Origin of the sequence: Oceanobacillus polygoni (genome assembly GCF_008304605.1) — a bacterium.
GTDB classification, from domain to species: Bacteria; Bacillota; Bacilli; order Bacillales; family Amphibacillaceae; genus Oceanobacillus; species Oceanobacillus polygoni.
This window is the reverse complement of record NZ_PIJY01000033.1, coordinates 107049-164719: the sequence shown is the minus strand read 5'-3', so window position 1 is coordinate 164719 and position 57671 is coordinate 107049. Positions and strand designations below refer to the sequence as shown.

General features: G+C 39.1%; 50 protein-coding genes and 1 pseudogene (1 of these 51 only partly in view). 12 read left to right on the top strand and 39 right to left on the bottom strand.

The window, feature by feature from the left end:
* Positions 1 to 319: the 3' portion of a YybH family protein gene (locus F1560_RS17395; protein ID WP_149475913.1), read on the top strand. Its footprint begins 47 nt before the window's first position; 319 of the gene's 366 nt are visible here — the last part of the coding sequence; its start codon lies off the left edge, out of view; it ends in the stop codon at positions 317 to 319.
* Between the two features lie 145 nt (positions 320 to 464).
* Here the strand turns inward: F1560_RS17395 and F1560_RS22780 are convergent, their stop codons facing one another.
* The 16 genes and pseudogenes from F1560_RS22780 to F1560_RS17320 all read right to left on the bottom strand — a co-directional run bounded on the left by F1560_RS22780 (position 465) and on the right by F1560_RS17320 (position 19975).
* Positions 465 to 572 carry a TasA family protein gene (locus tag F1560_RS22780; RefSeq protein ID WP_149475912.1) on the bottom strand — a complete coding sequence of 36 codons (108 nt, stop codon included), beginning with the start codon at positions 570 to 572 and terminating at the stop codon, positions 465 to 467.
* 153 nt (positions 573 to 725) lie between these two features.
* Positions 726 to 2165 (bottom strand): FIMAH domain-containing protein, encoded by a 1440-nt coding sequence (locus F1560_RS17385; RefSeq protein WP_245347777.1) that lies wholly within the window; start codon positions 2163 to 2165, stop codon positions 726 to 728.
* Positions 2166 to 2263: 98 nt separating this feature from the next.
* Positions 2264 to 2509 carry an FIMAH domain-containing protein gene (locus F1560_RS22775; protein ID WP_420874450.1) on the bottom strand — a complete coding sequence of 82 codons (246 nt, stop codon included), beginning with the start codon at positions 2507 to 2509 and terminating at the stop codon, positions 2264 to 2266.
* Positions 2510 to 2527: 18 nt separating this feature from the next.
* Positions 2528 to 3787 (bottom strand): annotated as a pseudogene (locus F1560_RS17380) (exo-beta-N-acetylmuramidase NamZ family protein); the annotation flags it as partial.
* Positions 3788 to 4005: 218 nt separating this feature from the next.
* On the bottom strand, positions 4006 to 6684 hold the full coding sequence (ggt, locus tag F1560_RS17375; RefSeq protein ID WP_149475909.1) for a gamma-glutamyltransferase: 2679 nt from the start codon (positions 6682 to 6684) through the stop codon (positions 4006 to 4008).
* Between the two features lie 232 nt (positions 6685 to 6916).
* Positions 6917 to 8398 (bottom strand): serine hydrolase domain-containing protein, encoded by a 1482-nt coding sequence (locus F1560_RS17370; protein WP_149475908.1) that lies wholly within the window; start codon positions 8396 to 8398, stop codon positions 6917 to 6919.
* Between the two features lie 30 nt (positions 8399 to 8428).
* Positions 8429 to 9016 (bottom strand): CalY family protein, encoded by a 588-nt coding sequence (locus F1560_RS17365; RefSeq protein ID WP_149475907.1) that lies wholly within the window; start codon positions 9014 to 9016, stop codon positions 8429 to 8431.
* Between the two features lie 30 nt (positions 9017 to 9046).
* Entirely contained in the window at positions 9047 to 9610 is a 564-nt protein-coding gene (gene sipW, locus F1560_RS17360; protein ID WP_149475906.1) for a signal peptidase I SipW, read from the bottom strand.
* Positions 9611 to 9631: 21 nt separating this feature from the next.
* Positions 9632 to 10063: a hypothetical protein gene (locus tag F1560_RS17355; RefSeq protein WP_149475905.1), complete on the bottom strand. Its 432-nt coding sequence runs from the start codon at positions 10061 to 10063 to the stop codon at positions 9632 to 9634.
* Positions 10064 to 10100: 37 nt separating this feature from the next.
* On the bottom strand, positions 10101 to 12134 hold the full coding sequence (locus F1560_RS17350) for a glycoside hydrolase family 3 protein (protein WP_246811949.1): 2034 nt from the start codon (positions 12132 to 12134) through the stop codon (positions 10101 to 10103).
* 481 nt (positions 12135 to 12615) lie between these two features.
* On the bottom strand, positions 12616 to 13458 hold the full coding sequence (locus F1560_RS17345) for a carbohydrate ABC transporter permease (RefSeq protein ID WP_149475904.1): 843 nt from the start codon (positions 13456 to 13458) through the stop codon (positions 12616 to 12618).
* A 53-nt stretch (positions 13459 to 13511) separates the two neighbouring features.
* Positions 13512 to 14405 carry a carbohydrate ABC transporter permease gene (locus F1560_RS17340; RefSeq protein ID WP_149475903.1) on the bottom strand — a complete coding sequence of 298 codons (894 nt, stop codon included), beginning with the start codon at positions 14403 to 14405 and terminating at the stop codon, positions 13512 to 13514.
* 81 nt (positions 14406 to 14486) lie between these two features.
* Positions 14487 to 15863: an ABC transporter substrate-binding protein gene (locus tag F1560_RS17335; RefSeq protein WP_246811948.1), complete on the bottom strand. Its 1377-nt coding sequence runs from the start codon at positions 15861 to 15863 to the stop codon at positions 14487 to 14489.
* A gap of 727 nt (positions 15864 to 16590) precedes the next feature.
* A complete protein-coding gene (locus tag F1560_RS17330) occupies positions 16591 to 17094 on the bottom strand; it encodes a DUF2798 domain-containing protein (RefSeq protein WP_149475902.1) in 504 nt (167 codons plus the stop codon).
* A 338-nt stretch (positions 17095 to 17432) separates the two neighbouring features.
* Positions 17433 to 17999 carry a dihydrofolate reductase family protein gene (locus tag F1560_RS17325; protein ID WP_149475901.1) on the bottom strand — a complete coding sequence of 189 codons (567 nt, stop codon included), beginning with the start codon at positions 17997 to 17999 and terminating at the stop codon, positions 17433 to 17435.
* Between the two features lie 260 nt (positions 18000 to 18259).
* A complete protein-coding gene (locus F1560_RS17320; protein ID WP_149475900.1) occupies positions 18260 to 19975 on the bottom strand; it encodes an ABC transporter ATP-binding protein in 1716 nt (571 codons plus the stop codon).
* A gap of 444 nt (positions 19976 to 20419) precedes the next feature.
* On the opposite strand from F1560_RS17320, the gene F1560_RS17315 reads away from it, so the two are divergent.
* On the top strand, positions 20420 to 20788 hold the full coding sequence (locus tag F1560_RS17315) for a DoxX family protein (RefSeq protein ID WP_149475930.1): 369 nt from the start codon (positions 20420 to 20422) through the stop codon (positions 20786 to 20788).
* Between the two features lie 412 nt (positions 20789 to 21200).
* On the opposite strand, the gene F1560_RS17310 is transcribed toward F1560_RS17315, so the two are convergent.
* The 7 genes from F1560_RS17310 to F1560_RS17280 form a co-directional block, all read right to left on the bottom strand.
* Complete coding sequence (locus F1560_RS17310; protein ID WP_149475899.1) at positions 21201 to 22403, bottom strand: S1C family serine protease; 1203 nt, start codon at positions 22401 to 22403, stop codon at positions 21201 to 21203.
* Between the two features lie 226 nt (positions 22404 to 22629).
* A complete protein-coding gene (locus F1560_RS17305; protein ID WP_149475898.1) occupies positions 22630 to 23415 on the bottom strand; it encodes an MBL fold metallo-hydrolase in 786 nt (261 codons plus the stop codon).
* Positions 23412 to 24344, bottom strand: a complete 933-nt coding sequence (locus tag F1560_RS17300) for a two-component system regulatory protein YycI (protein ID WP_149475897.1) — start codon at positions 24342 to 24344, stop codon at positions 23412 to 23414. The genes F1560_RS17305 and F1560_RS17300 overlap by 4 nt, the downstream gene beginning before the upstream one ends.
* Positions 24345 to 24346: 2 nt before the next feature.
* Entirely contained in the window at positions 24347 to 25672 is a 1326-nt protein-coding gene (locus F1560_RS17295; RefSeq protein WP_149475896.1) for a YycH family regulatory protein, read from the bottom strand.
* Positions 25669 to 27504 (bottom strand): cell wall metabolism sensor histidine kinase WalK, encoded by a 1836-nt coding sequence (walK, locus tag F1560_RS17290; RefSeq protein WP_149475895.1) that lies wholly within the window; start codon positions 27502 to 27504, stop codon positions 25669 to 25671. Before walK ends, F1560_RS17295 begins: the two co-directional genes overlap by 4 nt.
* 5 nt (positions 27505 to 27509) lie before the next feature.
* Positions 27510 to 28211, bottom strand: a complete 702-nt coding sequence (yycF, locus tag F1560_RS17285; protein WP_149475894.1) for a response regulator YycF — start codon at positions 28209 to 28211, stop codon at positions 27510 to 27512.
* A gap of 274 nt (positions 28212 to 28485) precedes the next feature.
* Positions 28486 to 29982, bottom strand: a complete 1497-nt coding sequence (locus F1560_RS17280; protein ID WP_245347776.1) for a M23 family metallopeptidase — start codon at positions 29980 to 29982, stop codon at positions 28486 to 28488.
* Between the two features lie 707 nt (positions 29983 to 30689).
* Between F1560_RS17280 and isdC the strand changes: the two genes are divergently transcribed.
* The 6 genes from isdC (at position 30690) to srtB (ending at position 38284) form a co-directional block, all read left to right on the top strand.
* The gene (gene isdC / locus F1560_RS17275) at positions 30690 to 31403 is read left to right on the top strand and encodes a heme uptake protein IsdC (protein ID WP_149475893.1); all 714 of its coding nucleotides are present in this window, start codon (positions 30690 to 30692) and stop codon (positions 31401 to 31403) included.
* A 22-nt stretch (positions 31404 to 31425) separates the two neighbouring features.
* On the top strand, positions 31426 to 34656 hold the full coding sequence (locus F1560_RS17270) for an NEAT domain-containing protein (protein WP_187773761.1): 3231 nt from the start codon (positions 31426 to 31428) through the stop codon (positions 34654 to 34656).
* 118 nt (positions 34657 to 34774) lie between these two features.
* The gene (isdE, locus tag F1560_RS17265; RefSeq protein WP_149475891.1) at positions 34775 to 35692 is read left to right on the top strand and encodes a heme ABC transporter substrate-binding protein IsdE; all 918 of its coding nucleotides are present in this window, start codon (positions 34775 to 34777) and stop codon (positions 35690 to 35692) included.
* Between the two features lie 22 nt (positions 35693 to 35714).
* Positions 35715 to 36704, top strand: coding sequence for a FecCD family ABC transporter permease (locus F1560_RS17260; RefSeq protein ID WP_149475890.1), 990 nt, complete (start codon positions 35715 to 35717; stop codon positions 36702 to 36704).
* Positions 36691 to 37461, top strand: coding sequence for an ABC transporter ATP-binding protein (locus tag F1560_RS17255; protein ID WP_149475889.1), 771 nt, complete (start codon positions 36691 to 36693; stop codon positions 37459 to 37461). Before F1560_RS17260 ends, F1560_RS17255 begins: the two co-directional genes overlap by 14 nt.
* Before the next feature lie 37 nt (positions 37462 to 37498).
* Positions 37499 to 38284: a class B sortase gene (gene srtB / locus F1560_RS17250; RefSeq protein WP_420874449.1), complete on the top strand. Its 786-nt coding sequence runs from the start codon at positions 37499 to 37501 to the stop codon at positions 38282 to 38284.
* A 38-nt stretch (positions 38285 to 38322) separates the two neighbouring features.
* Here the strand turns inward: srtB and isdG are convergent, their stop codons facing one another.
* The 4 genes from isdG to F1560_RS17230 are packed head-to-tail and all read right to left on the bottom strand — an operon-like array spanning position 38323 to position 41467.
* On the bottom strand, positions 38323 to 38673 hold the full coding sequence (gene isdG / locus F1560_RS17245; RefSeq protein WP_149475888.1) for a heme oxygenase: 351 nt from the start codon (positions 38671 to 38673) through the stop codon (positions 38323 to 38325).
* 42 nt (positions 38674 to 38715) lie between these two features.
* Positions 38716 to 39528 carry an ABC transporter ATP-binding protein gene (locus F1560_RS17240; RefSeq protein ID WP_149475887.1) on the bottom strand — a complete coding sequence of 271 codons (813 nt, stop codon included), beginning with the start codon at positions 39526 to 39528 and terminating at the stop codon, positions 38716 to 38718.
* On the bottom strand, positions 39525 to 40523 hold the full coding sequence (locus F1560_RS17235; protein WP_149475886.1) for a FecCD family ABC transporter permease: 999 nt from the start codon (positions 40521 to 40523) through the stop codon (positions 39525 to 39527). The genes F1560_RS17240 and F1560_RS17235 overlap by 4 nt, the downstream gene beginning before the upstream one ends.
* Entirely contained in the window at positions 40520 to 41467 is a 948-nt protein-coding gene (locus tag F1560_RS17230) for an ABC transporter substrate-binding protein (protein ID WP_149475885.1), read from the bottom strand. Before F1560_RS17230 ends, F1560_RS17235 begins: the two co-directional genes overlap by 4 nt.
* 390 nt (positions 41468 to 41857) lie before the next feature.
* On the opposite strand from F1560_RS17230, the gene cdaS reads away from it, so the two are divergent.
* Positions 41858 to 42481 carry a sporulation-specific diadenylate cyclase CdaS gene (cdaS, locus tag F1560_RS17225; RefSeq protein WP_149475884.1) on the top strand — a complete coding sequence of 208 codons (624 nt, stop codon included), beginning with the start codon at positions 41858 to 41860 and terminating at the stop codon, positions 42479 to 42481.
* 176 nt (positions 42482 to 42657) lie between these two features.
* Here the strand turns inward: cdaS and dnaB are convergent, their stop codons facing one another.
* From dnaB to F1560_RS17205, 4 genes are all read right to left on the bottom strand, one after another.
* The gene (dnaB, locus tag F1560_RS17220; protein ID WP_149475883.1) at positions 42658 to 44031 is read right to left on the bottom strand and encodes a replicative DNA helicase; all 1374 of its coding nucleotides are present in this window, start codon (positions 44029 to 44031) and stop codon (positions 42658 to 42660) included.
* Between the two features lie 179 nt (positions 44032 to 44210).
* On the bottom strand, positions 44211 to 44657 hold the full coding sequence (gene rplI, locus F1560_RS17215) for a 50S ribosomal protein L9 (RefSeq protein WP_149475882.1): 447 nt from the start codon (positions 44655 to 44657) through the stop codon (positions 44211 to 44213).
* Positions 44654 to 46633, bottom strand: coding sequence for a DHH family phosphoesterase (locus F1560_RS17210; protein ID WP_149475881.1), 1980 nt, complete (start codon positions 46631 to 46633; stop codon positions 44654 to 44656). The genes rplI and F1560_RS17210 overlap by 4 nt, the downstream gene beginning before the upstream one ends.
* Before the next feature lie 31 nt (positions 46634 to 46664).
* The gene (locus tag F1560_RS17205; RefSeq protein ID WP_149475880.1) at positions 46665 to 47609 is read right to left on the bottom strand and encodes a YybS family protein; all 945 of its coding nucleotides are present in this window, start codon (positions 47607 to 47609) and stop codon (positions 46665 to 46667) included.
* 302 nt (positions 47610 to 47911) lie between these two features.
* Here F1560_RS17205 and F1560_RS17200 point away from each other — a divergent pair, with 302 nt between their 5' ends.
* Positions 47912 to 48394 (top strand): DUF1189 family protein, encoded by a 483-nt coding sequence (locus tag F1560_RS17200; RefSeq protein WP_149475879.1) that lies wholly within the window; start codon positions 47912 to 47914, stop codon positions 48392 to 48394.
* A 51-nt stretch (positions 48395 to 48445) separates the two neighbouring features.
* Here F1560_RS17200 and rpsR read toward each other — a convergent pair whose 3' ends face one another.
* The 4 genes from rpsR to ychF form a co-directional block, all read right to left on the bottom strand.
* Complete coding sequence (rpsR, locus tag F1560_RS17195; protein ID WP_106898422.1) at positions 48446 to 48676, bottom strand: 30S ribosomal protein S18; 231 nt, start codon at positions 48674 to 48676, stop codon at positions 48446 to 48448.
* A gap of 105 nt (positions 48677 to 48781) precedes the next feature.
* On the bottom strand, positions 48782 to 49297 hold the full coding sequence (gene ssb, locus F1560_RS17190) for a single-stranded DNA-binding protein (RefSeq protein WP_149475878.1): 516 nt from the start codon (positions 49295 to 49297) through the stop codon (positions 48782 to 48784).
* 15 nt (positions 49298 to 49312) lie between these two features.
* Positions 49313 to 49600, bottom strand: a complete 288-nt coding sequence (gene rpsF / locus F1560_RS17185; RefSeq protein WP_149475877.1) for a 30S ribosomal protein S6 — start codon at positions 49598 to 49600, stop codon at positions 49313 to 49315.
* Between the two features lie 216 nt (positions 49601 to 49816).
* A complete protein-coding gene (ychF, locus tag F1560_RS17180; protein WP_149475876.1) occupies positions 49817 to 50917 on the bottom strand; it encodes a redox-regulated ATPase YchF in 1101 nt (366 codons plus the stop codon).
* A gap of 330 nt (positions 50918 to 51247) precedes the next feature.
* On the opposite strand from ychF, the gene F1560_RS17175 reads away from it, so the two are divergent.
* Positions 51248 to 52990, top strand: coding sequence for a DUF2339 domain-containing protein (locus F1560_RS17175; protein ID WP_149475875.1), 1743 nt, complete (start codon positions 51248 to 51250; stop codon positions 52988 to 52990).
* Between the two features lie 114 nt (positions 52991 to 53104).
* Here F1560_RS17175 and F1560_RS17170 read toward each other — a convergent pair whose 3' ends face one another.
* The gene (locus F1560_RS17170) at positions 53105 to 53884 is read right to left on the bottom strand and encodes a divergent polysaccharide deacetylase family protein (RefSeq protein ID WP_149475874.1); all 780 of its coding nucleotides are present in this window, start codon (positions 53882 to 53884) and stop codon (positions 53105 to 53107) included.
* Between the two features lie 298 nt (positions 53885 to 54182).
* On the opposite strand from F1560_RS17170, the gene F1560_RS17165 reads away from it, so the two are divergent.
* Positions 54183 to 54782, top strand: a complete 600-nt coding sequence (locus F1560_RS17165; protein ID WP_149475873.1) for a nitroreductase family protein — start codon at positions 54183 to 54185, stop codon at positions 54780 to 54782.
* Positions 54783 to 54896: 114 nt separating this feature from the next.
* Here the strand turns inward: F1560_RS17165 and F1560_RS17160 are convergent, their stop codons facing one another.
* From F1560_RS17160 to F1560_RS17150, 3 genes are all read right to left on the bottom strand, one after another.
* Entirely contained in the window at positions 54897 to 56111 is a 1215-nt protein-coding gene (locus F1560_RS17160) for a NupC/NupG family nucleoside CNT transporter (protein WP_149475872.1), read from the bottom strand.
* Positions 56112 to 56229: 118 nt separating this feature from the next.
* Entirely contained in the window at positions 56230 to 57186 is a 957-nt protein-coding gene (locus tag F1560_RS17155; RefSeq protein ID WP_149475871.1) for a nucleoside hydrolase, read from the bottom strand.
* Between the two features lie 16 nt (positions 57187 to 57202).
* A partial coding sequence (locus tag F1560_RS17150) for a nucleoside hydrolase (protein WP_187773760.1) occupies positions 57203 to 57671 on the bottom strand: 469 nt, incomplete at its 5' end.

The following is a 57671-nucleotide window of genomic DNA, read 5'->3' as shown; positions in this document are numbered from 1 at the left end:
ACATGATTTTTCAAATGTGAAGGATGTACTGCATGAAGAAGTCGTGTATTGGTTTTCAGACAAAACTTGTACATCTGTTGCGGATATCCAAGCATACTTTGAGCATGCTTGGGATACAATTAAAGAAGAACTGTATGCTGCTACAAATGTTCAATGGATAAGCGTTGATCAGCAGTCAGCAACTTGTATTTATATATATACGTACGAGGGTTATCATCACGGTAAATTTGTTTCTGGCAGCGGCAGAGCAACCAATGTGTTTAAGGTTGATGAAGATGGGCAATGGAAGCTTGTACATGAGCATTTAAGTAGTCTTTAAGCCCTAGGGAATTCGGGAAGCGTTGTAACGCCGTACAACGCTTCAATTGTGCTATTTCTTTTCCCATTTACTTATCAGATAGTCGGCATCTTTTTGCAATTCATAATATGCTGCTTCTGAAATTATCTCCATTTCTCTTTGTTATTTAAATTATCCAAGTTAACGATTTCTGTAGGTTCGACAGTAGATCAATGGTTCGAGCTGCAAATGTATTACTCGTTGTTTCCCCATCACTGAAATAAGCAAAGGTCACCCAATTAACATGGGGAAATGCCTATTGTTGCTGACATTATACCAAGACCTAACTTACTTTTAATATTCATTATTAAGTTACCCTTTATATTATCAGCATTATTTAAGATTGCTCATTTGTTGCAATAATAACTTAGTACGAATGAGTAATCAATTAATCTATTAATTGATTTTCACCTATCAAGTATATGTCCCTTGAGTCTCCTGTAAGCTCCCTTTCCCATCTATCAAGTAAAAGGTCGGCATCTCCGTAGAGTCTTCTGTAAGCTTCACTTTCGATTAATCCTTTTTCTTGCTGATGATCAAGTAATGATTTTAAACCATTTAAATGTTTGACCATCTTTTCTTCATTTTCTTGTTTTTCATAGTTTTCTAGAGCAGCTAAGTGGTTATCTAATAAACGAGCATCACTAGCATTCTCAAATTGCCCCTCTTCCGTAAAGCGCCCCATAACATCTCTCATGTCAGTTATGTTGTCTGTCCAATACCTAGGTATTTCTGTAACGAAATCATCGCCGTTTAAATCATCAATAGAACCATCAGCCATGCGAGAAATCATCCCCCATAACCCGTTTTCCACACGGTCTACTAGGTCTTGATCATAGCCGAATTGAGGTTGTTGACCAGGCATTTCGAACAGGACAGTTGCCGTTCCATTAAGAGCAAATGCAGTTCTAGCTTGTCCAGGAAAATCACGTTCTTGAAAAGCGATATACTGAGCTACTCCAGTCTCCTCTTTATCTGATAATTCCTTTACTCCCCGAGCAGCAGCTAGCGCATAACGTTTTGATTTATCTCGATCCAATGGATAATTATCATATTTTGTGCTATCGTCTGGTCCTAATGGTGGAGGGTCTATTGCAATTGTAACTTCTTCACCTGTTTTATTAAGTTTTGGTGTTCCCATGTGATGAAGATCCACAAAGGCCTCCACTACTCCGAACTCATTTTGCAAATCCACGTAAAGATCTCTAAGAATTTGAGATTCTTTCGTTATGAAGAAACCAAAATCCAAAGTGTTTCCAGGTAAATCTTCCGCTACTACTTCATAGTCTAAGTCAGCATGAAAATCACGATTGATATCAAAGCCCGCATTCCCTTGGTTATAGTACCAGGCAGGTTCAGCCCCTTCTAGATGTGGGTAATCAGAAACTACCTCATCCCATGGAAATATATTCTGTCTTTGGGGTATCTCGAGACCATCCACGTTTAAACGTGGAATGGTAACTATAGTAACCTCGTCACGAACAGATTGAGCGAATGAGCTATCACTAGTTCCAAGATAATCTAATATCTCTACAATTGCCTCAGCGCCACTTTTTTCATTACCATGGATGCTACCGTTGATTAGTATAACTTGGTCACCTGTACCCACACGGGCAGACATTATTGCATTTCCAAGTCTTGAGTGACCAACAACATCAACCTGAACTTTTCCGGAGCTATTCGCTTCAATTTCGTCTAGCTTTTGGAGAAATTCATCGTTAGTCATCCAATCTCGTTCAGTTTGAGCAGATATATCACTTACTGGGATCAACATTACGAGTAAAATTGCAGCAAGATACACAAACTTCTTCCAAATGTTCTTATTCATAATAACCTCCATAATATCCTCCTTAAAATCTAGTTTACATTTTTTTAAAACTTACCATTTTTCCGGTAAGCGATTACATATAAAAGTGACAATCTTTTTTAATCCCACTGCGCAATCATATCCGTCGTATCACTGCTCAACGCTTGATAAGCTTTATCGGATAGACCCGCCGCATCTTTATACTGGTCTAACAGCAGCTGGAAACCTTGCATATGTTTTGCAACCTTATCAGCAACTTTTTTCCCTTCAAATTGCTCGACTGCGGTAAGATGCAAGAGTAATTTACGTTCTGCATCCTTCTCGATATCACCGGATTGTTGAAAAGCTCCGATATTTTGCTTCAATTGCTCCGTGTTTATCGTGTAAAGGAGATATTCTCTACGAACCTCTTTAAATGCTTGAAGATCCTCGTGCCAGGCAGATGCCATTTCCTCTACGGACTCCCCATTTTCAATCGCATCGCGAATCCATCGATTTCCAATTAGATTATCAAAGAAAGAAATGCCTGCACTGTTCTCTGCTCGGAATTCAAAGTCTTCCGGGTACATATCATGCAAGGTTTTTACAATATGCAATCCGGTAATTACAGGCTCATATGCCCGTTTATCTGTCACGTGAATCTGGATGCCATGGCTTAATTCGCCACTATGTTTGGAAAAGGTTGGTGTGAATGATGCTGCTCGAAATGTGATACCAGGTAAATTCAATTCATTCAATGCCGCTGCGTATTCGGTACTATTTACAAACGGAGCTCCAATAAACTCGAATGGCTTTGTCGTTCCCCTACCTTCCGAAATATTGGTCCCCTCAATCAGCGCTGCGCCAGGATAGACAAGCGCCGTATCTAACGTCGGCATATTCGGAGATGGCAGCACAAACTCTAAATCGGTATCGTCATAATACATTCCGCGCTTCCAGCCATCCATTTCGACAACGTTTAAATCTGCTCCAATCTCGAACTCCTCATTAAACAAATGTGCCAGCTCACCAACTGTCATGCCATGTTTGAGCGGGATTGGGTAATTGCCGACAAAAGAAGCGTATTCCGGATCGAGCACTGGTCCTTCTACATGATTACCACCTAACGGATTCGGGCGATCTAATACGACAAATTCAATCTCATTTTCAGCTGCCGCCTCCATCGCATAGGCCATTGTATAAATATACGTGTAGAATCTTGCACCTACATCCTGAATATCGAATAGTAAAATATCGATATCCTCGAGCATTTCTGGCGTCGGTTTTCTTGTTTCCCCATATAAGCTATAAACCGGTAAGCCTGTCTGTTCGTCGATATAGTATTCGACATATTCACCAGCTTGTGCATCCCCACGTACGCCATGCTCTGGACCATACAAAGCAGTCAACTCGACATCCGGATCATGGAATAACCGATCAACAATGCTATTTAGTTCTTGATCGACACCTGTTGGGTTCGTGATTAATCCGACACGCTTTCCTTCAATAAGATCCTTTTGTTGCTCAAGCAAAACCTCTACTCCAAGCTTGAGTGGCTTTTCACTGTCATCTCCCACATCAGCTTTGAGTCGATTGGTTGCAACTGCGGTTAACGATCCTAGCACAACGAACAGCGCAATTGTTATTAAGAACAGCCTTTTCATCAGCTTTTCCTCCCTTTGTTTCTCCCGTCTTTAATATCGTTGCATGCCGAGAATGAGCGCAGACTTACACGTCACTTGCAAACTTTGAACTTCAGCAATTTTTTTGTGAACTTCAGTAATTTACTGCAGAACTTCAGCATTTATCCTGTAATCTTCAGTAATTCCCCTAGAGATTTCAGCATTTGCCCACTCTGCTAAAGCACAAAGAATAGAGCTAGCTACTGCCACATATCAAGCAACTCCTCCGCACCGCTCACTAGTGTCTCATGAGCATGCTCCGAAATTGAATCTGCAGCTTTTAGCTGATCTAACAACTGCTTAAACCCTTCTAAATGCTTGATTGCTTTATCCATTTTTTCATTTTCCTCATAATGACCTACTGTTGTTAAATGTGTAAGAAGTAATCGCACAACATGTTCTTCGTAGATCTCATCGTCTGCATGTAATTGCTCAACGCGGGATTTTAGGCCATCAATGCTTAGAAAATCCGCTGCGGATAAACCAATTGCGGTACCTTCTCTCGTTGAGTCTGCCGCCCCAATGAATATCCCTTCATCTAAAACAATGCTATTCACATTTCCGATCTCTGTTGGACTTGCTTCCCAAGCGTGTCCCATCTCTTCAAGCAATTGCCGGACAGCATCTGAAATGCCATACTCCCAGCGTATTGTTGGGTAACTATTGCTGTATATACGCGGCTCCTCGATTGCATCCTTTATGGACATGCCATAGCCAATAACATTGGCAATTGTTTGCGTCACAGACGTTATAATCGTTGCTCCTCCTGGAGAACCAACGGTCATAAATGGCTCGCCATCCTTTAATACAATCGTTGGTGTCATGCTGCTTAGTGGGCGTTTATTTGGCTGCACCTCATTTGCGCCACCTGGGACAGCGTCAAAATCGGTCAATTCATTATTCAGTACAATTCCATATTCCGGCACCATAATGCCTGACCCAAAGAGCTGTTCAATTGTCGTCGTATTAGAGACTAAATTTCCCCATTGATCTGCTACCGTATAATGGGTTGTTTGTCCTTCTTGTTTATCATCGACCTGCTGGGCAATGGTTGGAGCACTTCCTTCCTGATACTCCCATGGATCTCCTGGCTGTACATTGTCATTCGCACGATCAGGCGAGATGGTTTCAACCCGCTCTGCTATATAATCCTGGTGAAGCAGTCCATCTCTTGGCACTTCAACATACTCTGGATCACCCATATATGCGCCTCGATCGGCATAAGCAAGATGCATCGCTTCGGCCATGAAATGATATTTTTCCGACGACTTGACATCATGATCAGTTAGATCCAGCTGCTCAAACATTTTCAGCAGCTGCAGCATCGTTAATCCACCTGAGCTTGGTGGTGGCATGGATGCAATGTCATAGTCCAGATAGTCTCCCCAAACTGCTTCATCCTCGGTCACATCGTAATCCCCTAAATCTTCCATTACCATACTTCCATCAAATTCTTGAACAGCTTCCGCTAATGCTTCACCAATTTCCCCATTGTAAAATACATCTATCCCTTGATCGCGTATCAGCTTAAATGTTTTCGCTAAATCTTCTTGTACTAAGATCTCTCCTTCTTCTAATGGTTCACCCTCTGGAAGAAACACATCCTTTGCTGCCGTACGCTCTAATTTACTTTGATTATTTGCAATAGCATTTGCTAAAACCCAATTAACTTCAACCCCTTGCTCAGCCATGTCGATTGAAGGCTGAATCAATTCACCAAGCTCCATCGTTCCCCATTTATCTAAAGCTTCTTCCAACCCTTTTAATGTGCCTGGAACTCCAACAGAGGTACCACTTTGTACCCTTTCTGAAAATGGAATTACCGAACCAGCAAAGGTTTCGATATTCCAATCCTCTGGCTCTTCGGCTCCATCCTCCCATAAGCGCACCTTTAATTCATCGCCCTCAACACGAAAGCGTAGCGATTGCCAATCAGTTGTTCCATCATACGAAAATGTAGCAAGTGTTGAGGTCGTGGAATCCTTTGATTGAATAAGACTTATTTGATTTGTCTTCGTATTAATCTCGACGCCATAGCCATTTTTGACAAACGTTGTTCCGGTAGAACGATATTCGTCAGATCTCAGCCACAAACGCAAACGTCGGTCATCACCGGGATCATCAGTCCGGTAACGAATGAAAAGCTCGCTATCCTCAACCTCATCCATCACGGCTGTTGTTTGACCGTAAGAAGATGAATTACTGCCAGTTGGAGGCCCAAAGTTAATTAAACCACCATCTTCATCGAGCTGAAATGTTGTTCCACGTTCAAATATGGAAAACTTACTGGGATCCCATGGCTCCCCAGCTTCACTAGCAAAACCATAGTCAAAAACTGTCGCTTCCTCACCCGATGCTTCAAGATCGGTAACATTCACTTCACCAATATGAAATTGCTTATCCTCTCCATCTGGATTCATATCAATTGCACCTAGATGAAATTTGCCTGGATCTGTTACAACATTTTCTTGATCTAAAAACATATCTGGAGTGGCCCCTTGAGGAGCCCGCTCTCTGCTATTAATTATCGATACATCCTCAGATTGAGCATCATAATACATGAAAAAACCGCCACCACCAATACCAGACATCATTGGTTCTGCAACATTTAATGCAAACTGAATGGCTACTGCAGCATCCACTGCATTGCCACCCCGCCTCAGAACATCTGCCCCAACCTCTGAAGCTAGAGGGTGCGCAGTAACTACCATTCCTTTGTCACCCTCATCGGTTTGTTCATCTAAAATACCGGGATTTTCTGGTTCATATCCTGTATTATCATCCGGATCAACTGCATCAGCTAAAGAAACAGGAATACTTGCACTGAAAAAAAGTAATAAGACCGTGAAAATAGATAAGATTTTTTGCTTACCGTTCATTTTATTCCTCCTTTTATAACCAAACACCCCATTGCACGCACTGCTAATTGTGAACATCAGCCTTTCTCTCTTGAATATCAGCCAATTTCCTATAAATATCAGTCTTTCTCTTGCAAACATCAGCTTTTCCACTTAGTTTCACGTACAACAGGCATTAGCTCAAACCGATCAAGCGCTGAACCAGAAAAAATGTGTGCAGCAAGAAAGCTGCTCCCTCGCTGCACCATAAAAATTACTGCCATTTACCTAGCAAATAATCTGCTGTTCGTTGTAAATCATCGTTTATTGCATCATCAATTCGTTCATGTATCAAGAGGTAGTCAACCAACTGCTGAAATCCTCCCAAATGCTTTACGACCTTTGCTTGATCTCCTTTATTTTCAAACTGTTCAATCGCTGTTAAATGCAGCTGAAGAGCGTGGGCATCAGAAGCTAGCTCAAATGCACCCCTTGCATCAAGTCGCTCCACCATCATTTGCATCCCAGCTGCATTCCATGCATGAATGGAGTCTGCCGTCTTTTCTGCTGCTTTTTTGCGTATCGCATTCGTTGATACCGTATCACGCGTTGGATGGACCCGATTCGTTAGCAGGATTGTAACCGATTCTTTATTCGGACTAACAACAATCGACGTTCCGGTATAACCGGTATGTCCCATCGTATTAAATTCTGCTAGATCATCCATATACCATTCTTGATTGAGCTCCCAGCCAAGTCCTTGATCCTGACCTGGAAATGCCTCGTTCCAATTCGTATTCATCAGCTCGAACGCTTCCTCTGAAAGAATTTGAGTCCCTTCATAGTTCCCTTGATTCAGCATCATCTCGGCAAAGATAGCTAAATCTGGCGCACTACTGAATACCCCAGCATGTCCAGCTACCCCATCAAGCGCCCATGCTTTTTCATCATGTACACTTCCCCAAACAATTTCGCGATTCGTCCAAGGCTGAAATTCCGTAGCCGCAATACGGTGCTGTAAATCGGCTGACGGATCGTACATCGTATCCGTCATGTTTAAGGGCTCTGTAATAAACTCCCGTACGAACTCATCCTGTCGCTTTCCACTAACTCGTTCGATTAATACACCTAGCGTAATATAGTCGACATCGCTATAGACATAAGCTGTACCTGGCGGATTTTGTAAAGGCTCGTTTAATACAAAATCTAATAGCTCTTCACGTGTCCCTTCCATTTCATGAATCGGTTCTGTCGTGCTCGGTCTAAACCCAGACGTATGTGTCAGGAGATGGCGGATCGTTACCTCCTCTTTGTCTTGTGCGGCAAATTCAGGAATATACCAATAAACTGGATCATCCAATTCGAATTCACCTTGATCCCATAATTTCATAATTGCTGTTGCTGTAAATAATTTCGATATAGAGGCCACATCAAAGATGGTGTCTTCCTGCATCGGAACAGGCTCGTCCACCTCCGTAAATTGGTCGTCCGCATAAAGTAACGCATAACCGTATGCCTGATGCTTGACGATCTCTCCGTCTCTAGCAATTAGCACAACCGCACCAGGCATTACTTTTTCCGCTAAAGCTTCTTCTATTTCATCGTCCAAATCATCCAAGGGCTGCTGGAGCATTCGAACATTTTCTGCTTCAACTACTATTGATTCTGCTATAGATGCATTGCTTATTTCCGCATGAGGAAATAATAAGACAATCGCCATCGTGATGATGATTACAGATAAAAACTGCTTTTTCATATCATCTCTTCTCCCTTATTAGAGATCTCACTACTTATCTTCACCAGCTGTTTGCGTGGCGGTAAATGTCCATTCTAAATTTAATGAATCCCCTTGAAATTGATTTTGGTCTTCTCCATTATCAATAAAGTTAAATTTAACGACTAAGTCATCAATGGAATCAACCTCCAGACCTTTTTCACCAAACAGCGGATAGAAGACATTCTCATTTACCGCTTCTGGTGTTAGCTCTTTTAGCTCTGCAAGTGTCGTTTCATAGATAACCTCATCCAATTTGTCTGCATTATAAAGAAATTCTACTTGGATATGCTCACCAAAATCCTCTGTATTATCGCCATTTGCATCGGTCACCGTATAGTCTGTATCTAACAGCACCTTATCGATATCCAACGTTCCATTGTTTTGTAGTTCAAAGTCGCGAATCATGGAATCTCCTGGTTTGATATTATCTACCTCAATAATTTGTGTCGGATTCACCGCTAAATCTAATGTCCCCGCTGCAAATGTGTTGTTCGTTGTTTCCGTATCACTAAAATAAGCAAATGTTCCTCCACCAACGAGCGTTAAACCAAGCACTGCTGAAATAATACCTGTCCCTAATTTCTTTTTAATATTCATCTCGAATTCCTCCTCTAATTTTTGTTCTGATTATGCTCGTATTTCTTTTTCATTCATGAGCTGTTTCACTTCTTTTAACGTACTTCTTATCGTTATCAAGGAATAACCAATCAGTAGTATGCCTGGAAAAATGAACAGCAATGCTGCCCCTTCACGTGAGCTGGTGAAATTCATGACATAGCCCGCATATGGAATCGTAAGCCCGGTATATTGTCCGACAATGTTTTCTGCTAGCACGGGATTGCGGTCTATTCCGTTATTCGCATCACCCTGCGTTACATATTGCTGACCTCCATGCTTTACTTCCACAATTCGGTGCGTTACCAATACACCCTCTTCTGAATGAAATGTAATCACATCGTTTTCCTGAAATCGCTCCCCATCTCCTCCCGTTTCAATCGCGATAAGCGATCCTGTTTGAATATCAGGCTCCATGGAACCCGATAGGACAGACTTTACTTGATACCCAAACAGACTCACCTCATTCCCTGCTGCTTTAGAAGCAAGAGAGAGAAAAAGGACAGATAATAAGGCGATAAATAAAATAGTTGATAGAAAGCTAGTACATTTTTTTAATACACTTTTTATACGCATTTGTTCTATTCACTCCCTTGCTCAGGTGGGCTCACTAGTTTCTCCCATTTCCTCTTCATTCACATCTTCCTGTTCGGTTTCTTCTTCATCTTCTTCAGATCTTTCATCTATTTCCTCTTCGTTCGTTTCTTTCGCTTCCTCTGTTTCTGTTGATTCAGCCGCTCCGGTTGATGCCCCCTCATTTCCCCCATGCTCGTTCTCCGTATCAGCTTTTTCTTCTTCTAAATCACCAGCTTCTACTGTCTCTTCCTCGTCTGCTTCAGGTTCCTCCTCTTCCATTTCTTCATTCGTTTCTATCTCTTCCACTTGATAGCTGCCAGCCGTTATATTTCCAACAACTATTGTGGTATCGGTAAACAAAGCCGTTGTCGGGGAATGCACCAGGTATATGATGATAAAAATTAAATAGAGCAGTGCAGATAGCCGCACTCCGATTCGTAAAAAATATCTCAAGCTGCATCCCTCCTCGGCTCGTTCCTTCGATTACTGTTTAATTTTCTAACCAATGCTCAATTAATCGCAGTCCTTCTGTATCTAAATAACTATGGGCTTTCTTTGAAATTGCCTCATTATCCTGTTGCTGATCGAGTAGTTTTCGAAAGCCTTCCAAATGTTTAATCACTTTATCAGGCAGCCTTCGCTCCTCATATTGCGCTACTGCAGTTAAATGGAGATTCAGTGCACGACTTGCTTCTTGGTTCGATATTTCTCCAGCTTCATCCAATTGATCGACAAGCTGCTTCATTCCTGCAGCACCACGTGGAATATCAACATAGTCCAGACCTTCTCCTATTTCATAGTGCTCCGGGATCGTGACAGGTAATTTCCCAAACGGGTTAAGCTCACCTGCCAACACACCGGCAACCGCCTCTATGGATACATCTAAATAGCTGTAGCTCGCCACATAAGCCTCCACATCCGGAAAGGCCATCACATCATATGGATTCCGATGGGCCGAGACAATAATTGGCTTATCAGTAGCTTGTAATGCTTCAACCAATGCTTGCTGCTGACTATTTGTGTTTGCTGTGTAGGTCGTGATAATCACTTTATCCACTGCCTCAGCAAGCTCTACAGCTTGATCAATTTGCTCTGCTGTCGGACTTGCAGCCGTTGCAAAGCTATCTCCGCTTATGCCTTTTTCATCCAATAAATCAGCTATTAGGCCAGGCTTGGCAGCCGATGGACCAGTTACGAGCACGGTTTCTGCGTCGGATACAGGCAGAACATCCTGCTCATTTTTAACAAGCGTGATGCTTTTTTCAGCGATTTCCTTTGCCGCTTGCAAATGTGCTTCTGTCCCGATATTCTCTACTTTCGCTGGATCTGCATATGGGTCTTCAAACAAGCCTTTTTCTGCTTTTGCCAGTAGAATCCGGTAAACCGATTCATTTAAGCGATCCTCCGTAATTTCACCAGACTGTACAGCTTCAAGCATGCTCGTATAAGATTCTTCCACATTCGCTGGATTTAATAGAATATCTGCTCCTGCTTTGAATGCCTCCACTGGTACCTCTTCCGGTGGCAAAACATCGGCACCAGACATATCAAGGCTATCGGTAATAATTAAACCATCAAATCCCATTTCTTCACGCAATAGATCAGTAAGGATTGGTTGAGATAATGTAGCTGGGAGACCAGAGTCATCCAATGCGGGAACAACAATATGTCCCGTCATAATGGCATCTACACCTGCATCGATTGCATCCTTAAAAGGCTTCAAATCGACTTCATGCAGCGTTTCCAAATCATGATCGATAATCGGTAATCCATAATGCGAATCAACGTCCGTATCTCCATGTCCCGGGAAATGCTTTGCCGTCGCAATCACATTTTCTTCCTGTAGTGCTTCGATTTGCGCAACTCCAAGGCTTGATACACGATCAGGATCCTCACCAAAAGAGCGAACACCAATTACCGGATTTTCTGGGTTCAAATTGACATCCACTGTTGGAGCAAAGTTCATATTAACGCCCAATGCGTCCAGCTCTTTTCCAAGAATACTTCCGGTTTGTGCTGCGTAATTATCCAGTCTTGCAGCACCAAGTGCCATATTCCCTGGAAAAACAGTAGCAGGACTTGTTGCTCGCTGGACAATCCCACCTTCTTGGTCCGTTGAAATAAACAGCGGAATCTCCTGATCTTGTTCTAACGCAATATCCTGTAATCCATTTGATAACGCATTAACTTGCTCCACATCAAGTGGTGTTCCGATATTGTCGGTCCAGTTAAAATAAATCACACCACCAATATGATAGTTTTCAATGACCTCTTGAAAGTCTTTTCCACCGCGATTATTCCCAAGATTAATCAACTCGTAAGCTGGATCTGTCGGCGTTTTACCGTATACATGTACAATAAAAAGCTGGCCAACTTTCTCTTCTAACGTCATATCCTCCATGATTGCTCGAATCCTTGCGTCATGGTTTCCTGCTTCACCTGTCTGATTTGCCAAGCTAGAAAGTGGAATGCTGACGACAAGTAGTGTCAGTGACAAAATGGTTAACACGTATTTTAACTTCACAGATACTCCTCCTTTGCTCCGTCTAGTCCAGCGCTAGTCGTGTGCATGCACTTTTGCTCTTGCCAACTCTTTTAAAAAATGAACAATGATAGCTTGTCCTTCTTATATAACCTGCCACTCCTCCCATGATTAATTCAGTGGTGTCAAAAACGTGCAGTAATTTAGATTAACTAGACAATAGCAAACCCCATTTAAAAATGTTGTTTTATTATGTAAAAAATGAATTATTTGATAAAAATGAATATTTATCCCTAGAATAGCAATAGTAAACCCCTCATAGCATAGGACATTAGTTGGTTAAAGAAGGGGGAAATAAGCCTTAAAACAATTAAAAATAAGCCCGTATTCACACACTTTCAGCATAATGACGTTTATTAGAAATATTAGTATGACCAATAAGGAAGCTGTTTTTCTACACAAAAAAACAACAACCCGTATTGGATTGTCGTATCCTGTATATTTTTCGTTATAGGTTGCACTGTTATCCTTTAATCGCACCTTCCGTTAAACCTTTCGCAATTCGCCTTTGGAAAATGGCATAAAGGACAATAACTGGAATAATTGCAATCACAAGACTCGCAAACAATGTGCCCCATGCATTTGTATATTGCGCTTCACTACTAATAAAATCAATGGCTAATGCGAGCGTATAATTACTACTTGTATTTAAAAAGATTAATGCCATAAAATATTCATTCCAAAATTGGATTGCGTTCATAATCGTAACCGTAATAATTCCTGACATGCTTAATGGTGTAATGATTTTCCATAAAACCATATAAGGTGACATTCCGTCCATCGCAGCGGATTCTTCCAATGATTTTGGAATCGTACTAATAAAGCTCGTTAACACAAAAATAGTAAATGGAAGCTGACTTACCGCATAGACGATTGCTAATCCATAAATATTATCCAATAGATTAAGCCTTGCCAAGAGAAAGAATAATGGAATCCAGCCTAGCACCATCGGAATCATCATTGCTGAAATATATAATAGAAACAACGCCTTGCTTCCGCGAAATTGAATCCGCTCAATTGCATAGGCGGTTGGGATTGCGAGTACTAACGTAAGAACCGTTCCAATAACCGTAACAATTAAGCTATTAAACACACTTGTATCAATATTATAGTTTGTCCACGCTGTAACAAAATTATCGAGACTGAATGACTCCGGAAAGCCCCATGGATTCCGGTAGATTTCAGCATTTGATTTAAACGAACCAAGAAACATCCAGAAAATCGGATACAATACAGCAATTGTCCAGAGAATTAACGGGATGCGAATCCCTGCTCTCCCTAGAATTTGTCCGACACTCCGCTTCACAAGCTACTCCTCCTTTCTACTCTAAAGTCCGGGTTACCTCGCTTATGGAAACGTTAATATTCAACTTTATCGCGGCGCATAAAGAACTGAAGAATAAGTACCGTTAACAAGGACAGAATCAAAATCATAACGCCAATCGTTGCCCCGTAACCAAAATTATATTGAACAAATGCTTGCTGATAGAGATATGACCCCATCACGTGTGTTGCATTATTTGGCCCACCGCCAGTCATTACCTGGACAATAATAAACGAGCCATTTAACGTTGTAATGACGATATAAAGAATTGAAATCTTAATCTGTGGCCAGATCAATGGTAGCGTGACCTTCCAAAATTGCTGCCACTCACTTGCCCCATCAATTTCTGCTGCCTCATAGTAGCTTTTGGATATATTGGAAATTCCGCCAATAAGCATGAGCATAAATAATCCAATTCCTGCCCAAATGGAAGGGAGAACAAGACTTGGTAATGCCCATGTTTCATCACCGAGCCATGGCTTTGCCAAACTTTCCAAGCCGATAAATTCCAGGCCGGAATTTATCAATCCAAGACTTGGGTTATAAATAAATGTCCATAAGATTCCAATAACGACAACGGACATAATATTAGGGAAAAAGAATACAATCCGATAGAAAGGAGCTTCCTTAATTTTTAACTGAGTTAAAGCAACTGCAAAAAACAGTGCTAATATCATAATCCCAATCACCTTCGTTACGACTAAAAAATAATCATGCATAATCGTATTTGGGATGATTGCATCTTTCACTAATTTTATGTAGTTGGCAAACCCAATAAATTCCTTGTTTTGCGAAGATCCCGACCAATCAAAGAAGGAATAATACAACCCGCTAAACAATGGATATAATGTAAAAACAGCAAATAATAGAAAGGTCGGAATTAAACAAAAGGCCAGGAACAAATACTTTTGTTTTTTAGACTGTACCACCTGATCCACCTCCTGCCTTTTTTATAGAATCCAATTAAATCTATCAGCAGGAGATCGGGACTCCTGCTGATAGCTAGCTATTTAATTACTGCCACGATATTCAGCTGCAGCCTTTTCTGCCTCTTGAACAAAATCCTCTGCGGTCATGTTTCCAAGCATGAGCGACATGAGAGCATTTCCAACAGGAACCTCCAAATCAGCGCTCATTGGATGTGGCTTATTATAAATCGTCACTTGGTCTGGATCGTTAATCATGGCATTTGCTTCTGTTAAATAAGCAGAAACATTTTCGTTTTGCGTTAAGTCCACTTCCGTAATATTCATCATCGCACCCGTATGCTCGGAGAAAGACATCGCATAATCACGTGTAAATGCAAATTCAACAAAAGCTTTTGCTGCTTCCGGATTCTCCGCCTCTTCAGAAATTGCTAATGGACGCAAGTCTGGTACAATCGCATAGCTCTCATCCTCAGCCTGCATTGGGGAAGGAATAAAGCCAAAATCAAAACCATCTGGGATATCATTTGCCATTTCATTTGGCAGCCAGAATCCTACTGGAATAAAGGCATTTTGATGTAACAAGAAATTCATTTGTGACTGGGTATGGTTTAACGCACCAAGTCCGGAATCAAACATTCCTTCCTCCTGCATTCTTTCCACACGCTTCATGACTTCTAAAACAGGTTCACTTGTCCACGCACCTTCTGCACCAGTTATTAAATCAGCCAGCAATTCCTCTCCACCTGCTGCACCAAATGCCGGATAAAGCGCACCACGCAGGAAGTAATACGGATGCTGACCACTCGTTACATATGGGTCAATTCCTTCCGCTGCTTGGATCTCTGCCATAGAGCTCATTAAACTTTCAAAATCTGTTGGCACCTCATATCCCTTTTCTTCAAACAATGCTCTGTCATACCATGTACCCCATGTATCAAATACTAACGGCAACGAGTATATTTCACCGTCAAATGTGCCTGGCTCAACAATGAAACTATCTATTAACTTGTCGCCACCCTCTAGCTCAATACCTTGTACCCATTCAGTTAAATTCATCAACTGACCATCTTCTACCATTTGTGTTTCACTGGATCCCGCACCATCAATGTATACGACATCTGGTGGATCATTGGATACCCAACGGCTCCGCATTTCCTCATTAATATTTGGACCAGCATGCTCAATTATATTGACCTCTGGATACGCTTCCTTAAAATCTGCAATAACTTCTTTCCACCAAGCATCACCATAACCACCAACAAAATACTGGATTTCTAAATCCCCAGAAATCGAACCATCTGCATTGTCATCAGAAGAATTATCCGACTCTGTCTGCTCTCCTGGATCTTCATTCGTGTCATCTTGATCATCATCATTCGATGAACAAGCAGCGATAAAGACAACCATCAGCATCACGACAAATAACATCATCATTCTGCCATTTAATAATTTCTCCACTTCATTTTCCCCCTCTTGTATCTTTAAAATAAACAAAGCACCGAAACAGCTATCTATTTGCTATCTTTTTCTCATAAAAGAAAGACCTCCTTTCCATCATTCATTCTTACTATGAAAAAAAGAGTGCTAGCCATAATGAAAGCTGTTTGCTATTAAGTGATGGATGCATCTTGTCCGATAGTGCAGAGGAACTACATCACCTTTTAAATTATATTGACCATATTTTTAATTATGCTTGGATTTTTTTCGTTTGCTCACAAGGGGATGAATATGAGTCTTAATGGAAGTCTGTTTATCATTTCCTAAATTATTTCCCGGGGAATATCGACAAATTTTGATAATGTGCGGTTCTCTTATCCATGTTTTTTTAGAAGTTATATTCTTACTATTAGGGGCGGGATAATATTTCCCGTTAAAGCGTGATACATGACATAAGGGAATTATGAATTGTTGATTTTTAGTAAATTTTCTAACATATTAACAGGTTATCCAGAGTTTGTGGATAACTGCATTTAGGGGGGATAAATCTCCCCTTGTTATGTCTACTATTCGATTTTCATCAATAGCTTCGATTCTATCGTCATAGTGAGTTGGTCGTGGTTCGCGCTTGTAAGCTGAGACAAATAATAAAGAACCCATTTTGAAAAAAACTGATCAAAATGGGTTCTTTACTTTTTAATTGGTATTATATGTTCTTGTGGTAAACACAAATATATCAGCTGCGTATTTACGCACTTAATCTTTCTGCTTTACGTGCCTGACTTTCATGTAATTTTTTCATTGCAAATCTTGCTATCGGCTGTGCAATCAAAACTTCAACCCAAAATGCGATGAAAAAGTTACGTGGCCAGTTATAAAAGAAAGTTTGAATCGGTTCCAAACTAATTTCTCTCATACCAATCCAAGATCCGATAATTGTAAGTAAAATGGATAGAATGGTTACGCTAAATAATATTGTGAACAATACTCTTGCATTAAAACCATCCTTAGGTTCAATAAACTTTTGTACAAGTTTATTAACAATTGGATTTGCAACAAGTGTTACCAATAAAATGACGCAAATCCATATAAAAGGAATTACTTGTAGGGTTTCAACATACACCTCTTTACTGAATCCAAATTCAAATCCCATAATAAGCGGTGCGATAATATTGACTGAAAGTATTGATATAATCGCTAAAAATAATGCAAATTCTTTTCCGTTTTGCGGTAATCTTGTTTCTCCGTGCATATTGATCATCTCCATTGAAAATATTTCAGATGGCAGACGTATCCTGAGACATATATTTTTGGTCCATAAAAAAGACCAATATCTCTACACACTGATTTAATAATTATAGCACTTTTTTGGAATAAATGCCCTGTCTTAAAAACTCACAATAATCATTACTTAAAATGACTTTTTTATTTGGTTCTAAATCCAGGTTACAAAATACACAATTTTCCACTTCGAATCTCCCTCATCCTAATTACTTTATAATCATCTTAGCTCTGATTTCATAAACTTCTTTCGTTAAAAAAGACCGCCGTATTGGCAATCTTCTTATTGTGTTAAGACGCAAGTTGTAATTACATCTCATCATTATGATAAATCAGTTGAACAACTCCAGAAGAGTACGTTCTTGAATTAACTAATCTGAGATTAAAGCTCTTCTTTATATCAACAAACAAAGGTTTACCTTCTCCCAAAACAATAGGATGAACAGATAATCTAAATTCATCAACAAGACCCAGATTTACAAAAGTTGTAATAAGATTTGCTCCACCATAGAGCCAGATGTCTTTACCAGGCTTACTTTTTAATTTATTTACTTCTTCCAAAATATTTTCATTTATGTAAACTGCTGTTGTCTCAGGCCCTTTTTGTGTCCTCGAAAACACGTACTTTTCTTTACTATGAATTAACTCCCACATTTCTTCTTCCATACCAGAATTCTTTTCTGGAGTATACTCTCCCCATAAATCATAACTTTTTCTTCCATACAAAATTGTATCGATTTGATTTAGGAAATTATGGAATCCCATCTCTGAATCCATGATACACCAATCAACTTCTCCATTTTTCCCTTCCACAAAACCATCCAACGTAACTGCCAAATCCAAAATCACGCTTCTTTGCCTTTTCTTATGAGACATCATTCTTCATTCCTTCACTTGTTATTATCCTTATTTTACAGATTGCTTCTTCTAATAAGCTGTTATTTAATATGCACTAGAGTATATTGCTTCTTCACAAGCTTCCATATATTGTTTTCTATAAATTCAGTCTACACTAAACTACTTATTTATTAAACTCCTTTGAAGGACTTCCCTAATACCCGTTTTCCAAATAAAAATGCAGAGTGATTGTGGTCACTCTGCAATGTTTTCTTCTATTGCCTGTATCAAAAAACCATCTAGTTCATCTGCACATTATGCAACTGTGCAAATAAGCCACCTTGTTTCAACAGCTCTTCATGACTTCCCTCTTCTTCAATTCCTTTTTTCGTTACAACCATAATGCGATCTGCATTTTTGATGGTTGCGAGTCTGTGCGCAATCACAAGGGTTGTCCTGTTTTTCGCAAGGTCATTCAAGGCTCTCTGGATGATCATTTCAGTTTCTGTATCTAGTGCCGATGTCGCTTCATCGAGAATTAAGATTGGTGGGTTTTTTAAGAACATCCGTGCAATCGCAATTCGCTGCTTCTGTCCGCCGGATAGCTTCAAGCCACGCTCGCCGACTTGGGTTTCATAACCGTCTGGCAATTCCTTAATGAATTCCTCCATGTGAGCATTTCTTGCTGCAGTCTCAATTTCTTCGTCGGTTGCATCGAGCTTCCCATAGGCGATGTTTTCCCGTAGCGTCCCCGTAAAGAGGAATACATCCTGTTGCACAACGCCGATTTGCTGACGAAGCGATTCCTTTGTCATATCACGAATATCCATTCCATCAATCATTATACTCCCAGCATTTACATCATAAAAGCGCGGGATAAGGGATGATATCGTCGTTTTACCGGCTCCTGATGGTCCAACAAATGCTATCGTCTCACCAGCTCGAATGTTAAAGCTCATATCGTTTAAGACAGGGCCATGAGCTTCTTCATAGCTAAACGAAACATCTTTAAATGCAATATCTCCCTTTAGCTGCTGAACGTGTACAGCATTTGGACGATCCTGAACATCTGGTTCAACATCTAACATTTGTGCGAAGCGTTTGAATCCAGCCATTCCTTTTGGATACAACTCTAACAACGCACTGATTTTTTGAATTGGACTAAATAATACGTTCATCATTAATACAAAGAATACTAGCTCTCCGGCACTTAGTTGTCCATTAAACGTCATCCATGCGCCGACAACTAAGACGAGCAATGTAATTAAACGCATCATCATGTAAATGTTCGAATGCACGAATCCCATTACTTTATAAGCTGCGATTTTTGCCTTTAAAAAGCTATTATTATTTACTGCAAAACGCTTGATTTCATGTTTTTCATTTGTAAAAGCTTGAACCACACGAACTCCAGATACGGCATCCTCAACTTGTGCATTGACACCTGCAATGTCCTCATACATCTTCTTCCATGCTCTACTCATGCGAATGTTACTGAACGAAATAAGAAACACAAGGATTGGAACAGCAATCAAAATGATCAATGATAACTGCACATTGGTTGAGAACATAATGATAAAAGCACCAATAAAGGTCATAATTGCGATGAAAAAGTCCTCTGGTCCATGGTGTGCAAGCTCTCCAATATCAAATAAATCATTGGAGATTCTACTCATAATATGTCCTGTTTTTGTGTTATCAAAAAACTTGAATGATTGCTTCTGTACATGATGAAACAGGTCACGCCTCATATCTGTCTCGATATATATCCCGAGCTTATGACCTAAATAGGTCACGATATATTGCAGATAAGTACTTAATAAATATACGAATAATAAGAGTACACTTACCGTGATAATTAGATTCCAGTCATTGCCTGGAAGTAATGTATCAATAAACCATTGTACCGCCACCGGAAACGCAAGCTCGAGAATGGCAACGATAACTGCTGATGTAAAGTCAACAATAAATAACCGCTTATGCGGCTTGTAATACGAGAAAAATCGACGGATCATTCACTGCACTTCCTTTTTTTAATCTATCCTTGATTATAATGAGAATCATTCGCAATTGCAATTCGCAGGATTGGTTAGGGATAGCCCGGCCCAGAAATATGGCACTACATCTTTGAGATAAAGCAACACTCGCAGAATTATAGCACCATACTCATGAGATACAGCACTACTCGCAGAATTATAGCACCATTACCTTGAGATAAAGCACTACTTGCAAAATTATAGCACCATTACCTTGAGATAAAGCACTACTCGCAGAATTATAGCACCATTACCTTGAGATAAAGCACCACTCGCAGAATTATAACACCATTACCTCGAGATACAGCACTACCCCACGAAGATCCTGCCATGGTTTTTAACTGTTGTGGGAAAGATTGTCCATCCTACTGCATAGGTATGTAGCAATAGATACTTTTTTTGGGAGATGATTAATTGAAAGGGATGCATGTAACAAAATGGATTTGTTATGCGACAGGTTATGTATTTATTATTTCTGGCATGATGAAGTTAATCAATCCTGATTTTAGAGAGATTTTTGCGGGAATTGGATTGCCTTTTCCAGAGGTGATATTATTGCTTGTTGCTCTTGTCGAGTTGGGATGTGGGATGTTAATCGCTGGTAGGATGTATATGTATGTTGCCGTAGCTCCTCTTTTATTCATTATGCTTGGAGCACTTTATTTCACAAAGGTTCCCTTAATCGGGACAACTGGATTTCTTAACTTTGCCTTTCAAGCAAGATTAGATATCGTTTTGGTTATCATGCTACTACTTATTTGGCAGTATGCTCGCGGATTAAAAGCTACCTGACTATATCCAAGCAATCAACAAATCGAGAGTCCTCTCTGTGGATAACTCGTGTATAACAGCAATTCTCTCTGCATAACTTTAAGTTATCAACAGGTTTATGCACATATGCACAAATGTTCGTAGATATTTTGATACAATATTGATTTTTTACACCATATATTGATTTATTGATTTTAATTATCCACCGTTTGTGCATAACTTTCGTTTTTTGTGGATTATTTCTTCAAAAAATATAGATTATACACATTTTGAATAACTAAAGCAATAACGCTCAATGAACAGTGTACAGTGGTAAATGGAGCTTTCCTCATTTATAAACATGCCCCTATGAGTTATCCACAACCTGTGATTTCCCACTTTTAACAAGCAAAGCTATCTTCTACTACTTCTTAGAAGATAGCTTTCATTTCTTTTATTGGCTTCCAAGCTCTATACTCGTTTCGATTCGTTCACCATTTCGGTAGTACGTCATTTGAATTGTATCGCCAATTTCCTTTTCTTGATACAAAACCTTACGCAAATCAATCATATTCATAATCGGATTCCCGTCTAGCTCTGTGATCACATCCAAACGTTCTAGTCCTGCTTGATCCGCTGGTGACAATGGTTCTACATTCCAGACGTACACGCCACCATCCACTGCAGAAGGCAGGTTTAATGTGTCTCTCCACTCCGTTTGTGGTACTTCATCAAGCGAATAAATTTCAACACCTAGATAAGGTCGTGTCACTTCGCCTGTATTTTCCAGTTCTTCGATGATTGGTAAGGCATAGTCAATTGGAATCGCAAATCCAATTCCTTCTACCGCAGCCTGGTTAATCTTCATGGAGTTAATTCCAATAAGCTGACCATAAATATTAATCAGTGCACCACCACTATTCCCAGGGTTAATCGCTGCGTCTGTCTGAATAACCTCTGCTTGCCAATCCGCACGTCCATCTTGGTTAAAATCCTGTGGAATTGTCCGCTCCGTTCCACTAATTACTCCTTGCGTAACCGTGCTCGAAAGATATAGTCCCAATGGGTTACCAATTGCAATTGCTGGCTCTCCAACTTTGATGCTCTCCGATGTGCCAATTTCAATAACCTTATCTACAGCCGTTCCATCCATTCGTAGCACTGCTAAATCTGAGAAGATATCACTACCAACAATTTCTGCTTCCATGTGTGTATCATCGTAGAGAACAACTTCTACCGTATCTGCGCCTTCGATCACATGATGGTTTGTCACAACAAAAGCAGTTCCATCGTCATTTTTATAAATAACGCCAGATCCTGTGCCAGCTTCTATCCCTTCTTGCTGCTGAAAAAAATCAGATTGCTGTTGAATATTCGTAATCCCTACAACTGTCGGCGTTACGTCCTCCACAACCTCCGTTATCTGGGTTGTCACATCAACGGTTACTGATGTATTAATCGTTTGATTACCATTCTGCTCATTCGTCTCAATTGTCACTTGGTCACGAGCCTCGTCTCCGTTATTCGTTGAATTCATAAATTCAGGCATAACAAGACCAATAAATACAATACCAATCAAGATTCCTATGATAAGCGGGGCGAGCCATCTTCCTTTTCGTTTCCGATATGTCCGGTAGTTCTGATCATAATATCCCATCTCATTATCCCCTTATTGATATGATATATATTAGAGATTGTTCAAAAGGTCCGGTAAAAATGACACATCGAAGCACAAGGCGTCTAGTGTTGGCGCCCGCAAAAGTACGTTGCGAACTTAGCCAACCTCAATCCTTTTTACCTTTCTTTTGAACATATATTATAGTATTACCTTAAACCGGAAATAATTAAACAATTATACCTAGGGAAAATCGATAAAATCATGACTATACAACCTCATATAAAGGAGTCGGCTCTTTTGGATCAGTATCATGTAACTCGATGTTAATGCCTCTTTCTTGGAGAACACTTTGTACAGACATCCGAGCTAAATCCTTCATATTATTGTCCAAGCTTAAATGGGCAAGATAAATCCGCTTTGTACGATTACTAATTATATCTGCAAGTGCTAAGCCACAATCTTCATTTGATACGTGACCAGAATCACCCAATATACGGCGCTTCACACTCCACGGATAACGTCCCATCCGCAGCATTTCTACATCATGATTCGACTCGAAAATATATGCATCCGCATCTTCTACTGTTTTTTTGATTCGCTCCGAAACATAACCAAGATCTGTTACGAGCGCTACCTTCTTCCCACCATGTCGGAAGGTATAAAACATTGGCTCTGCAGCATCATGGGAGACACCAAATGATTCAATATCCAAATCATCAAATGTCTTTACTTCATTCATCCCAAATAGAAACTTCTGATCGGTCGTAAGCTTTCCAATTGAATTCTCCATTGCTTTCCACGTTTTTTCATTCGCATAGATGGGGAGATTGTACTTTCTGGCCATAATCCCTAATCCCTTAATATGATCACTATGCTCATGGGTCACTAAAATTCCTGAAAGAGCTGCAGGATCAACATGGACCTTGCTAAATAACTGGTCCATCTGTTTCCCGCTTAACCCAGCATCTACAAGAAATCGCTGTTGGTCTGTTTCAACATAAAACGCGTTCCCCGTACTTCCGGATGCCAAAACACTAAAACGTAATGTCATTCTATTTCACTCCGATTTCCTATCTCTAGCCTTCGCTCTAAAGAACGTAGAGCAGCTTCCTTTATCTCACTTTCTTCTGGTAAGCCTTCAATTCGCTTTATATTATCTTTGATTGTCTCTTCTAGAAATTTCGCATCCGTTCCTGCATATACAAGCCCTTCAATCGCATTTACAAAGTAATTCCGACTGCCATTTACTGTTACTTTCCATGTCGGTGCAAACACATGACTTCCTTCTTCTGATACAATCCGTGACAAATACCCTAATGACGGTTCCTCCGTCACCTCATCGTCCTGTACCAGATTGTTACGGTAAAATAAAGTAGCGATTGCCTGTATAGGCGGATTCACCGTTTGTGTCGTTCCTTGCTTACTGGACTCCCCGAGCATCATTTGTGTATAATGCGTTATTTCGTTATTTCGATTTAAATAAGCAAGGATAATCGCGCTCCCATTCAAATATACCGGACGACCCTCTTTTAATTGTGAAAAAATCAGTACCCTGTATTCTTCATTCCAATCCCAGAATTCATATTCCTCTGAATAAGCCACATAGGGTGCAAGTAAATCGGCAATTCGACTAGGTGTTGTATTAACAGGAATTGGTATTGGTTCTCTTAGCTGAGCAATGATAAACTCATTATCAATCACTGCCGCTGTTAAATTATCCATACTATTTAACATGCTTTGTTCTTCTGTCGTAAATGTTTTCTGAGAAACACTAATATAATTGGACTCGGTAACATCATATTCCATCGCTGGAAGCGTAATATTCTCAGATTCCAGCTGTTCTTCCAAACTCGATTCTTTATTATCCAAAACATCTCGATCTTCTGAATCCTGTTGCCTGTCTACAAATTGAATCAGTAAATAGATATTCAAAATAAGGAAACTGAGAATAAATAGTGTTTTAATATGGCCCCACTGCATTCTCAATCTCCCCCCTCTGGTTTTGCTGGTTCATTAAATGCATGCTGTGTCCAGCGACCATTGTATTTGATATACCATACCGGCTCCAGCTCAACATTCTCATTATATGAAAAATCGGTATCGATTTTTAACCGGTAGCCAAGCGTTACTGCCTGTACATTATCTTCACTATAGTCTGGATTATCAATAATATCCCTTTTGATAACTTCTCCAGAAGCTAGCTCTATTGGAGTTTCATTTATAACAGATTGAGCTAATATAATTAGCGGCCTGCGATATTCAATCAATTGCTGACTGTTCAAGACCTGTTCAATCATGGACATATTATCACGATTAAAAATAGGATATCCTTCATAATACATTCGATATCTTACTAGATTTTGCATACTGTTTAATTCTGCTAATCGATAATCACTTGTCCAACCCTTATGATTATTAATTTGCAAAATACTTCTATCCAATAATGCCGTGGGAGAAAGCCATGGATTATCCGTATTATTATCGCCTGTTAAAATATTAACATATTCCATACTAATGCCATCTTCATCCACTCGCATTTGGCGGCTATCTGTAAAATAAGTTTCACCTATTTCTGGCGTTCTGGACTCACTTACTACTGATGGCGTATCAAATAATACATCGCGCATATCAGGTGGCTCAATTCGTTTAAAGGACATCGTTTTTTTTGGTAAAACAATCTCCCCTGTAGGCAAGTAAATATTTTTGCCACCTTCATCCATTAACGTGTACAACCGGAATGTATCCAAATCAAATCCACCCATATAAGCCCAGAGATGGTTAAAGTCATTCGTATCATTCACCTTCGCCTTCACAAGCCCGCCATCATCCGTAACTACCTCAACAAGTAATGTAGCTGTGTCTACATCAAATTTAATATAAATACGCTCAAATAGAGCATTTTCGGGTAACGGGACATCTTCATCAGCCAATGTGAAAATACTTCCTAATAACTCTACCGGAAAGTTTTCTGGGAAAATGAGCTCCACCTCATAATCGTTTGGAGTTCGATCTGCAACCGAATGAATCGTAACATCAGATAAACTCCAGGAATTCATCCGCTCATATAGTCTCTCTCGCTCGGCAGGATCTTTAAAGCCATAATAACTGCCATTTGCATGTAAAATTATGTCTAATGGTTCAATAATACTTTTTTTCGTTTCTTCTGTTCCACCAATGTCAACCTCATCAATCGTCACATTATCTAACGCCTTTTGACTTGGTTTGTAACTTCCTGTCCCAAGCGTAAGTAGTAAACTTGTTCCAATTAAAACGATTAATATCAACGTTTTTGCTGTTTCTAATTTCATCGGACTTCCCTCCGCTTCTTATTCATAAGCGGTAGCGTGAAGAGAATTGTCGTCCCTTCACCTTCTTTACTTTTCGCCCAGATTGTCCCATGATGTGCTTCTACTAATTCTTTCGTAATTGCCAATCCTAAACCTGTTCCGCCAAATTTCCTTGCTCTCGCTTTATCTGCTCGGTAAAATCGTTCAAAGATTTTTTCCAGCTTATCATAAGCAATACCCATCCCTTGGTCCTTGATGCTAACAAGTAAGTAATGACGCTTTACTTCAAGCTTTAAGCGAATCGCTCCACCCTCGGGAGAATATTTAATTGCATTGGAAATTATATTATCTAGCACTTGTGTCATTTTATCTTTATCCATCCAGACATAGCTTTGTACATTTGGTATTTCTCGAATCAGCTTGATCTTTTCAGGAGTATTCATTTCAAATCGGTCGATAATATGATGGTAAAAGCTCGCAAATTCGGATCGTTCTTTATGCATTGGCAGTTCATCCGAGTCCATTTTCGAAAGCTGAAGCAGATCGTTTACCATACGAATCATCCGGTCCGTCTCACCTTGCGCAACAGTTAGAAACTTCGGAGCAATATCTTTATCCTCCCAAGCACCATCTGTTAATGCCTCCAAATAGCTTTTCATTGTGGTTAGCGGTGTTCGTAGTTCATGCGATACATTGGATACAAAGTCACGACGCTCTTGTTCTATCTTTTCCTGCTCCGTTACGTCACTAATTACCGTAATAAATCCTGTTATTTCATCCTCATCATCCAATACGGTTGAAAAGTTCGCCCGAATTAAGAATGGATTATCATCATCACTAAAATCAATAATCATGGAGCCACTGTCCTGAAGATCGGTTATATCGATAATCTTACCTTCAAGCTGCAGGGCATCCAGCAAAAAGTCGCCAATAACCTCTTCTGGATTATGACCGATTAATATCCCTGCTGCCTCATTCATTAACGTTATTGCTCCATTATTATCGGTAGCAATAACACCATCAGACATATTGGAAAGGACCGAGCTTAGCTTTCGCCGTTCTTCTTCAATCGTTGCATAAGAATGCTTCAGCCGACTATTCAAATCATTAAAGGTTTCCGCTAGTTGACCGATTTCATCCTTCCCATAAATATTAACCGTTTGTGTAAAATCGCCATTTGCCATGATTCTAGCTTGTTCTCTCATTTCTTTAATCGGTTTTGTAATGGTACGAGCAACAAGTATCCCAAGAATAGCTGAGATGGTAATTGCGAGTACTGACCCTTGGAAAAAGATTCGATTAATATCTTCTACTTGACCATATACTTCTTCCATTGATGCTTGGAAATAAATAACACCAACAACCAATTCTTCAGCATCTACTATTGGTTCTACTTGAACATACACACTATCGCCTGTTTCTCGATCTAGAAATTCATTTTTCTGCTGGGAATCAAAAAGTAATGCTTGCTCAACTAAACGCTGGGTTGATTTTTTCCCAATCTCATCCATTTCGTTAATTCGATTCGTTCCAATAACACGCCGCTGGTTATCAATAACCTGCACGGTCGTAGCTGCATTATCTGTATTTATATCTTCTACAATTTGCTGCACCTCTTGTTGTAGGCTTAAGCCGCCATCCTCTTCATTTCGGTCGCGTTGAAAGGCTTGTTCGAGGTTGTAGCTTAACAATTCCACCCGCTCATTTATAGACGTTTTAAAACTCTCTAACAGGTCATCCTCTAGCCTAACTGTAAAGAATGACCCAATCACTTGAACAGCAAGCAGTAATAATAAGATATAAATGATAATAAACTTTAATTGTATCGAACGAAAAAAACCAACTTTATTCATCACAACTACTCCTGCTCAGGATTACGTAAATAATATCCTACACCACGTCTGGTCACGATCCACATCGGGTTACTCGGATTCTCCTCAATTTTCTCACGAAGTCTACGTACGGTAACATCAACTGTTCGGACATCACCAAAATAATCATAGCCCCAAACGGTTTCAAGTAAGTGCTCTCTCGTCATTACTTGTCCAATATGGCGAGCTAAATAATGTAATAATTCAAATTCACGATGCGTTAACTCGATTTGTTCCCCTTTTCTTGAAACAACGTATGCATCCGGGTGAACAATGAGATCTCCAATAACAATATCCTTTGTTGCCTTCACGGTATCATCTGGAACCTGCTGTCTGCGTAGGTTTGCTTTCACTCGTGCAATCAATTCACGATTACTAAACGGCTTTGTCACATAATCATCTGCCCCAAGCTCCAGTCCAAGTACTTTATCAATTTCGGAATCCTTTGCCGTCAGCATAATAACTGGCATCGTCTGTGTCTTTCTTACTTCACGAAGTACTTCATTTCCATCTTTATTTGGTAACATAATATCTAATAACATTAAATCTGGGTTCTCGCTTTCAGCAAGTTCGATAGCTGTATCACCATCATTTGCTATAACTACTTGATAGCCCTCTTTTTCTAAATTAAATTTTAATATATCTGCAATTGGTTGTTCATCATCTACAACTAATATTTTTTGTGCCATCTAATTTCACTTCCTTTTCATCCATTCCTTCATTCTATTCTATCGTACTTTTGCTTATCTGTCTTTATCTGAGAAACGCTTATTCCTTCACTGATTTTGTCGAAAGGTAAGAAAAGCGGGAGCACCCGGTGAGCGACTTACGAAGGTGAGGGGAGACTCGCTACAGCTTAAGTGCTGGATCTGGACACGGCTGTTTGGGAATAAGAATTATTTTAGTTAAACTTTCTATTTTCCTAATTAAAGGAAGAAGGCCGGCTCAAGGCCGACCTTCTTATTATTTACCTACATATTCTGTTGGATTCTCGAGGTTGCCATTTTTATATACTTCAAAATGAAGGTGAATTCCTGTCGAATTTCCTGTTGAACCCATCACACCAATCTTACTGCCTTTTTCGACAACCTGACCGGCTTTGACATCAATAGAGGATAGATGGGCGTAGATTGTTTTCATCCCATTATTATGATTAATCACAATCTTATTGCCATAGCCACCATTATTAAAGCCAGCAGACTCAACAACACCATTATCAGCAGCTAAAATATTACGATTGCTTGGGCGTGCAATGTCAATTCCTTTATGCATTTTCCCCCAGCGCTCGCCTAAATGGCTGGAGATATAACCACCAACAGCTGGCCAAACCATGTCTCCAGTTCCTCTTGAAGAGATTACCTTCGTCCCTTTGATAACAATCTTATCTACTGCTTCTTCTGTCACAGTTTCATTTAGAACTTCTTTCGCTGTTTGCTTGCCATTTTGCTTCTCTATTTCATATAAAATTTCTTTTTTTCCGTCTTTGCCTTCTTGTTTTACCTTTTCTTCCCCTTTATACATATCCTCTGATTCCATTACTTCTGTTTCAAACGGAACCGATTCCTCAACAGATTCCTCTTCTGTCACAACGACTTGTGCAAACGGCTTGTATTCCATCACATTAATTTCCTGATCAATTTTCAATACAGCTTCATCTGTTAAAGCAGGATTTAATTCTAGTAATTTTTTCGTGGTTAAGTCGTATTTCCCAGCAATTTCTCCTAAAACTTCTCCTGCTTTAACGGTATGTACCTTGTCTTGAAGCGTGCCTTTTTCAAGCATTTGAACCCCTTGTTTTTCCGTTAAAATATTAGCAGGATTTGCCGTTTCCTGCGAGATAACGGCTGCATTCGATAATGCAACGTCTGTGACAATAGTTTCTCCAACAGCAGGAGCTTCTTTATCCTGCTTTGATTTTTCTTCTGTTTCCTTATCCGTTACATCGTTTTGCTTTCTAGCTTCGATTTCCTTCCATGTATCTTCATCCACATACTTTGTCGTATATGTTTGAAGAACTGCTTCAGCTGTCTCTTCGTCTTTAAAATAACCCACGGTTTCATTTGCAATATTCAATTCCACTGCATCTGCCATTACGGTCATTTGCTCATCTAGCTTATTTACTACTTTTTCATTATTATATTTCGGATTAAAAACCATTTCTGGGATAAAGGTGATGTCTTCACCAATGGTTAAATCAATGTCTTCATAATCATCCTGATGATCAGCCAGTTTATCATCAATTACCTGCTGAACTACATCCTGATTATCGACCTTTCCAACGTACTCACCATCTATGTACACATGATAGATTGTTTCTAGCGTATCCTCTGCCTGTACAGGATTTAACATTATCCCAAGCCCTAAACATGTCATAATTGCAGTCTTGCTTAAAAAGCTCCATTTTCGTCTATTACCAACCATAGCATCCTGTTTCTTTTCCGTACTGCTTCGATAAAACATTTACTTGTTCCCCTTTAATCTAAGTAATTCTATATAAATCTCATCGAGTTGATTATGAAACTCATTCTACAAATCTATCATAGGTCCATCTGATTAAAAATGGATTGTCGAATAATGTAAAGAAATTGTATTATTGTACCCAAAAATTTACTTTCATAAAGCTATTGACGTTGTATTGAAGTTTACTTCAGATAATGATAGAACGTTTAGGAATGAAAGAAAAGCGCGTCGGAGTCAAGGTATATCGAGAATGCTAAGGGGATAAATGAATCAAAATTAACAGTATTGCTATATCTCCGGTACCTATTTCGATTAAGGGTTATTTGTCGATTTTTAGGGAGATAAAGTTGACTATTTTTCTATTAAAATGGGCTAATTTCTTCAAAATCCGCATTTTATTTATTCGACTTTTCTAATAAAACTATTTTACATAGTAATAATTACCCTAATTGAGATTGACAATCATTATCAACTAGATTAGTATAATGTTGTATGAGAATATTTTTCCATTACATAAGTAGGGGGCGTCCATAATGAAGAAGTTTAGATAGGGATTTTCGCTTTCGTAATCATTGCCAGATGAAATATCTAAATATAATGAATTTTATTCGAATATAGGAGATACGTCATGTGTCTATCTATTTTTTTAGATTTCCATTGAGAATGATTATCATTATTAGTATACCATATTAAGGAGGTTTGTATTCATGAAAAGGGTCTTAACAGTATTGCTTATTATTTGTTTTGCATTTCTTAGCCTTTCCATAAACGTTAGTGCTGCAACAGACTTAGCGGATGGAACTTATACCGTCGATTATACGATTCTACATGCTGATAATGATTCTGCTTCCATCGCAAATGATTATTGGAATAAACCAGCTACCGTTACAATTGACGGAGATACAACAACCGTACAGCTGACGCTTAATCATAGTACTTGGATTACAGAATATCAGACACCCAGTGGAGGCGGCTTCTCTGATGTTCGCGTTGTCAGTACAAATGAAGGGAACGCTGAACCAGGGGATAACACAAGGGTAGTCGAATTTACAGTAGACAACTTAGCAGAAATTATTCCTGCAAAAATTCATGTAATCGTTCCAGACATTGACTACGATCATAATTACACAATTCGCCATTCATTTGATCTAAACAGCGCTACGCTTATTAGTGGCGGCGAATCCAGCGAAGATGATTCTGATCTAAGCACAAGCTCAACTGATTCAAATGCTACGAATGAAAATTCTAATGATAACGACAACACAAGCGAAAGTGCAACAGACTCAAACGAAGCAGGTGCAGGTAAAACCGTTGAAAACCCACCTACAAGTGATTCGAGTCTGATAACTTGGGCTACTCTTTTGCTTGTTGTTTCAGGGTTATACCTTGTTTCAAGGGTAGTCATGAAACGCTTAACATAAATAGGATGGGAGGTATACAATGGTGAAAAAACAATGGCATAAACTATTATCACTTTTTTCCGTGATGGTTCTTGTACTCTCAACGATCCTTCCGAGTACGGTCATCTATGCAGAAGAAGCACCACTTGCTAACGGGGAATATACAATTGATTTTGAATTCCATAAGGACGGTACAGATGATAAATCGGTAATGGACGGCTATACGACAAAACCTGCAACATTATTTGTTGATGGCGATGAGAAACACATCGAGCTGACTTTAACAAATAGTCATTGGATCAAATTATTCCAAACGGACCGAAATGGAACATTTGTTGACGCAGACGTTGTCTCCGAGAATACAGAGGCAGACACACGTCTTGTCCGATTTCCTGTAGAAGATTTATCTACGAAATTGGATGCTTACACACATGTTCACATTGAAGACATCCCAGGTTTTAACTATAACAACTATTACACGGTTCAACTTGCTTTTGATGAGACAAGTATTGTTCCTGTAGAAGTAGAAGAGCCGGAGCAACCGAGCGATACCGATGAGAACGATAGCAACGAGCCGGAGCAACCGGGCGATGGTGACGAGAATGACAGCAACGAGCCGGAGCAGCCGGTTGATCTAGACGATGAAATCGAAACTGGAACATATTCCATTGATTTTGAGGTTCATAAAGATGGAACCAATGATATTTCGGTAATGGACGGCTATACAGAAAAGCCTGCTAAGCTCTTTGTTGAAGAGTCTGGGCAATTTATTGAATTAACGCTAACAAATAGTCATTGGATTAAGCTTTTCCAAACCGACCAAAATGGGGAATTTGTTGATGCAGAGGTAATTTCAGAAAATGCAGATGCAGATACACGTACCGTTCGATTCCCGGTAGAAGATCTGGATAGCAAACTAGATGCCTACACACATGTTCACATTGAAGATATTCCTGGGTTTACTTACAACAATTATTATACGGTTCAATTTGCTTTTGATAAAGCGAACCTTGAACAAATAGATGTTGAAGAGCCAGAACAACCGGATGAAGAACCAACGCCAATTACGTTAGAAAATGGCACATACACAGTTGAATTCAATGCGTTACATGCTATTGAAGACAAGGCTTCCTCTATGGCAAGGTATTTTGAATCTACCGCAACACTAACTGTCGAAGACGAAAATATTCTGATCGATCTTACCATTCTCGAACAGCCGGGACAATTGATTACCGGGCTTCTTTTAGAAAACAATGGTGAGTTAGAAGATGGCGTTCTGGTTAGTGAAGATCCGGATACGCTAAGTCGAGTAGAGCAATTTGCAATTGATGGTCAATCCACTATCATTTCTGCTCAAGTTGACTATGAGGTGCCTGCTGCTAATCATAAAGGGTCTCAACCGTTCCGAATTTCGCTTGATTTAGACACCGTTACGGAAGTAGAAGTTCCTAGTGAACCAGAAGAACCTAAAGAACCGATTATGGAAGAAGATGAAGACGGTAATATTACCGTAAAAGTAACCGACGTAAACAATTTTAACCATAAAGAGGCTGACAACTCTTATAAACTAGATTATGAGGCTAAAAATGTTCACATCGGCAAGGCTATTTTATCAGAATTAGATGCGAATGCAAACCTAGTAATCGCTGGTAAGGGTGGGGTAACCGCCACTTTCGCTATACAGGAATTATTAGACCAACTTGGATCTTCTGAAACACTTGTCATTGATTTCACAGATATCACAAGTGATTATCCAGACGCCTTAAGTAACGTCTATGATATAACATTAAAAGCTGATGATGAGGCGATTCATACATTCGATGAAGCCGTCCGCTTAACATTTACAGTTGATACAGACAAAGTAGGCAACTGGGACAATGTTCATATCGCTTATATCAATGATACAGATGAAAAAGAAGTACTACAAACAACGATTGATCGTGATAATGGTATTGTTACAGCAGACGTTTCTCACTTTAGTATTTACGGGGTATTTGAAAATATAGTTGACGATCCAGAAGAAGATGAGGAAACAGAGGTAACAGCATATACAATTGATTTTGAAGTTCATAAAGATGGTACCGATGAGATTTCAGTAATGGATGGATATACTGTTAAGCCTGCAACACTTTTTGTTGGCGATTCTACTCAATTTGTTGAATTAACGTTAACAAATAGCAATTGGATTAAGCTTTTCCAAACAGATCAAAACGGGACATTGATTGATGCAGAAGTTGTAGCTGAAGATACGGATGCAGATACACGTACCGTTCGATTCCCTGTAGAAGATCTTTCTAGCAAGTTAGATGCCTATACACATGTTGTTATTGAGGACATTCCAGGATTCGAATATGACAACTACTATACGGTTCATTTCGCATTTGATGAAGCTAGCATGGAGCCAGTAGACACAGAAGGACCTGAACAGCCCGGCAATGGAGATAACAAACCTACTGACCCTGAGCAACCGGGGGAGGAAGATAATGACCCGACTAATCCGGAACAGCCAGGGGACGAAGACAATAATCCAATAGATCCCGAGCAACCAGTTGACGGAGATAAAGACCCTACTAAACCTGGAAATCCTAGTGAAAAACCAGGTGATGAACAAGAAATCGCATACTACACAATCGATTTCGAAGTTCATAAAGATGGTACCGATGATATTTCGGTAATGGATGGCTATACGCTTAAGCCTGCCAAGCTTTTTGTTGAAGATGCTGCTCAATTTATCGAATTAACATTAACAAGCAGCAATTGGATTAAGCTTTTCCAAACAGATCAAAACGGGACATTGGTTGACGCAGAAGTTGTAGCTGAAGATACGGATGCAGATACACGTACCGTTCGATTCCCTGTAGAAGATCTTTCTAGCAAGTTAGATGCCTATACACATGTTGTCATTGAAGACATTCCTGGATTCGAATATGACAACTACTATACGGTTCAATTCGCATTTGATGAAGCTAGCATGAAAGCAGTTTACACAGATGATCCAGATGTAGACCAAGATCCAGATCCAAATCCAATCAATACGAATGATCCAACGAATACGGACGATTCGAAAAATAAGCCAAATGATGATGATGGACTTTCCTATGATCGCAATGGGGATACAAATAAAACAGATGACTCTAGTTCTAAAAATACGACGACAAATGCGAAAACAACGAATGCAAAAACTGGTGATACAGCAAACTTCGTTATATTCATCGTATTACTTGGAGCATCCGCCTTCATTTTGTTTAGAAAATATCGTTTAGGAAGACTGTAATATAAGAGAGGATACCCCAAAGCAAATAGACGCAGACACAGTTGTGCCTGATGCAAGAGCTTCGGGGTATCCTTTAACTTTTTCAAAGAAAATCTGCCAAACGAAAGGAGAGGAAGTAATGAAAAAAGGTATACCGTTCTTGTTTATAGCCATCATCTTGTTTCTCATTGCTGGTTGTTCTTCAAATGCGAGTGATCCAGCACAATCAGAAGCTGCGACAGATAACGAGCATGAAGAAGTAGATGCTGAGGTAGAAGAAGAACACCGAATTGTTGCAACAACTGTAGCTGCAACAGAGATGTTTGATGCTCTGGAGTTAGATTTAGTAGGTATTCCAACGAGCTATAAGGATTTGCCAGAGCGTTATGACGACTTAACAGAGATTGGAAATCCAATGAGCCCAGATATGGAACTTATTAAATCGCTAAATCCCACCGAGGTTTATTCGGTTACCACCTTACAGACTGATCTAGAGGATGTTTTTCATAATGTCGACATTCATGGCACATTTATGGATTTGCAAAGTGTTGACAGTGTGCTACAGGAGCTGATTAATCTTGGTGAAAAATTTAATCGAGAAGAACAAGCTGAAAAAGTAGTAGCGGATATTGAACAGCGTTTTGCTGAAATTGAAGAAGCTGCTTCCAGAGAAGAGACGCCATCTGTCTTGGTCTTGATGGGAGTTCCAGGGAGCTATCTTGTTGCAACAGAACACTCCTACATAGGCGATCTCGTTAAACGAGCTGGCGGTGAAAATATTGTACATGGAGAGGATGTCGAGTACTTGGCCTCCAATACCGAGTATTTACAGCAGTCCAACCCAGATATTATCTTACGCGCAGCACATGGTATGCCAGATGAAGTAGTAGAGATGTTTGATAAGGAATTTAAAACAAATGATATATGGAAGCATTTTGACGCGGTAAAAAATGATCGTGTATACGACTTACCAGAACCGCTATTTGGAACGACAGGAAATTTAAAAATTGTCGAAGCGATGGATGCGCTTGTCGAGATGCTCTATCCAGAAATTTAATCGGATAGTTGAGGGATTAATCATGCGAAATCGAAAAATAATTAGTTTTATCGTAACACTGATTCTACTAATTGCAGTTCTACTATTCTCCATGATGGCTGGGAGTATCCGAGTCAGCTTTGGAGAACTTATTCAAGGTCTTTTTACTGGTAATAACGAAGATGTAATCGTCATTAAAGACTTACGTATGCCGCGAATCATCATTGCTATGTTTGCTGGAGCCGCACTAGCTGTAGCAGGGGTACTTTTACAAGCAATTATGCGAAATCCACTAGCAGACTCAGGGATTATTGGGATTTCATCAGGTGCCCAGTTTACATATATTTTTGGTGTCACGTTATTTCCAACACTATTCTTCTGGTCACCACTCTTTGCATTTATAGGTGGAGGAATCGCTTGTTTTCTTGTTTTCAGTCTTTCCTGGAAATCTGGGCTTCACCCATTACGGTTAATTTTAATTGGTGTGGCCATTAACGCTGTATTTACCGGATTAACAGAATCCTTTAACTTCAGAGGCTCTTATTCGGTAACAAGCATTAGCTCTGCAACAACCTCTACATTGAGTATGAAAACGTGGAATGATGTTGAAATCATGGTTATTTTCGGCGGAATTGGGCTAGTTCTTGCTTTCCTTACGTTTGCCTCTTGCAATCTATTAGCACTGCAGGATAAAACCGCAAAAAGTCTCGGCGTCCCTGTGATGCGTCTGCGTATCTATATTGCAGCAGTCGCCGTTTTGCTCGCTGCCACATCCAGTGCCATTGCAGGAATGATCGCATTTATTGGTATTCTTATCCCGCATATCGGCCGGCAGCTTGTCGGTAATGATCATAAGCTGCTTATTCCTTTTTCAGCAGTCGCTGGTGCTTTACTATTATTACTAGCAGACACATTAGGAAGAACAATTATCGCACCGAATGAAATTCCTGCCTCCATCATCATGGCCATTATCGGTGGACCATTCTTGATTTTCTTATTAAGAAGGGAGGATAAACTCAATGAAACTCGATAATATTTCCTTTTCCTACAAAGGTACTGGCAACCAATTATCAAACATTTCAGCTGAGATTATAAAAGGAAAAATTACAACAATCATCGGACCTAATGGATCTGGGAAATCGACCTTGCTCGGTGTTATGTCTCGTAATCTCGCACCGTCTCAAGGAAGTATCATTATGGATGGGAAAGCAATTCAGGAATATAACGCTAAAGATTTTGCAAAAAAGCTAGCCATGGTTCATCAGGAAAATGGTGCTCCCAATGATTTAATCGTAGAAAAATTAATTCATTATGGCAGGATTCCATATCGAAGCTTTTTAAAACAAGATAAGGATAAAGACGAGCAGGCTATTGAATTTGCTATAGCTCGAACAAATCTAGGAGATAAGCGCCACGCTCCCTTCCAGCAGTTATCTGGTGGTGAAAGGCAGCGCGTTTGGCTTGCACTAGCATTAGCACAACGTACTCCAATTCTCTTTCTTGACGAGCCAACAACATATTTGGATATCTACTATCAATTAGAGATTTTAGAGCTTGTTAAGCAGCTAAATGAAGAATTTAATATGACGATCGTGATGGTCTTACATGATATTAATCAAGCCATTCGCTACAGCGACTATTTGATGGTTATGAAGCACGGTGAGTTGGTGATGCAAGGAGCCACAGAGGACGTTATTTCAAAAAAATCCATGAAGGAAATCTATAATGTAGATGTTGTTTTAAAAAACGACCAAGAAACTGGCCTCTATGTAATTCCAATTGCTAAATAAATGGAACAGTTAAATCTAAAAGTGGGAAGTGGAGAAATTGAGCAAACAAAAACAGCACAAAAACAAACCAAAAAGTATGATACAGCGACTGATTACGATCGTTTGCCTCGTTATCTTTATCGCTTCCGCTTTTTACTTAGTCGATGCCTTATACGACTACTATACCAATCGTCAAGTATTAGCAGATATTCAAGATGTATACCGGGAAAGCAAGGAAGATGAGATCGAAATAGGGCCAACTGACTCAGTAGCCACGATTCGTTCTTCCTTCCGTGATATCCTTGCCATTAATAGCGATATTGTCGGGTGGGTCACGATGGACGGAACAATGGTGGATTATCCAATTCTGCAAGCAGAAGATAATGCATATTATTTGCAGCGAAATTATAAAGAAGAGGATTCACGGGCCGGGAGTATTTTCATGGACTATCGCAATGATATAACACAACAAGATCGGAATATTATATTATACGGGCATAATATGAAGGATGGCTCGATGTTCGGACAAATGAAGCGATTTCTAGATGAAGACTTTCTTCAGGAACATCAGCATTTTTACTTTGATACGCTATATGGTAGCTACGAGGTAGAAATTTTCTCTGTATACCATACAACGACCGATTTTTATTATATTGAAACAGACTTTCCCAATGACGAATCATATCGTACTTTTTTAGATGACATTAAAAAACGTTCTGAAGTTACAACGGATATTGAATTAAATGCAGAAGACCAAATCATTACATTATCCACCTGTGATTATCTGCTCGATCCAAATGAAGGACGCCTTGTCATTCATGGAAAATTGGTGAAGCAGAATTAAAAATAAGAAGCAGTATACATACCGCTTCTTATTTTTAATTACACTGTCGCTTGCTCCTGCACCGCCGCTTCTGCATTTGCCGAAATCGGATGGCGAACGACTTCTACATCATAGTACGTTATTTTATTTTCAATAATATATTCTGGAATCTCCCGCTTACGATGGGATTTTTTGAATGCGTCGCTTTTGGTCCAGTTTTTAAAATCATCCATGGAATTCCAGCGTGTCACAACAGATACTTCATCATAATCACGAAGATTCTTCGTAAACATAACTTCTAAGCCAAGGAAACCAGACATTTGCTCAACCATGCCGACTTTCTTAAATCGGTTAATGAGCTTTTCTCCATCACCTTTTGTAATTTTTGATGTGTTTGTCACAATTAACATGTTAAATACCCCCTATATGAAATAATTTTTTACATTACTTTATTAGAAAATCGCCTTCAATTTCTCATCTGACTCCCTTTTTCGCCTATTCGGAACAATAATTGGGTAGTCATCGACATAATTAACGGTTGCGAAAATATTGTAAACTTTTTTGAGAAACGTGGACGTTAATAGGTTTTCTGGAGTTCCTTCAGCTACAATTTCCCCTTGCTTCATTGCGATTAAATAGTCGGAATACGTAGCAGCCTGTTGCAATTCATGATTCACCATGATGATGGCAATGCCATACCGTTGGTTAATCTCCTGTAGTAAATCCATCACCTCAAATTGGTGGGCAATATCAAGGTATGTGGTTGGCTCATCTAATAAGAGTATATTTGTCTGTTGAGCAAGCGCCATTGCAATTCGGACTTTTTGCTGTTCACCTCCTGACAGGCTTAAAAACATCCGATCCTGATATTTTTTCGTATTGGTTACTTCCATTGCCCATTGAATAACATTTCTGTCTTCTTCTGATGTTCTTGTTTCAAAGCGTTTTTTATATGGATAACGCCCAAACGCAATTAACTCCTCTACGGTTAAATTCGGCAGCGACTGCTTCGACTGCGGCATCATTGCCAAGACCTTAGCAAATTCCTTTGCCTTATATTGCTTGGAACGTTTATTGTTTACAATCACATGGCCACTATCTTCCTCAAGGAGTCTAGCAATTAGTTTTAATAGCGTTGATTTGCCGGAACCATTAGAGCCAACAATCGATGTAATTTTCCCTTTTGGAATTTGTATCGTAATATCTTTCAGTGTGAAATAGCCAACTTGGAGTGAAAGTTCTTTCGTCATAATCACTTGATTCATACCATCATTCCCCGCTTTTTTAATAAATATAGGAAGAAAGGAGCTCCTAAACATGCTAGTAAAATCCCAACCGGGAGTTCAATTGGATCAAACAGTGTACGAGCTAGCGTATCTGCAAAGACAACGAGTACTGCTCCTCCCAACGCCGAAAGTGGCAGTAAAAATCGATAATCCTCGCCGAAGATAAGCCGAATAATATGGGGGACGACAAGCCCTACAAAGCCAATCAATCCTGCCACACTTACTGCTGTCCCCGCTAATAGTGCCGCTAATACGATAAGTAAAAATCGTTGCCACTCTACTCTTTCACCTAGCAATTTGGCTGAGTCATCACCTAATAGAAGAAGGTTTGCTGGCTTAATTGCCAGTAGGGATAACAGTAATCCAACGATAGCGTATGGTGCCATAAAGCTTAAATGATACCAGCTACGTCCATTTAATCCTCCAGCAAGCCAAGGTAGTACCGATTGGACACGATCACTAAAAATGACCATTAATCCGCTTTGTACTGCACCTAGCAAAGCATTTATTGCTACACCTGCCAAAATAATTTTAAAGGCGGATGCGCCGCGATCCCATGCGAGTAAATAAATAAAGATTGCTGTTACTAAGGCACCAATAAAGGCAGTGATGGGGAGCAGGTAGCCAAATTGCGGTAACACAAGCATTGTTATCGTCGCTGCAACACCGCCACCAGCTGTTACACCAATTATCCCGGGATCTGCAAGTGGGTTTTTCATCACACCTTGCAAAATTGCCCCCGAAACGCCAAGACATGCACCAACGAGCAAACCAATTAACACACGCGGTAAACGCAATTGTAAAATAATTGTCTCATGTATCGATTCACCGCTTCCGGTAAGTACACTCCAAATATCTACGAGTGTGATCGGTACAGAACCATAGATTAAGCCAAAGGCCGACACAGCGATTACTAAAATGGGGAAAAGCGTAATTCCCCATTTTCTTCTTATGCTTCGTTGTTCAATGTTCATGATTCATTTTGCACCGTGGCTAATAATTCTTCTAATAATTCCATTGCCTCCATTACTCTTGTGCCAGGGTTCGTACCAAATAAATCAGCTGGCAGCACTTCAATATTTCCGGCTTTTACTGCATCTAGGTTATTCCATGCAGGATTCTTCTCCATTTCCTCTATAAATCCTGATTCGACTGCTTCTGGATCACCATGACTCATCAATAAAATATACTGTGGGTTTGCTTCGATAATTCGTTCTGTATTTAATTGGGCATATTGCGGATATGCTTCTAAGCTTTCAAAATCACTAGCGATATTTTCGCCGCCAACAGCCTCAAGTATATTGCCGCTTAATGAATTTGGAAGGGCCGTCATAAAGGTCCCAGGTGCACCATATACGAGTAATGTACGAACTGGCTCAGTATCTTCCTTATGTAACGCTTTGATTTTTTCATTGATTTCTGCATTTATTTCTTCTGCTTTATCTTGTTTTTTCAGCATCTCACCAAACAACGTAATTTGCTCTTGGATATCTTCAATTGAATTTGCTTCAGTTAAAATCATTTGTGCATGTAAGCTGTGGATGGATGCTGTATCCTTGCTATTCATTTGAACATTACCTAAAACAACCTCTGGTTGAACAGATGCTATCTTTTCTAAATCAATTCCGTGTGTATTACCAACCTGTTCTACATCCTCTGCCCCTTCTGGTACACCAATATCTGTACTAGGGCGTCCTACCAGCTCACCATCTAATGCATAAATAATATCCATCTCTCCATTACTGAGTGCAGCAATCCGTTCAGGAACCTGTTCAAATACGATTTCCTGTCCCGCAAAATCAGTAATGGAGTAATTATCTCCACTATTATTACTTGCTTCACTATTCGCAGATGAATCCGAACAACCTGCTAGAACAGCAGCCACCAATAGACATACCAATACATAGATGTTCTTCATAATTATCCCCTTTACCTCTCCTTAACATAATCCGGTTATAACTGATAATGATTTTCATTATCACCAATATACTTTACATGATAATGAAAATCATTATCAATGTCAATTGTTTTCTTATTATTTTGACACAAATTTTTCACAGTTTATAGTTCCATAGAAGCTTTTTCAATAATAAATCGGAGGAATAAATGAGCGTATGGTGGGAAATAGCACCTAGAATAATCCTAGACTTCCTAGCTTTTGATGTTTACAAACATGCTTTATAAGGAAAACTCCCCACAAAGCCTATTCGTCATTGCTTAATGGATTCGTTATGTTCATTACGTTCACGCATAAAAAGAAGACTTTCGTGGAAAATAGAAAAGATTAAATTGAACGGGAGGTGGGATCATGGGTTTAATTAAACCAGGGTTATCGTTTTCATTAATCCACCAATTAAAAAGAGACTTGGGAGATTTATCACATCGAATTGATCGCTTAATACATGCCATGGATAATCCAAATTCCAGCTTACTTAATGAATTTGAGGAAATTCATCATCTATTTCATGATATTCAAGTTAGCACGGCATCCCATTATCTAAATTCTTATTTAGCACCTTTTACGAATCAATTTGAGGTGCTCTCAAAAGCAATTCAACATCTTTCAGACCGAAATCACGGTGCTCTCATTGTCATTCAGCGAAAGGACGCTCTAGATTCGTATATCCATTCTGGAGTTTCAATTAACGCTGACTTGTCCTTTCCATTATTAGAATCGATTTTTCATACTGGTAGCCCATTACACGATGGTGCGGTTTTAGTCTGTGATACGAAAATTGTATCTGCCGCTAATGTCCTCCCAGTCTCTAAACAAAAAGTAGTCGAAAAGAAATTAGGTACAAGACACCGAGCAGCCCTTGGACTTTCCGAATTAACCGATGCTTTAATCCTCGTCGTTTCTGAGGAGACAGGGAGAGCAACATTCGCATTTGCCGGTGAATTATATCCAATCCGTACAAATGGTGTCACGTAACTTTAAAGAAAGCTTGGTTGGGGTGACATCCAACCTGAGATTTTGTTTTACTATTAATTGTGAACTTCAGCCTTTTTCTTGATATTATCAGCCTTTTGGTCGTGAACATCAGCTTTTTCCCTTTTAATCATTGCACAAAAAAACAGCCTCTCATAAAAAAAGGCTGTTTCACTATCCTATGCTTGCATCATCGCTGGCGGGATATCTCCCTCTTGGTAGCGATGATCTAAATCTACGAACTTATTATATTCCTTCACAAATGCTAGCTCTACTGTTCCAGTTGGACCGTTACGCTGCTTGGCAATGATGATTTCGATAATATTCTGGTTTTCTGTTTCCTTATCATAGTAATCATCACGATAAAGGAAGCCGACAATATCCGCATCCTGCTCAATACTTCCAGACTCACGAATGTCTGACATCATTGGACGTTTATCTTGACGTGATTCTACTCCACGTGATAGCTGTGACAAGGCAATTAATGGCACCTTCAGCTCACGAGCTAACGCTTTTAATGCACGGGAAATTTCGGATACTTCTTGCTGACGATTTTCCTTTGAATTTCCGCTTCCTTGAATCAATTGAAGATAATCAATTAAAATCATCCCAAGCCCATGCTCCTGCTTTAAACGCCTGCATTTTGAGCGAATCTCACTTACACGAACGCCTGGAGAATCATCAATATAAATACCTGCATTTGATAAAGACCCCATCGCCATCGTGAGCTTGCCCCAGTCATCTGCTTGCAGCTGTCCATTACGTAATCGCTGTGCATCAATATTTCCTTCTGCACAAAGCATACGTTGAACAAGCTGTTCAGCACCCATCTCAAGACTGAATATTGCTACATTCTGGTCTGTTTTTACAGCGACGTTTTGAGCAACGTTCAATGCAAATGCCGTCTTACCAACAGATGGTCGAGCTGCAATGATAATTAAATCATTGGGCTGGAAACCAGAGGTAATCTTATCTAAGTCATGGAAGCCTGTTGGGACTCCCGTAACATCACCTGTTTGCTGATGGAGCTGCTCAATATTATCATAAACATCAATAAGAACGTCTTTAATATTTTTAAAGGCCCCGGAATTTTTCCTTCCAGATACCTCAAGGATGCTTTTCTCTGCATCGTTTAAGACACCTTCTACTTCATCTTCATGTTCAAAAGTAGACGTAACAATATCCGTTGCTGTGCGGATTAATCGTCTCAGTATCGACTTTTCCTCAACAATTTTACTATAGTATTCTATATTTGCTGCAGTTGGAACACTCTCAGCAACCTGTGTTAAATACGTTACACCGCCAGCCTCTTCCAGCTGCTTCTTGTTATTTAAATAGGTCGTAACGGTGACGACGTCAATTGGTTCGCCTCGTTCAGAAAGGTCCATCATCGCCTGGAAAATCCGCTGATGACTCGCTCGATAAAAATCATCTGGAAGTAATAATTCAGAAGCAGTCGAAAATGCTTCAGGCTCCAGAAAGACAGCACCAATCACCGATTGCTCAGCTTCTATATTGTGTGGTGGTGTTCGATCATTTAACGTCTGATTCATTCGACGCTCCCCCCTTTTCTAAGAAGTTAAATCAAGCTTTTTATCTTTATAGTGCGTGTTCAAACAGGAGGATGAAAAGGACCGAGAAATTCGATGCGTCATTTTCACCGGACTTTTTGAACAACCTCTTATACAGAAGAAATCGGCCCAATCGCCGATTTCTTTCATTGTCATTATTATTATTGCTCGCTTACGTGAACTTTAACAGAACCAGTAACTTCTGGATGAAGCTTCACTGGAATTGTCGTATATCCTAATGAACGGATTGGCTGGTCAAGCTCAATTTTCCGTTTATCTAATTTTTTACCATGCTGCTTCTCTAACGCTTCAGCAATTTGCTTACTTGTAATGGAACCGAATAGACGTCCATTATCTCCTGATTTCGCCTTAATTTCAATGGTTAGTTCTGCCAATGTATCCTTCAGATTCATAGCTTCTTCTTTTTCCTGTTGTTCCAATTGGGCACTTTTACGCTTCTGTGCTTCCAATGCCTTCATGTTTCCAGAGGTTGCTTCCTCTGCTAATTTATTTTTTAACAAATAGTTTCGGGCATATCCGTCAGGTACGTTCTTTACCTCACCTTTTTTTGCTTTGCCTTTTACATCTTTAAGAAAAATTACTTTCATTCTGACTCTCTCCCTTCATAATACTCGTTTAAAATATCGATTAGGAATGCTTCTGAATCATCGATGGTTGTATCTTCTATTTGCGTAGCTGCATTTGTTAAATGCCCGCCACCGTTCATTTTCTCCATGATAACTTGTACATTTACTTTCCCAAGTGACCTGGCACTAATTCCAATTTTACCATCAGCTCTTTCAGAAATCACAAAAGAAGCACTTATTCCAGTCATCGTTAGCAAAGTATCGGCTGCCTGAGCAATCATCACGGGACTGTAGGATGTCCCAGATTCAGCTTTGGCAATCGCAATATGATCGCGGAATATTTTTGTACGTTCAATAATTTTACTACGCTTCATATAAAGGTCCAAATCTTCTTTTAAGAATTGCTGTACTAATACGGTATCGGCACCAACTGAACGCAGGTATGACGCTGCGTCAAACGTCCGTGAACCAGTACGTAATGTAAAGCTTTTCGTATCGACAATAATTCCTGCTAACAATGCTGTAGCTTCCAGCATTCTTAATTTCGTACCTTTTGGCTGATATTCCAGTAGCTCTGTCACTAGCTCTGCAGTCGAAGAGGCATATGGTTCCATATATACCAATGTAGGATTATCAATAAAGTCCTCGCCTCTACGATGATGATCGATCACTACCCGATATTCGGTTTTATGGAGCAAGCTACTGGCAGCTACCATCGACGGTTTATTTGTATCGACAATGACAAGCAAGCTTCTATTTGTAATAATCTCCTCAGCACGATCAGGATCAATAAAATATTTCCATAATTCCTCATCCGCCTTAATTGCATCAACTAGACGATATACGCCAGTATCGACATCATCTGGATCAAAGACAATATGTCCCTCGACATTGTTTGTTTTGGCGATATTTAAAACACCAATAGCTGCACCAAGGGAATCCATATCTGGTGATTTATGACCCATAATAATGACATTGTCACTTGCTTTCACGAGCTCTTTTAACGCGTGAGAGATGACGCGAGCCCTTACACGGGTTCGTTTCTCCATTGGATTTGTTTTACCACCGTAGAACCTCACCTTACCCTGGTCCTCTTTAATCGCAACCTGGTCACCACCACGTCCCAATGCCAGATCAAGGCTGGATTGTGCAAGTTCCCCTAACTCTGGTAGTGATATATTTCCGACGCCAACACCGATACTCAATGTAACCGGATTATTCTCAACGCCATTCATTTCACGGACCTCGTCCAAGATATCAAATTTAATTTTCTCAAGCTGTTGTAAAATTTCCTTCGTTCCAACAGCCAAAAATCGCTCTTGAGATGTTCGTTTTAAATAAAGCCCATAACGATTCGACCAATTATTCAAAACGGTCGTCACCTCTGAGTTTAATTGGCTCTTAGCTGTATCATCCATATTCTGTGTAATTTCTTCATAATTGTCTAAGAAGATAATAGCAAGCACGGTTTGATCATTATGATAAAGCTTTTGTAACTGCTTTTGATCGGTTCGATCAAGTAGGTAAAGTAATCGTTCTTCTTTTTTAATAATCGTGTGAAACTTATAGCCATCCAATTCGAGCCAAAGACTCTCTTTATTCTCTTTAATCATTGGAATAATATCTTCCGAAAGCTTATTTAGTGAGTCACCTACAAGTGATTCTTCTTCTTCATCACTAAATTGTTTCATGTAGGGATTAGCCCATTCAATTTGATAATCTTCATTATACAAAATAATACCTAATGGCATCTCTAATAAAGCTTCTTCTCCAACCTTCTTGATCCGGTGTGATAGGCTTGATATATATTTCTCTGTCTCATTAAGAATTGCTCTTTCCGTCCTGACGCTATAATAAAAGGAAGCGGCTAATACAACAGTCAAAATGAGCGCCAGTATCCACTGGAAATACCAAACGACACCAAGCAGAAGGAAGGATAACACATAGATTACCCATACATGCCTGCTTAATATTGGCTTATTTTGTAGATTCGGCATTGCGTTCAGCTCCTATTACTCGGGTGCAACCTTATTTTTTGCTTGTCAGGCGATCTCTTAACCTAAATCCTATATCAATTATACCTAAGATTCTTATGAAATAAAGTAGAAACGTTGGAAAAAGTAACGTAAGAACGACAATAAAAATTGGCACAGCTTTTGTTATTTTTTTATGATATGCATAAAGGAAGATAAATGAAAATCCTTGTAATGTCATTAAAAGCCCTGTTAGCACCAATAGATTATGTACAGCTGTATAGTATATACCCGCTGGATTTAAATCAAAAAACGAAATGAACAATGCAAAGAAATAAATCCACAGCATAGATGTCGGAAATCTTAAATTACGGAAAGGCGGAAATCGAAGTTGCTTCTTCTCCAGTCGATTGATAAATTTATAGCTAATCCATTGACTGATAAACGCTAATACAATTGCAGTTAATGCAAGACCCACAGGCAGTAATTCAATGAGTATGTCAGCTTGTAGCAACAGCATTTCTTCCATTTGCTCTGTTTGCCCGCCAGCACCAAATTGCTCCATGATGGATGCGCTCATTTCCATCGAGTCTGTAATTATAACTTTCAATTCATTTACCAGATTAACGGAAAAGAAAACCTGTGTAAAAACAAAAACAAACAATAGACCGATAACAAATCCTAATGTCCCTCTGGCCCATGTTTCATAAGCAGATACTTCTTTACGAATCGCTGTACCAATTGCGATTCCTCCTAGTCCTGTTAAAACCGTCAGTGGCAAGAAAACAAACGTTGCCAGGAGTGCGGTTAGAAGCAAGGAGGCAAGAAACATTAACAACGAAGGCTTTCCTCCATGTCTAGCTGCATATAAAATAAATGGTATTGGTAATACAATCATCCCAAACATCGTTAATATCGGAACGAATATGGTAATCAGAAGAAGCACCATATAAATCGCTAATAATAATGCCCCATCTGTTAATTTTCTTGATTGATTCATTCATTGCACCTCATCTAATCTAAATTGACAATTGACTATTCTACTATAATAACATGATTCGTACCAAAATAGTTGTCGGATCATGTTGAACCATTTAGTCCTCAGGAAATAAACTAATTTTCATTCGATTTATTGTAGTTTAGCTCCTTCCTACTTGCAAATGTCATCCTTTCTTCAACACTATAAGCGCATTTCTCACTGTTTTCTACTATAATAATATACAGGGAGAGCCACATAAAGTAAGCAACATGTTTATTTTATAGCAGGTTATTTCTAAGCATACATAGTTAAGGATGGAAATCATGACCTATTTGCACGTTTTTTTAAATAGTATAAAATTGCCAAAGAAAAAAGCAATGTTTCAGCTTAATCGAGTTGGCATGGACACTGCTGTCATTTATATGTTTATCCTACTTGGACTCGTATCCATTCCTGCATTAATTGAGCAGCTTACTGCGACAAGTGGCCTTGGAGCCGATATGAATGTTATATTCAAGTTCGTTTATTTCTTTATGTTTTATTATTTGCCATTAACCATTCTAGTTTTCATTGCAATATGTTTTGTGGCTTACATTGGTAGAGGGCTTACGTACATCATGCAACGTAAACTACGCTTTTCTATTCTTTGGAAAATGTGTGCATTTACAACAACAATCCCATTTCTTTTATATATTATCATCTCATTTATCATTCCAGTTCGTGATTCTTATCTATTGCTTACCTTTATCTTCTCGATTGGATTATTGTTTAAAATGATCTCTATTTACCCAAAAAGAAGAAAATAAAAGAACCCCAAAATCGGAAATACATCCAGGTTTTGAGGTTCTTTCGTATTATTACTCAGCTACAAACGGTAATAATGCCATAGTACGAGCACGTTTGACTGCTACAGTAAGTTTACGTTGGTATTTTGCAGAAGTTCCAGTTACACGACGAGGAAGAATTTTTCCACGTTCAGAAATGAAACGTCTAAGCAAATCTACATCTTTGTAATCGATGTGTGTAATTCCGTTTGCTGTGAAGTAACACACTTTACGACGCTTTGCGCGTCCACGACGAGCTGCCATTGATAACCCTCCTTTTTAAATTTTTCTAGTAGTGTTCAAAAGGACGATAAAGAGGACCAAGAATTTCGTTTCGTCATTTCCATCGGACTTTTTGAACAACCTTTTCTAGAATGGTAAATCATCATCTGATATATCGATAGGCTCTCCATTATTTTTAAATGGATCGTCTTGTGGTTGATTATTACTTGGTTGATATTGATTCTGGTTTGATTGTTGATATTGATTTTGATTTTGATTTTGAAATTGGTTCTGATTTCTATTTTGCTGGTAACCTTGCGAATCCTGTCCACCAGAAGAAGAACCTTTTGATTCCAAAAATTGTACACTATCTGCAACAATTTCAGTCACATATACAGTTTTTCCATCTTGTCCTTCAAATGAACGTGTTTGAACTCGACCATCGACACCAATCAAACTACCTTTTTTCATGAAGTTTGCTAGGTTTTCCGCTGGTCTACGCCAAACGACACAGTTAATAAAATCTGCTTCTCTATTTCCCTGTTGGTTAGAAAAGGGACGATTAACTGCAATCGTAAAGTTAGCGACTGCCACGCCATTTGGTGTATAACGTAAATCAGGATCCCTCGTTAACCTGCCTACTAGTACGACACGATTTAACATCAGAACCACTCCTTATTATTGTTCATCTCGAATTGCAATATGACGAATAATATCATCAGAGAACTTAGCTAGACGGTCAAACTCATTGACAGCTTCTTCGCCACTGCTGAAGTTGATAATAATATAATATCCATCACGGTAGTCTTGGATTTCATAAGCAAGACGCTTCTTGCCTTTTTCTTCCACTTTTGCGATCTCCGCGCCATTATCTGTTAGAATTTTGTTGAAACGCTCAATCAAAGCTGTTTGAGCATCCTCTTCCATGTCTGGGCGGATGATGTACATGATTTCGTATTTTCTCATCCGTTACACCTCCTTTTGGTCTTAGCGGCCCCCATCGATTTTAAACGCGACTCGTTTCTAAAATAATAGGAGCAAGGAATAATCATAATCTAATTACTCACAATAACGTATTATACCAAATCCTGTTTCATTTGACAAGTATTCGAGAGAGCCTAATTGTACGTTCTTAGTTAATTATCCTATTTTTTGCTACCATTATTCTGTTAAATCTTATACTTATACGTTAAAGCGGAAGTGGATAACATCGCCATCTTGAACGATATATTCCTTCCCCTCTAAGCGAACCTTCCCTTTTTCCCGTGCGTGTCCCATCGAACCAGCATCGACTAGATCTGAATACGAAACCGTTTCTGCACGAATAAAACCTCTTTCAAAATCAGTATGAATAATACCAGCTGCTTGCGGTGCTTTAATCCCCTTACGGAATGTCCATGCACGGACTTCTTGCTCACCAGCAGTAAAATAAGTTGCTAATCCTAATAAGCTATAGGATGCTTTAATAAGCTTGTCTAAACCAGATTCTGTGATTCCTAAATCGTCAAGGAACATATCTTTTTCTTCTGGATCCAGCTCGGAAATTTCTTCTTCAATTTTTGCACAAACAACAATTACTTCAGCGTTTTCCTTCGCAGCATAATCTCTTACCTTCTGTACATTTTCATTGGAATCTGGATCTGCAACCTCATCTTCGCTTACATTAGCTACATATAAGGTTGGTTTACTTGTTAGCAAGTGTAACCCTTTTACAATTTTCCATTGTTCGTCTGTAAATTCCAATGCTCTTACAGGTCTTTCTGATTCCAGACCCTCTTTTAAGGTTACAAGTATGTCATGCTCGATTACCGCTTCCTTATCCTTCTGTCTTGCGAGCTTTTCGACACGTTGGAAACGTTTATTTACCGTTTCTAAATCAGCAAGAATCAATTCCAGATTAATGATTTCAATATCATCAATTGGGTCAACCTTTCCCGATACATGGGTAATATTCTCATCGACAAAGCAACGGACAACTTGACAAATTGCATCTACCTGGCGAATATGGGAGAGAAATTGGTTCCCTAATCCTTCCCCTTTACTTGCACCTTTTACAATTCCTGCAATATCCGTAAACTCAAATGCAGTTGGTACAGTTTTCTTCGGTTTTACTAATTCTGTTAATTTATTTAAGCGTTCGTCAGGTACTTCTACAATTCCCACATTCGGATCGATCGTTGCAAACGGGTAGTTCGCTGCTTCAGCTCCAGCTTGTGTGATTGCATTGAAAAGCGTGGATTTTCCCACGTTCGGAAGTCCTACGATTCCTGCTGTTAAAGACATTAAACTTTCACTCCTTAAGGATTCCATTCATATAAACGCGTTTGTACCCCAATTATAGATAGTGGTAACTAAAAATACAAGTAAGTAAAAAGCAAAAATAGGTACACTAAGTATACCTATTTTCGCGCGTTTACCCTATTACTTTTGGTTTTTCGTATCTCTTTATAAGAATATAATACTATTTTTAGTAAGTACTAGTCAATTTTAGCTATTTTTTATCGTACTACCATCTATCTGATAAAGTGTATACATATATTGTTTGAAAATTTTATTCAATTGTTAAATAATGGTTGTATGCAAAGTATTTGACGTTAGAAATGAGGGATATATTTGTCTGAAAAAAGAATCCTGGAATTAGAAGAGCGAATGATGAAGCTTGAAAAAGAGGTAGAATTATTAAAGGGAGTTAAACAGAAAGAACTTCAGAGCGTAAATAATATCCAAGAAGAAAATGCCATCAGGGAAATAAAACCGAAGCCTAAAGAGACGTATAAACCGATACCGAAACAAAATGTCGATTGGGAAAAACAAATTGGCCGTATTTGGCTACCACGCATCTTTATGGTTGTTTTGTTAATTGGTGTAGTTTGGGCTTTTAAGGCAGCCATTGATAATAATGTCATTACAGAGCCAGTTCGCATTTTTATCGGGTATCTAACAGCTATTGTTTTGTTCGTATTAGGCGAGAAACAATTCAATCGTAAAAGGAGGACGTTAGGTTTAGTTCTGTTAGGTGGGTCCATATCCTTGCTCATGTTAACAACATTTGCAGGTCATGTACTATACGGCCTAATACCTGTAGCAGGATCTGTTCTATTAAATTTATTGTGGGTTGGAATAGGTATTTATTTAAGTTACCGACACAGGTCCCAAGAATTAACCATTTTTATGGGATTTGCAGGGTATTTGATGCCATTTTTATTGGATGGGCAAGCAAATAACATGTATTTATTCGTCTTGTATGAATTCGTCTTATTTATGAGTTTATTAGTTATTTCAATGAAAGAGAGATATCTTAAATTATTCTATATTTCTACATTATTATTACACGTAACTTATTTGGCTTATCAGAATCTGTCATCGTTATTGCTACCTATAGAAAAATCATTATCCCTAGTACAAGTGATAGCTGTAGCTATTTTCATCCAACATGCTGTCTTGTTAGTTGCAGCATATAAATGGAATTTATTTAAAAAGAAAGAGTTGCCTCTACTATTCACCAGTTTCTTACTGACTCTTTTATGGCTATATAACAGCTTTGATGTTTATATTTATGAGGATGATTATAATACTTGGCTAAGACACTTTAACGAATTCGGTTCCATCTATGATTACGTTTTATTAGGAATGGCGATATTGTACGGAATTCTTTCTTATTTATGCTACACAGCAAACAAAAAAGTGAAATTATCCGTATTCAGTTCCATTGGGTTATTCTCATTGACCTTATTCTTTATTGCTGTGCTTGAGTTTGAACAATTGAAAATCGTGTTTCTTCTGGAATCTTTAGTCGTTTATTATATGGGTATACACATTCCGAGCAAATTACAACGAGCATCTTCCATTTTCTTGTTATTCATTAGTTCCATTCTCATATTCATCGAATCCGCTTATATGGAAAACGTGTGGTCGATGGAAACATTAGAAATGCTCCTATTATTAGGTGTACTCGTTGGATTCTTGCAGTTAACTTCTCAGTACCACGATAAACTCAAAAACCATCAATTGCTTGTTAATGGATTTGGATCATATATCGTGTTCACCATAATCATGTTCGCAACGACGCTTACCAATGTAATCCTGGATCATTATTCTGATAGTATTCAAAATATGGGTGTATCGCTCGTGTGGGGATTACTCTCTATCGGATTTGTGTTTTATGGAATCCTGCGGGAAAATAAACGGGTAAGAATATTTGGTATCGTATGGATATTCGTCACCTTAATGAAGCTAATATTCTTTGACTTGCCATCGGTTTCTATTTTGATAAGAGCAATATTATTTATTGGTTTAGGAACGATAGGAGTGTTTATGTCCAGGTTTTTTTATAACAAACATGATGAAGAAAAATGAAAAACGAGAGAAGGATTTCCTTTTCTCGTTTTTTCTAGAGGTCTATTGTAATCTGCTGGGCCCTTCAATAACTGCCTTTTAGAATCGGAACGGCTTCTCCTCCACATGGAATTTCTACCTGTCATGAATTGTTTCTAGTAATTTATACTCCTCAATTAAGTCCGAAATTTGAACAATCTCTGCTTTTTCTTCATAAATAGGAATGAATTCTTTTAACACATTAACCATATTCGGTCCTGTAATTCCAACATGTCCGATCGCTATCAGTTGTTCATTGTCCATTATTTTTTCCGCTAATAAATTGGCTTGCTTTGAAATATGTCCTATTGTGTAAATTTCATCAAAAAACAAATTATTTTCTAAATAGGGGACATTCATTTCTTGGGCTAGCTTTCCAACAACGCTTTTACTTGAGGTCATGCTATCAAGGTAGTAAAGGCCGTTTTCCTTAATTACTTCAAGAACAATTCTCATCACTCTTTCGTCTTCTGTCACCTTCGAACCCATATGATGATTGACACCTACAAGATGGGGGATATCCTGAATAGCGTCTTCTACCCGCTTTCTGATTTCATCATCACTTAGATCCGTTGTGATTGCCCCTGGTCCAAGCCAGGATTTCTTACCCCTTTTCGGCTCCATGGGCAAATGAAGAATCACTTCATGACCATAATGATGTGCCAATTCCGCATCTTCTTTTGTTGTCGGCATAAATGGCATAACGGCTACAGTTAGTTTAATCGGAAGCTTAAGCATTTCTTCTGTTCCCCTCATATCATTACCCAAGTCATCAATGACAATGGCTAACTCATTTTTAGGTATAGTAGAAGTTGCTGCAAAACCTTGTGGAATAAAAGAAAAAAGTAGCAAGAAACTGCAAATCAATACTTTCATGAACACACCCCTCACTTTTTACAGTAGTATTCCCTATTTAATCCTAATCATTTATCGTCATAACAAGTAACAACCAAATGCTCCCATTACAGTTTTTATGAAAAATAAGAAATAGAGTATTAGGGGGTCTAAATAAGTTTTATTTTAAGCATACATTTAGTTTCACATAATGAAACTAAATTGACTAATTTTGATTTGCGGTTTTAATTATTCTCCACTATAAAAGTTGTTATGACATTGTAAGACAAAAAAGGACAAGAAAAGACAAATAAATATTTCAAATTAAAGGAGATTGTTTATGTCAACATTTGTAAATTTAGTAGAAAAACGCCGTTCGATTTACGTATTAGGAACTGATAGCCAGTATTCAAAAAAGGAAATTACGGATAGAGTTCGCGAGGTTGTTAAACAAGTACCTACAGCTTTCAACAGCCAAACAACACGTGTTGTTGTATTATTCGATGAAGCAAACGATAAATTCTGGAATCACATTTATGATGTTCAAAAAGATGTTCTTGAAGGACAAATGTGGGATATGATGTCAGGAATTATAACAGGCTCAAAAAATGGAATAGGCACAGTTCTATTCTTTGAAGATACGGATGCAGTTAAAGAAATGCCTGCACAAGGAGTCCGTGAAGAAGCTTACAAACAAAACAACAATGCGAACGCACAATACGCTATTTGGTTAGCTCTTACAGAAATGGGCTTAGGCGCAAGCTTACAACACTTTAACGTGGGCTATGAACAAGGTTTCGATAAAGGAACTAAAGAAATGTTCAATCTACCAGAATCATACGAAATGCTTGCCCAAATGCCATTTGGTTCAGTTGAACAAGAAGCTGGCGAAAAAGAACATATCGATGCAGATGTTCAAGTAAAAGTTTTTGATAAATAATTTTGCTTAATGAAGAGCGTTAGACTCAAAGTCACGCAATATGCTAAAAATAGAGCCTAGGTAATCATAAAGATCACCTAGGCTCTATTTTTTTGCGACAGGAGAATCTTCTGTCTAAATAAGCATCCCAGCAATCGCTGCACTTAATAGATTAGCTAATGTTGCCGCAACTATTGCTCGTAAACCCATCTCTGCAATATCCTGTCTTCTTGAAGGTGCAATTCCTCCTAATCCACCGATAATAAGAGCCATCGCACCCAGATTGGCAAATCCACAAAGTGCAAAGCTAATAATAACAACACTTTTAGGAGACAGATTCGCAATCTCTGGAGCAAAAGCAGTATAAGCTACAAATTCGTTTAATACAAACTTCTGACCTATAAAGGAACCTGCCGTCAGTGCTTCATCCCATGGAACACCGATAAGCAAGGCAAGCGGTGAAAACACATAGCCTAAGATTTGTTCTAGAGTTAACGTCCCAAACCCAAAAATTCCGCCAATCGAACCAATAATTATATTAAGCAAAAATATAAGAGAAATGAATGCAAGTAATAGCGCCCCAACACCTGCGGCAATTTTCAAACCCTCTGTCGCTCCACTAGCAGCTGCATCAATTACATTCTTTGACTCAGTGTCTTTGATCATCTGAACACGTTCAACGTTATTTTGTTTTTCTGTTTCTGGAATGATTATCTTAGCTAATAACAATCCTGCCGGAGCTCCCATAAAAGCGGCAGCTAACAAATATTCTAAAGGAACTCCCATCATGGCATATCCACCTAGAACTGAACCTGAAACACACGCGAGTCCTCCTACCATAACAGCAAATAGCTCTGATTTGGTCATATTTTCAATATAAGGTTTGATAACTAACGGGGCTTCCGTCGGACCTAGAAAAATGTTCGCAGATGCCGACATAGATTCAGTTTCACTCGTTTTTAGTACTCTTGCTAATAATCCACCAATGATTTTAGTTGCCCACTGCATGATCCCAAAATAATAGAGAACTGATATTAATGAAGAAAAGAAGATGATAATGGGTAACACTTGTAAGGCAAAGGTAAAACCTGCATTTTCTGCGCCTAGTATCCCTCCGAACAAGAACTGAATTCCAGCATTGGAAGAGTCAATGACTTTTTGGACAAACATTGAAATATACTCGAGAATCTTTTTTCCAAATTCCCATTTCAAAACCATTAAAGCAAAAACGAACTGAAAAGCAAATGCGCCAATGACGGTTCTCGGATTAATTGCTTTACGATGTCTAGAAAAAGCTAATGCTATTAAAAAAATACCTATAATTCCTATTATTCCCCAAATATATTGCATAAACTTTTCCTTTCTTTCATTGTCGAATGACATAGAATTAAAGAGGGAGGAGGCTTAGAAACCGCCTCTCCTCATTTTTACAATCAGACTGTTAATTTATCCCGAATTAAATTAAGTTTCACTTTATCGAACGCAATACCTCGATTAGCATTTCTTTGAATGCATTCCGATCAATCTCTTCACAAACCCGAACATTTTTTGTACGATCCAAACGATTATTAACATCAACAAGACTGTAACCTTTTGTTAGTTCACCTATTGTTTCAACATCTACATGATATAGATTTGATTTTGTCATAATTTTTTCATTTGCTGCAACAGCAGCCAGTAATGTATCTGGGTGTGTTGTGCCGTTTAATTTGTGAACACTTTTATTAAATTCCATCACAACTTTATTGATATCTTTAAAAAATTGCGACCCACTTGTCGTTAAACCCTCTATTGTCTTATGATCGTTATCGTCCATAATGGAATATTGCGTGCACATTTCCCAACCAACCATTGTCATTGGGATACCTGAGTGAAGTACAATTTTCGCAGCTTCAGGATCAACGAAGAAATTGTACTCTGCGCTCGGAGTAATATTTCCTAACGCATTATTTGTGCCACCCATAATGTAGAGATGAGGAATCTTTGGAACGATGGTTGGATCCTTTTTAATCGCCATCGCAATATTCGTTAGCGGTGCAATCGCTAATAAATAGACCTCTCCAGGGTTGTTGTGAACTGTTTCAATAAGAAAATCTACTGCATGTCCTTCTGCAGGAGATTGGACCGCTTTTTCAAAAAACGAATCCCCCATACCGTCTTTACCATGAACATCTTCAACTGTACGATGTTCATTTTTACCAAGCCCCATTAATGGACGCTCATGTCCTTTGTATACTGGAACTTGTCCACTCTTTCCTGCTACTTGAACGGTATAAAGTGCATTTTCAACCTGCTGATCAAATTGAACATTGCCACCAGTAATCATAATGCCTTCTACTTGGAAATAATGAAGCGCGGTTAATATGGCAATCGTATCGTCACCAGCTGTATCGGTATCAATAATAACTCGTTTTTTGTCTAACATTTAGAAGTCCCCTCTATTACTTTTTTGCTAATTCAGTCATATAATCAAAGAACCCATCGCGATTCACATCATAAACGACATTCACAGGTCGTCCATCAGCAGTTTCAACTGTACGGCCTTGGCTTGAACCGTCTGTGTGTACAATGCTGTTAATGGTTTGTACTTTCACAAGTTCAGGATTGCCAACAAATACGGTTGTTAACACATCCCACAGGTAGTACGTAGAGTTCGTTGAAAAGTGAACAAGTGGTGGTACCATTGCATAACATTGTCCAAGAAAATCAACACCCAGGTATTTGCGTTCTTCAGCCCAACGCTCACGTACATCTAAAGTTAGCGGTACTTGGTTTGTACTTTCAAGCGCCACTAAATCAATTTCTATGCTGGTATCCCATACACGAGCGGCTGCCTCAGGGTCCCAAAACACATTCCATTCTGCTGTTCCATCATGCTCAGGCTCGTGCACATTTCCTGCTTCACGAAAT

Coding starts and splice junctions, on each gene's coding strand:
- F1560_RS17385 (WP_245347777.1), bottom strand. CDS start 2,165: ATGAATAAGAACATTTGGAAGAAGTTTGTGTATCTTGCTGCAATTTTA.
- ggt (WP_149475909.1), bottom strand. CDS start 6,684: ATGAACGGTAAGCAAAAAATCTTATCTATTTTCACGGTCTTATTACTT.
- F1560_RS17370 (WP_149475908.1), bottom strand. CDS start 8,398: ATGAAAAAGCAGTTTTTATCTGTAATCATCATCACGATGGCGATTGTC.
- F1560_RS17365 (WP_149475907.1), bottom strand. CDS start 9,016: ATGAATATTAAAAAGAAATTAGGGACAGGTATTATTTCAGCAGTGCTT.
- sipW (WP_149475906.1), bottom strand. CDS start 9,610: ATGCGTATAAAAAGTGTATTAAAAAAATGTACTAGCTTTCTATCAACT.
- F1560_RS17330 (WP_149475902.1), bottom strand. CDS start 17,094: ATGCACGGAGAAACAAGATTACCGCAAAACGGAAAAGAATTTGCATTA.
- F1560_RS17325 (WP_149475901.1), bottom strand. CDS start 17,999: ATGTCTCATAAGAAAAGGCAAAGAAGCGTGATTTTGGATTTGGCAGTT.
- F1560_RS17320 (WP_149475900.1), bottom strand. CDS start 19,975: ATGATCCGTCGATTTTTCTCGTATTACAAGCCGCATAAGCGGTTATTT.
- F1560_RS17315 (WP_149475930.1), top strand. CDS start 20,420: ATGCATGTAACAAAATGGATTTGTTATGCGACAGGTTATGTATTTATT.
- F1560_RS17310 (WP_149475899.1), bottom strand. CDS start 22,403: ATGGGATATTATGATCAGAACTACCGGACATATCGGAAACGAAAAGGA.
- F1560_RS17305 (WP_149475898.1), bottom strand. CDS start 23,415: ATGACATTACGTTTTAGTGTTTTGGCATCCGGAAGTACGGGGAACGCG.
- F1560_RS17300 (WP_149475897.1), bottom strand. CDS start 24,344: ATGCAGTGGGGCCATATTAAAACACTATTTATTCTCAGTTTCCTTATT.
- F1560_RS17295 (WP_149475896.1), bottom strand. CDS start 25,672: ATGAAATTAGAAACAGCAAAAACGTTGATATTAATCGTTTTAATTGGA.
- walK (WP_149475895.1), bottom strand. CDS start 27,504: ATGAATAAAGTTGGTTTTTTTCGTTCGATACAATTAAAGTTTATTATC.
- yycF (WP_149475894.1), bottom strand. CDS start 28,211: ATGGCACAAAAAATATTAGTTGTAGATGATGAACAACCAATTGCAGAT.
- F1560_RS17280 (WP_245347776.1), bottom strand. CDS start 29,982: ATGTTTTATCGAAGCAGTACGGAAAAGAAACAGGATGCTATGGTTGGT.
- isdC (WP_149475893.1), top strand. CDS start 30,690: ATGAAAAGGGTCTTAACAGTATTGCTTATTATTTGTTTTGCATTTCTT.
- isdE (WP_149475891.1), top strand. CDS start 34,775: ATGAAAAAAGGTATACCGTTCTTGTTTATAGCCATCATCTTGTTTCTC.
- F1560_RS17260 (WP_149475890.1), top strand. CDS start 35,715: ATGCGAAATCGAAAAATAATTAGTTTTATCGTAACACTGATTCTACTA.
- F1560_RS17255 (WP_149475889.1), top strand. CDS start 36,691: ATGAAACTCGATAATATTTCCTTTTCCTACAAAGGTACTGGCAACCAA.
- isdG (WP_149475888.1), bottom strand. CDS start 38,673: ATGTTAATTGTGACAAACACATCAAAAATTACAAAAGGTGATGGAGAA.
- F1560_RS17240 (WP_149475887.1), bottom strand. CDS start 39,528: ATGAATCAAGTGATTATGACGAAAGAACTTTCACTCCAAGTTGGCTAT.
- F1560_RS17235 (WP_149475886.1), bottom strand. CDS start 40,523: ATGAACATTGAACAACGAAGCATAAGAAGAAAATGGGGAATTACGCTT.
- F1560_RS17230 (WP_149475885.1), bottom strand. CDS start 41,467: ATGAAGAACATCTATGTATTGGTATGTCTATTGGTGGCTGCTGTTCTA.
- cdaS (WP_149475884.1), top strand. CDS start 41,858: ATGGGTTTAATTAAACCAGGGTTATCGTTTTCATTAATCCACCAATTA.
- dnaB (WP_149475883.1), bottom strand. CDS start 44,031: ATGAATCAGACGTTAAATGATCGAACACCACCACACAATATAGAAGCT.
- rplI (WP_149475882.1), bottom strand. CDS start 44,657: ATGAAAGTAATTTTTCTTAAAGATGTAAAAGGCAAAGCAAAAAAAGGT.
- F1560_RS17210 (WP_149475881.1), bottom strand. CDS start 46,633: ATGCCGAATCTACAAAATAAGCCAATATTAAGCAGGCATGTATGGGTA.
- F1560_RS17205 (WP_149475880.1), bottom strand. CDS start 47,609: ATGAATCAATCAAGAAAATTAACAGATGGGGCATTATTATTAGCGATT.
- F1560_RS17200 (WP_149475879.1), top strand. CDS start 47,912: ATGACCTATTTGCACGTTTTTTTAAATAGTATAAAATTGCCAAAGAAA.
- rpsR (WP_106898422.1), bottom strand. CDS start 48,676: ATGGCAGCTCGTCGTGGACGCGCAAAGCGTCGTAAAGTGTGTTACTTC.
- ssb (WP_149475878.1), bottom strand. CDS start 49,297: ATGTTAAATCGTGTCGTACTAGTAGGCAGGTTAACGAGGGATCCTGAT.
- rpsF (WP_149475877.1), bottom strand. CDS start 49,600: ATGAGAAAATACGAAATCATGTACATCATCCGCCCAGACATGGAAGAG.
- ychF (WP_149475876.1), bottom strand. CDS start 50,917: ATGTCTTTAACAGCAGGAATCGTAGGACTTCCGAACGTGGGAAAATCC.
- F1560_RS17170 (WP_149475874.1), bottom strand. CDS start 53,884: ATGAAAGTATTGATTTGCAGTTTCTTGCTACTTTTTTCTTTTATTCCA.
- F1560_RS17165 (WP_149475873.1), top strand. CDS start 54,183: ATGTCAACATTTGTAAATTTAGTAGAAAAACGCCGTTCGATTTACGTA.
- F1560_RS17160 (WP_149475872.1), bottom strand. CDS start 56,111: ATGCAATATATTTGGGGAATAATAGGAATTATAGGTATTTTTTTAATA.
- F1560_RS17155 (WP_149475871.1), bottom strand. CDS start 57,186: ATGTTAGACAAAAAACGAGTTATTATTGATACCGATACAGCTGGTGAC.